The organism is Streptomyces flavovariabilis (assembly GCF_000725785.1).
Lineage (GTDB): Bacteria > Actinomycetota > Actinomycetes > Streptomycetales > Streptomycetaceae > Streptomyces > Streptomyces hawaiiensis.
The window spans coordinates 114403-171455 of the sequence record NZ_JNXD01000013.1; the positions used below are offsets into that span (position 1 = coordinate 114403).

Annotated in this window: 51 protein-coding genes and 1 tRNA gene (2 of these 52 only partly in view); 27 read left to right on the forward strand and 25 right to left on the reverse strand. The window is 71.1% G+C overall.

Annotated features, from left to right (window positions below; translation table 11 throughout):
• Positions 1 to 42, reverse strand: the 5' end (the start) of a protein-coding gene (locus IO24_RS0123760; protein ID WP_031138603.1) for an ABC transporter permease. The gene continues 2538 nt to the left of window position 1, outside the view; the window shows 42 of its 2580 coding nt (coding positions 1-42); it begins with the start codon at positions 40 to 42; the stop codon falls past the left edge of the window.
• Positions 39 to 827, reverse strand: a complete 789-nt coding sequence (locus tag IO24_RS0123765; RefSeq protein ID WP_031138604.1) for an ABC transporter ATP-binding protein — start codon at positions 825 to 827, stop codon at positions 39 to 41. Before IO24_RS0123765 ends, IO24_RS0123760 begins: the two co-directional genes overlap by 4 nt.
• Before the next feature lie 469 nt (positions 828 to 1296).
• Between IO24_RS0123765 and IO24_RS0123770 the strand changes: the two genes are divergently transcribed.
• The 6 genes from IO24_RS0123770 (at position 1297) to IO24_RS0123795 (ending at position 6633) form a co-directional block, all read left to right on the forward strand.
• Entirely contained in the window at positions 1297 to 2790 is a 1494-nt protein-coding gene (locus IO24_RS0123770) for an MFS transporter (protein WP_031138606.1), read from the forward strand.
• A gap of 20 nt (positions 2791 to 2810) precedes the next feature.
• Entirely contained in the window at positions 2811 to 3320 is a 510-nt protein-coding gene (locus IO24_RS0123775; protein WP_037668328.1) for a GNAT family N-acetyltransferase, read from the forward strand.
• Positions 3321 to 3401: 81 nt separating this feature from the next.
• Complete coding sequence (locus IO24_RS0123780; RefSeq protein ID WP_031138610.1) at positions 3402 to 4157, forward strand: hypothetical protein; 756 nt, start codon at positions 3402 to 3404, stop codon at positions 4155 to 4157.
• Between the two features lie 74 nt (positions 4158 to 4231).
• Positions 4232 to 4381 carry a hypothetical protein gene (locus IO24_RS0123785; RefSeq protein ID WP_157851288.1) on the forward strand — a complete coding sequence of 50 codons (150 nt, stop codon included), beginning with the start codon at positions 4232 to 4234 and terminating at the stop codon, positions 4379 to 4381.
• Positions 4382 to 4573: 192 nt separating this feature from the next.
• Positions 4574 to 5023, forward strand: coding sequence for a DUF485 domain-containing protein (locus tag IO24_RS0123790; protein ID WP_031138614.1), 450 nt, complete (start codon positions 4574 to 4576; stop codon positions 5021 to 5023).
• Positions 5020 to 6633 carry a sodium/solute symporter gene (locus tag IO24_RS0123795; RefSeq protein ID WP_031138616.1) on the forward strand — a complete coding sequence of 538 codons (1614 nt, stop codon included), beginning with the start codon at positions 5020 to 5022 and terminating at the stop codon, positions 6631 to 6633. Before IO24_RS0123790 ends, IO24_RS0123795 begins: the two co-directional genes overlap by 4 nt.
• Positions 6634 to 6928: 295 nt before the next feature.
• On the opposite strand, the gene IO24_RS0123800 is transcribed toward IO24_RS0123795, so the two are convergent.
• The 4 genes from IO24_RS0123800 to IO24_RS0123815 all read right to left on the reverse strand — a co-directional run bounded on the left by IO24_RS0123800 (position 6929) and on the right by IO24_RS0123815 (position 12607).
• Positions 6929 to 7816: a cellulose-binding protein gene (locus IO24_RS0123800; protein ID WP_031138618.1), complete on the reverse strand. Its 888-nt coding sequence runs from the start codon at positions 7814 to 7816 to the stop codon at positions 6929 to 6931.
• 141 nt (positions 7817 to 7957) lie between these two features.
• Positions 7958 to 8419 (reverse strand): carboxymuconolactone decarboxylase family protein, encoded by a 462-nt coding sequence (locus tag IO24_RS0123805; protein WP_031138620.1) that lies wholly within the window; start codon positions 8417 to 8419, stop codon positions 7958 to 7960.
• A 169-nt stretch (positions 8420 to 8588) separates the two neighbouring features.
• Positions 8589 to 11594, reverse strand: coding sequence for an SUKH-4 family immunity protein (locus IO24_RS43325; protein ID WP_078899321.1), 3006 nt, complete (start codon positions 11592 to 11594; stop codon positions 8589 to 8591).
• 8 nt (positions 11595 to 11602) lie between these two features.
• Positions 11603 to 12607, reverse strand: a complete 1005-nt coding sequence (locus IO24_RS0123815) for an SMI1/KNR4 family protein (RefSeq protein WP_031138624.1) — start codon at positions 12605 to 12607, stop codon at positions 11603 to 11605.
• A gap of 344 nt (positions 12608 to 12951) precedes the next feature.
• Here IO24_RS0123815 and IO24_RS0123820 point away from each other — a divergent pair, with 344 nt between their 5' ends.
• Both IO24_RS0123820 and IO24_RS0123825 read left to right on the forward strand, forming a co-directional pair.
• Complete coding sequence (locus tag IO24_RS0123820; RefSeq protein ID WP_031138626.1) at positions 12952 to 13554, forward strand: YwqJ-related putative deaminase; 603 nt, start codon at positions 12952 to 12954, stop codon at positions 13552 to 13554.
• 96 nt (positions 13555 to 13650) lie between these two features.
• A complete protein-coding gene (locus IO24_RS0123825) occupies positions 13651 to 14145 on the forward strand; it encodes an SUKH-3 domain-containing protein (protein WP_031138628.1) in 495 nt (164 codons plus the stop codon).
• A gap of 82 nt (positions 14146 to 14227) precedes the next feature.
• On the opposite strand, the gene IO24_RS0123830 is transcribed toward IO24_RS0123825, so the two are convergent.
• A complete protein-coding gene (locus tag IO24_RS0123830) occupies positions 14228 to 15526 on the reverse strand; it encodes a sensor histidine kinase (RefSeq protein WP_031138630.1) in 1299 nt (432 codons plus the stop codon).
• 168 nt (positions 15527 to 15694) lie between these two features.
• On the opposite strand from IO24_RS0123830, the gene IO24_RS0123835 reads away from it, so the two are divergent.
• The 8 genes from IO24_RS0123835 (at position 15695) to IO24_RS0123870 (ending at position 22147) form a co-directional block, all read left to right on the forward strand.
• Positions 15695 to 16567, forward strand: a complete 873-nt coding sequence (locus IO24_RS0123835; protein ID WP_031138632.1) for a hypothetical protein — start codon at positions 15695 to 15697, stop codon at positions 16565 to 16567.
• A 12-nt stretch (positions 16568 to 16579) separates the two neighbouring features.
• A tRNA-Gln gene (locus tag IO24_RS0123840) sits at positions 16580 to 16651 on the forward strand.
• A gap of 124 nt (positions 16652 to 16775) precedes the next feature.
• A complete protein-coding gene (gene glmU / locus IO24_RS0123845; protein ID WP_078899320.1) occupies positions 16776 to 18224 on the forward strand; it encodes a bifunctional UDP-N-acetylglucosamine diphosphorylase/glucosamine-1-phosphate N-acetyltransferase GlmU in 1449 nt (482 codons plus the stop codon).
• A 135-nt stretch (positions 18225 to 18359) separates the two neighbouring features.
• Positions 18360 to 19340, forward strand: coding sequence for a ribose-phosphate diphosphokinase (locus tag IO24_RS0123850; protein ID WP_031138636.1), 981 nt, complete (start codon positions 18360 to 18362; stop codon positions 19338 to 19340).
• A 165-nt stretch (positions 19341 to 19505) separates the two neighbouring features.
• Positions 19506 to 20102 carry a 50S ribosomal protein L25/general stress protein Ctc gene (locus tag IO24_RS0123855; RefSeq protein ID WP_031138638.1) on the forward strand — a complete coding sequence of 199 codons (597 nt, stop codon included), beginning with the start codon at positions 19506 to 19508 and terminating at the stop codon, positions 20100 to 20102.
• Between the two features lie 68 nt (positions 20103 to 20170).
• Entirely contained in the window at positions 20171 to 20770 is a 600-nt protein-coding gene (gene pth, locus IO24_RS0123860) for an aminoacyl-tRNA hydrolase (protein WP_031138640.1), read from the forward strand.
• A 54-nt stretch (positions 20771 to 20824) separates the two neighbouring features.
• The gene (locus IO24_RS0123865) at positions 20825 to 21316 is read left to right on the forward strand and encodes a hypothetical protein (protein WP_031138642.1); all 492 of its coding nucleotides are present in this window, start codon (positions 20825 to 20827) and stop codon (positions 21314 to 21316) included.
• 138 nt (positions 21317 to 21454) lie between these two features.
• Positions 21455 to 22147 carry an LPXTG cell wall anchor domain-containing protein gene (locus tag IO24_RS0123870; RefSeq protein WP_031138645.1) on the forward strand — a complete coding sequence of 231 codons (693 nt, stop codon included), beginning with the start codon at positions 21455 to 21457 and terminating at the stop codon, positions 22145 to 22147.
• A gap of 63 nt (positions 22148 to 22210) precedes the next feature.
• Here IO24_RS0123870 and ppc read toward each other — a convergent pair whose 3' ends face one another.
• Positions 22211 to 24943: a phosphoenolpyruvate carboxylase gene (gene ppc / locus IO24_RS0123875; protein WP_031138646.1), complete on the reverse strand. Its 2733-nt coding sequence runs from the start codon at positions 24941 to 24943 to the stop codon at positions 22211 to 22213.
• A 295-nt stretch (positions 24944 to 25238) separates the two neighbouring features.
• On the opposite strand from ppc, the gene IO24_RS0123880 reads away from it, so the two are divergent.
• Complete coding sequence (locus tag IO24_RS0123880; protein ID WP_031138648.1) at positions 25239 to 26252, forward strand: acyl-CoA desaturase; 1014 nt, start codon at positions 25239 to 25241, stop codon at positions 26250 to 26252.
• On the forward strand, positions 26249 to 26926 hold the full coding sequence (locus tag IO24_RS0123885; RefSeq protein WP_031138650.1) for a TetR/AcrR family transcriptional regulator: 678 nt from the start codon (positions 26249 to 26251) through the stop codon (positions 26924 to 26926). Before IO24_RS0123880 ends, IO24_RS0123885 begins: the two co-directional genes overlap by 4 nt.
• A gap of 33 nt (positions 26927 to 26959) precedes the next feature.
• On the opposite strand, the gene IO24_RS0123890 is transcribed toward IO24_RS0123885, so the two are convergent.
• Positions 26960 to 27778 (reverse strand): trans-aconitate 2-methyltransferase, encoded by an 819-nt coding sequence (locus tag IO24_RS0123890; protein ID WP_031138652.1) that lies wholly within the window; start codon positions 27776 to 27778, stop codon positions 26960 to 26962.
• A gap of 127 nt (positions 27779 to 27905) precedes the next feature.
• Between IO24_RS0123890 and tamR the strand changes: the two genes are divergently transcribed.
• Positions 27906 to 28403, forward strand: coding sequence for a MarR family transcriptional regulator TamR (tamR, locus tag IO24_RS0123895; protein ID WP_031138654.1), 498 nt, complete (start codon positions 27906 to 27908; stop codon positions 28401 to 28403).
• Here tamR and IO24_RS0123900 read toward each other — a convergent pair.
• Positions 28362 to 29129 (reverse strand): LuxR C-terminal-related transcriptional regulator, encoded by a 768-nt coding sequence (locus tag IO24_RS0123900; RefSeq protein ID WP_031117914.1) that lies wholly within the window; start codon positions 29127 to 29129, stop codon positions 28362 to 28364. The two genes, tamR and IO24_RS0123900, sit on opposite strands and share 42 nt — an antisense overlap.
• A gap of 266 nt (positions 29130 to 29395) precedes the next feature.
• Between IO24_RS0123900 and IO24_RS0123905 the strand changes: the two genes are divergently transcribed.
• The gene (locus IO24_RS0123905) at positions 29396 to 29899 is read left to right on the forward strand and encodes a GNAT family N-acetyltransferase (protein WP_199808845.1); all 504 of its coding nucleotides are present in this window, start codon (positions 29396 to 29398) and stop codon (positions 29897 to 29899) included.
• A 28-nt stretch (positions 29900 to 29927) separates the two neighbouring features.
• Here the strand turns inward: IO24_RS0123905 and galK are convergent, their stop codons facing one another.
• The 3 genes from galK to galT are packed head-to-tail and all read right to left on the reverse strand — an operon-like array spanning position 29928 to position 33108.
• The gene (gene galK / locus IO24_RS0123910; protein ID WP_031138660.1) at positions 29928 to 31082 is read right to left on the reverse strand and encodes a galactokinase; all 1155 of its coding nucleotides are present in this window, start codon (positions 31080 to 31082) and stop codon (positions 29928 to 29930) included.
• Positions 31082 to 32050, reverse strand: coding sequence for a UDP-glucose 4-epimerase GalE (gene galE / locus IO24_RS0123915; RefSeq protein WP_031138662.1), 969 nt, complete (start codon positions 32048 to 32050; stop codon positions 31082 to 31084). The genes galK and galE overlap by 1 nt, the downstream gene beginning before the upstream one ends.
• Entirely contained in the window at positions 32047 to 33108 is a 1062-nt protein-coding gene (galT, locus tag IO24_RS0123920; protein WP_031138664.1) for a galactose-1-phosphate uridylyltransferase, read from the reverse strand. The genes galE and galT overlap by 4 nt, the downstream gene beginning before the upstream one ends.
• A 164-nt stretch (positions 33109 to 33272) precedes the next feature.
• Here galT and IO24_RS0123925 point away from each other — a divergent pair, with 164 nt between their 5' ends.
• Positions 33273 to 34952 carry a sodium:solute symporter family protein gene (locus tag IO24_RS0123925; RefSeq protein ID WP_031138666.1) on the forward strand — a complete coding sequence of 560 codons (1680 nt, stop codon included), beginning with the start codon at positions 33273 to 33275 and terminating at the stop codon, positions 34950 to 34952.
• A 21-nt stretch (positions 34953 to 34973) separates the two neighbouring features.
• Positions 34974 to 35291, forward strand: a complete 318-nt coding sequence (locus IO24_RS0123930) for a hypothetical protein (protein ID WP_031138669.1) — start codon at positions 34974 to 34976, stop codon at positions 35289 to 35291.
• A gap of 385 nt (positions 35292 to 35676) precedes the next feature.
• On the opposite strand, the gene IO24_RS0123935 is transcribed toward IO24_RS0123930, so the two are convergent.
• The 11 genes from IO24_RS0123935 to rsmI all read right to left on the reverse strand — a co-directional run bounded on the left by IO24_RS0123935 (position 35677) and on the right by rsmI (position 49526).
• Positions 35677 to 36354, reverse strand: a complete 678-nt coding sequence (locus IO24_RS0123935) for a helix-turn-helix transcriptional regulator (protein ID WP_078899319.1) — start codon at positions 36352 to 36354, stop codon at positions 35677 to 35679.
• Positions 36355 to 36623: 269 nt separating this feature from the next.
• Positions 36624 to 38471 carry an outer membrane protein assembly factor BamB family protein gene (locus tag IO24_RS0123940; RefSeq protein WP_031138673.1) on the reverse strand — a complete coding sequence of 616 codons (1848 nt, stop codon included), beginning with the start codon at positions 38469 to 38471 and terminating at the stop codon, positions 36624 to 36626.
• A 58-nt stretch (positions 38472 to 38529) separates the two neighbouring features.
• Positions 38530 to 40302 carry an outer membrane protein assembly factor BamB family protein gene (locus tag IO24_RS0123945; RefSeq protein WP_031138675.1) on the reverse strand — a complete coding sequence of 591 codons (1773 nt, stop codon included), beginning with the start codon at positions 40300 to 40302 and terminating at the stop codon, positions 38530 to 38532.
• Positions 40303 to 40494: 192 nt separating this feature from the next.
• Positions 40495 to 42306: an ABC-F family ATP-binding cassette domain-containing protein gene (locus tag IO24_RS0123950; RefSeq protein WP_031138677.1), complete on the reverse strand. Its 1812-nt coding sequence runs from the start codon at positions 42304 to 42306 to the stop codon at positions 40495 to 40497.
• A 70-nt stretch (positions 42307 to 42376) separates the two neighbouring features.
• Complete coding sequence (locus IO24_RS0123955) at positions 42377 to 43618, reverse strand: HEAT repeat domain-containing protein (protein ID WP_031138679.1); 1242 nt, start codon at positions 43616 to 43618, stop codon at positions 42377 to 42379.
• A 65-nt stretch (positions 43619 to 43683) separates the two neighbouring features.
• Entirely contained in the window at positions 43684 to 44583 is a 900-nt protein-coding gene (locus IO24_RS0123960; RefSeq protein WP_031138681.1) for a 4-(cytidine 5'-diphospho)-2-C-methyl-D-erythritol kinase, read from the reverse strand.
• Positions 44580 to 45470, reverse strand: coding sequence for a 16S rRNA (adenine(1518)-N(6)/adenine(1519)-N(6))-dimethyltransferase RsmA (gene rsmA, locus IO24_RS0123965; protein ID WP_031138683.1), 891 nt, complete (start codon positions 45468 to 45470; stop codon positions 44580 to 44582). Before rsmA ends, IO24_RS0123960 begins: the two co-directional genes overlap by 4 nt.
• A gap of 30 nt (positions 45471 to 45500) precedes the next feature.
• Positions 45501 to 46940 carry a resuscitation-promoting factor gene (locus IO24_RS0123970; protein WP_031138685.1) on the reverse strand — a complete coding sequence of 480 codons (1440 nt, stop codon included), beginning with the start codon at positions 46938 to 46940 and terminating at the stop codon, positions 45501 to 45503.
• 131 nt (positions 46941 to 47071) lie between these two features.
• Positions 47072 to 47962: a TatD family hydrolase gene (locus IO24_RS0123975; protein ID WP_031138687.1), complete on the reverse strand. Its 891-nt coding sequence runs from the start codon at positions 47960 to 47962 to the stop codon at positions 47072 to 47074.
• A 79-nt stretch (positions 47963 to 48041) separates the two neighbouring features.
• Positions 48042 to 48470, reverse strand: coding sequence for a hypothetical protein (locus tag IO24_RS0123980; RefSeq protein ID WP_031138689.1), 429 nt, complete (start codon positions 48468 to 48470; stop codon positions 48042 to 48044).
• A 210-nt stretch (positions 48471 to 48680) separates the two neighbouring features.
• A complete protein-coding gene (gene rsmI / locus IO24_RS0123985) occupies positions 48681 to 49526 on the reverse strand; it encodes a 16S rRNA (cytidine(1402)-2'-O)-methyltransferase (RefSeq protein WP_031138691.1) in 846 nt (281 codons plus the stop codon).
• A gap of 111 nt (positions 49527 to 49637) precedes the next feature.
• On the opposite strand from rsmI, the gene IO24_RS0123990 reads away from it, so the two are divergent.
• From IO24_RS0123990 to IO24_RS0124000, 3 genes are all read left to right on the forward strand, one after another.
• The gene (locus tag IO24_RS0123990) at positions 49638 to 51386 is read left to right on the forward strand and encodes a dolichyl-phosphate-mannose--protein mannosyltransferase (RefSeq protein ID WP_031138693.1); all 1749 of its coding nucleotides are present in this window, start codon (positions 49638 to 49640) and stop codon (positions 51384 to 51386) included.
• A 128-nt stretch (positions 51387 to 51514) separates the two neighbouring features.
• A complete protein-coding gene (locus IO24_RS0123995) occupies positions 51515 to 53149 on the forward strand; it encodes a penicillin-binding transpeptidase domain-containing protein (RefSeq protein WP_031138695.1) in 1635 nt (544 codons plus the stop codon).
• A gap of 103 nt (positions 53150 to 53252) precedes the next feature.
• Positions 53253 to 54920 carry a penicillin-binding transpeptidase domain-containing protein gene (locus IO24_RS0124000; RefSeq protein ID WP_031138697.1) on the forward strand — a complete coding sequence of 556 codons (1668 nt, stop codon included), beginning with the start codon at positions 53253 to 53255 and terminating at the stop codon, positions 54918 to 54920.
• A gap of 7 nt (positions 54921 to 54927) precedes the next feature.
• On the opposite strand, the gene IO24_RS0124005 is transcribed toward IO24_RS0124000, so the two are convergent.
• On the reverse strand, positions 54928 to 55293 hold the full coding sequence (locus IO24_RS0124005; RefSeq protein ID WP_031138699.1) for an SsgA family sporulation/cell division regulator: 366 nt from the start codon (positions 55291 to 55293) through the stop codon (positions 54928 to 54930).
• A 167-nt stretch (positions 55294 to 55460) separates the two neighbouring features.
• Between IO24_RS0124005 and IO24_RS0124010 the strand changes: the two genes are divergently transcribed.
• Both IO24_RS0124010 and cbiQ read left to right on the forward strand, forming a co-directional pair.
• Positions 55461 to 56534: an energy-coupling factor ABC transporter permease gene (locus IO24_RS0124010; RefSeq protein ID WP_031138702.1), complete on the forward strand. Its 1074-nt coding sequence runs from the start codon at positions 55461 to 55463 to the stop codon at positions 56532 to 56534.
• Positions 56534 to 57053 carry the 5' portion of a cobalt ECF transporter T component CbiQ gene (gene cbiQ / locus IO24_RS0124015; protein WP_031138704.1) on the forward strand. The gene runs 242 nt beyond the window's last position, so only the first 520 of its 762 coding nucleotides appear in the window; it begins with the start codon at positions 56534 to 56536; its stop codon lies off the right edge, out of view. The genes IO24_RS0124010 and cbiQ overlap by 1 nt, the downstream gene beginning before the upstream one ends.

The window sequence follows — 57053 nt, forward strand, 5'->3', positions numbered from 1 at the left end:
GTGCGCGAAGAAGTTGCGCATCGAGGTCTTCATGACGGTCATGACGTGCGCCCCCGGGCGTCGAAGTCCTTCATACGGTCGAGGACGGCCTCGGCGGTCGGCTTGTACATCTCGTCGACGATGCGGCCGTCGGCGAGGTACAGCACGCGGTCCGCGTAGCTCGCGGCGACCGGGTCGTGGGTGACCATCACGATGGTCTGGCCCAGTTCGTCGACGGACCGGCGCAGGAAGCCGAGGACCTCGGCGCCGGCTCGGGAGTCGAGGTTTCCGGTCGGCTCGTCCCCGAAGATGATCTCGGGCCGGGCGGCGAGGGCCCGCGCCACGGCGACGCGCTGCTGCTGGCCGCCGGACAGCTGAGTGGGCCGGTGCTTGAGGCGGTCGGCGAGCCCGACGGTCTCCACGACCCGCGTCAGCCACTCCTTGTCCGGCTTGCGGCCCGCGATGTCCATGGGCAGGGTGATGTTCTCGATCGCGTTCAGTGTCGGCAGCAGGTTGAACGCCTGGAAGATGAACCCGATCCGGTCCCGGCGCAGCCGCGTGAGCTTCTTGTCCTTCAGACCGGTGATCTCGGTCTCGTCGAGGTAGATCTGGCCGCTCGTCACGGTGTCGAGCCCGGCCAGGCAGTGCATGAGCGTGGACTTGCCGGATCCCGAGGGACCCATGATCGCGGTGAACTGGCCGCGTGCGATGTCCACATCGACGTGGTCGAGGGCGACGACGCGGGTCTCACCGGATCCGTACGCCTTCACGACCTGCCGCGCCCGCGCGGCAACGGCCGTACGCCCTCCAGTGCCCCCGTGCCTGGGAATGGTTACAGCCGAAGTCACGGTATGTCTCCTATATCGGTCAGCAGATGGTGAAGGCGGTCGCCTGGTCGACAGCCGCTGTGCGTGGTGCCGGACCAGGAATCCGTCCGACGCGTTCAGTCTTGCGGCGGGGAGGGGTTCCGCGCCCTGGTGTTCAGCGCAGTCTTTTGCTGTGGAAAACCCCACCCCCGCCGGTGTGCAAAACCGCCCCCCGGCGGCGTAAAGCCAGGTTAAGGAAAGCCCCCGGCCCGTCTCGTCCTCCGTCGGTACGAACCCTCCCCAGGTCGTAGTACGGAGGTACCCCTAGGGGCAGTCCACCGAAGGGTGGAGACCGTCTCAGGGTTCGCTCCACCCGTCGGCCCACTCAGGCTCCACCCTCCCGCTGCGTCAGGGTCAAGTGGGAAGCTGTTGCGCGGCAGGTAGGTGCAAGGGGCAGGCAAGCGACGGGACCCGGGGCGAGGGTGTGGCCGGGGCGAGGGGGAGGACCGGAGTGGGCGGCACCAGTTCCGCGGCACGCGAGGCCGCACGTCCCGCCACGACCGGACGGCGCGGAGCCGTCGTCGCGGCGCTGATGCTCTCGATGGCGCTGGCCGCCCTCGACGCCACCATCGTCTCGACCGCCGTCCCGCAGATCGTCGGGGACCTCGGCGGTTTCTCCGTCTTCTCCTGGCTGTTCTCCGGCTACCTGCTGGCCGTGACCGTCACCCTGCCCCTGTACGGCAAGCTCTCCGACACCTTCGGCCGCAAACCGGTCCTCATAGCGGGGTCGGTCATCTTCCTCCTGGGGTCCCTGCTGTGCGCGCTGGCCTGGAACATGGGGGCGCTCATCGCCTTCCGTGTCGTGCAGGGCCTGGGCGGCGGCGCGCTCCAGGGCACGGTGCAGACGCTCGCCGCCGACCTGTACCCGCTGAAGGACCGCCCCAAGATCCAGTCGAAGCTGTCGACGGTGTGGGCGGTGTCCGCGGTCGCCGGCCCGGGGCTCGGCGGGGTGCTCGCCACCTACGCGGACTGGCGCTGGATCTTCCTGATCAACCTGCCGATCGGCGCGCTCGCGCTGTGGCTGATCGTCCGTCACCTCCACGAGCCGGAACGGCAGGCCCCCGCGCACGCGCGCGTGGACTGGGCGGGCGCGCTCGCGGTGTTCGCCTGCGGCGGCGTCCTGCTCACGGCCCTGGTGCAGGGCGGGGTGGCGTGGCCGTGGCTGTCGGTGCCCTCACTGGCCCTGTTCGGTGCGGGACTCGCCCTGGTCGCGGTCGTGGTGCTGGTGGAGCGCCGGGCGGCGGAGCCGATCATCCCCGGGTGGGTGTGGCGGCGCCGTACGATCGCCGCGGTCAATCTGGCCCTGGGCGCGCTGGGGCTGCTGATGGTCGCGCCGTCGGTCTTCCTGCCCACCTACGCCCAGTCGGTGCTGGGCCTCGCGCCCGTGGCCGCCGGATTCGTGCTGTCGGTGTGGACGTTGAGCTGGCCGGTGTCGGCGGCGCTGAGCCAGCACGTGTACCGCAGGATCGGCTTTCGCAACACGGCGATGCTGGGCATCGGCACGGCCGCGCTGATCCTGTTCGCGTTCCCCTTCCTGCCCTACCCCGGGCAGGCGTGGCAGCCGACGCTGCTGATGCTGCTGCTCGGTGCCGCGCTGGGCCTGTTCCAGCTGCCGCTCATCGTCGGTGTGCAGTCGACGGTGGAATGGGCGGAGCGCGGTACGGCGACCGCGTCGGTGCTGTTCTGCCGTCAGACCGGGCAGACGATCGGCGCGACGGTGTTCGGGGCGGTCGCCAACGGGGTGCTGGCCGCGCGGCTCGGCGGCGCGGGCGACCTCGACTCGGTGACGCGGGCGCTCGACTCGGGCAGCGCGCCGGAGGCGACCCGGCGGGCCATCGCCGAGGCGGTGCACGCGGTCTATCTGGGCGCGGCGTGCGCGGCGGCCCTGGCGTTCCTGGTGCTGCTGTTCCTGGCACCCCGGAAATTCCCGGTGCTGAACGACTGACCGTCCGTATGCTCCCGCTCATGGTGACCTTGGAGCCCCTCAGGGCGGATCACGCTGACGCGCTGCTGGCCTTCGAGCGGGAGAACCGGGCGTACTTCGCCCGCACGGTGCCGGACCGCGGGGACGCCTACTTCACACCCGAGGGTTTCACCGAACGCCACCGGGCGCTCCTCGACGAGCAGCACGCGCGCGTGTGCCGCTTCCATGTAGTCCTCGGGGAGGACGGCGAGCTGATCGGCCGGGTCAACCTGATGGACCTGGTGGACGGCAGCGCCGAACTCGGCTACCGCGTCGGCGAACAGGCCGCCGGCCGGGGCGTGGCGACGGCAGCCGTCGCGCAGGTGTGCAGGCTGGCCGCCGCCGACTACGGTCTGACGTCCCTCACCGCGGTCACGACCCTGGCCAACCCGGCTTCCATGAGGGTCCTGGCCCGTAACGGCTTCACGCGGGTGGAGAACACGACGGTGGGCGGACAGCCCGGGGTCCGCTACCAGCGCCGGCACCTCGGCGCCGCCCCCGGCAGTCCTTAGGGCACGACCCCGACCCGTTTCAGGGCCCGAACACTCTCGCGGGTGACGCGGAGTGACGGGCCGTGCATGTCTGCTGGTGGCATGGACCTCAACAGGCGCACGGCGATGGCGGCGGGCAGCGGCGGTACCGCCCGGGCGGCCGCGCATGCGACGGTGACCGTGCAGGGCGAGTCCGCGGTGCGGACGAACATCCCGGTGGTGAGGGACCGCCGGGCCGCCGGGGGGCGGTACCTGGGGTTACGGACGACCCGGAAACCCCCTGCGCGGACCGGCTGGTACGCGACGTACTCCGTGCGCGCCCGCCAGGCCGGGGTGCACGCGCTGACGGCTGTGGCGACGGCGCCGGTCGAGACGCCGCACACCGAGGCCGTCGCCTCCTACCTGCACCTGTCGGTGAACGACGGCCCTTTCGCCGAGATCGCACGCTCGCAACCGCACTGGTACGAATCGCGGCCCGCCTGGGGCGACCTGTCCGAACTGGACCTGGGCACGGTCGAACTGCGGGGCGGCACCAACACCTTCACCTTCCGCGTCACCGAACCGACCGTCGCCGACGCCGCGCCGGCGTACGTCCTGGCCCTGGACCACTTCACCCTGCGCCACCTGGACGGGCACCCGGGCTTGCGCGAACTGTCCGTCCCCCGGCACCACGAGGGCGCACCGGCCCGGCTGCGGCTGACCCTCGACGGGCACGCCACGCGCGCCCGCCGCGTGCGGTACGTGGTGAGCGACTACCACGGCCGGCGCGTGGCCGCCGGTGACGTCAGCGCCACGGTCACCCTGCCCGCCCTGCCCCCGGGGCACTACCGCGTGGAGGCGACACCGCCCACCGGGTGACCGTCTCGGCGCGTCCGGTGGGCGGCGGGTGGACCGTGCGGACGGATCAGGGACAGCCGGAGACCCGCATACACGTGCCGGCCGGAGGGAGGGCCGCCGTCAACTTCACGGTCCTCGCGGGGCGTTCGGTCGCGCGCCGTACCGACCGGCGACTCGCCTTCCGGGCGACGCTCGACGATCACGCCGAAGTGCCCGCGTCCGTGGCGCTGATCCACCTCAGGTGAGACACCGGGAACTGCGGAAAAGCCGAGTTGACGCGGGTGACGCCCGAGGTCGGAAAGGTAAGCGCATACCGACCGATCAGTTCGCAGAAACCCTCGCGCAAGTCCCCTGCTCCGAAGTAGCGTGCGTGGCTCCCACCCCCCACCTCCCTGCGGTCCGCCGCACCGGATCCAACCCTCGCAAGGAGTACCGGGATGTCCTACGACCCCTCCCCGTCCCACCCGTACCGACCACCCGGTCCGGCCCCGGCCCATGACCCGTACACGTACGACACCTACCCCTGGACGCCGCAGGAGGCGCCCGAACCGGCCGGCCGGCGTCCCCAGCGCCACGCCGCGCTCGGGCACCACAGCGACCTGCGGGTCCTGCGCAGCGCCTACCGCTGGCAGCGGCGCGTGGCCACCCTCACGGCGCTCGGCTACTTCGTCCTGTTCCTGATCCTGTCGGCGTTCGCACCGTCGTTCATGACGAGCACCGTCACCGACGGTCTGCCCACCGGCCTGCTGCTCGCCCTCGTCCAGGTCCCCGTGACCTGGCTGGCGATCGCCCTGTACGAGCAGACCGCCCGCCGTCGCGTCGACCCGATCGCGGACCGCATACGCAAGCAGGCCGAGCTGGACGCGAAGCGGGAGGGGGCACGGTGACCACCGAGTTCAGCGGCAACGCCCAGGCGATGTCCCTCGTCGGCTTCTCCTCCGTCGCCACGATCACGCTGCTGCTGTGCGTGATGACGGGCCCGGACCGGGACGACCTGGACGAGTTCTACACCGGCTACAGCTCCCTGTCCCCCATGCGCAACGGCCTGGCGATCGCCGGCGACTACATCTCCGCCGCGACCGTCCTCGGCACCGGCGGTGTCATCGCCCTGTTCGGCTACGACGGGATCGTGCTGGCACTGAGTACGGCCCTGTCGCTGATGCTGCTGATGTTCCTGCTGGCCGAACCGCTGCGCAACGCCGGCCGGTTCACCATGGGCGACGCGCTGACCCGCCGGATGCCGGGACGCGCCGTCCGCATCGCGGCCTGCGCGGTGACCCTGGCGGCACTGCTGCCGCTGATGCTGGTCCAGCTGGCGGGCACCGGGCAGCTGATGGCGTTCATCCTCGGCTTCTCCGGCGAGTCGCTGCAGACGGGCTGCATCATCGGCGTGGGCGCCTTGATGATCAGCTACGCGGCGATCGGCGGAATGAAGGGCACCGCCCTCATCCAGATCCTGAAGATCGTGATGCTGCTCGGCTCCGGCATGGTCGTCGCGGTACTGATCCTCCACCGGTTCGACTGGGACCCGGGAGCCCTCTTCACCGCGGCCGCCCAGAACAGCGGCGTGGGCTCGGCGTTCCTCTCCTCGGGCCTGCAGTTCGCGGGCGGAGCCAACCCCGACCTGGACATGATCACCGCGCAGCTGACGGTGGTCCTCGGCGGTGGCGTCCTGCCGCACGTCACCATGCGCATGTACACCGCGTCCAGCGCCCGGCAGGTGCGGCGTTCGATGTCCTGGGCGGTGTCGGGCGTGGCCCTGTTCGTGCTCGTCATCACCGTCGTCGGCTTCGGCGCGACCGCGCTGGTCGGGCGGGAGCTGATCGCACAGGTCGACCCGCAGGGCAACACGGCGTATCTGCTGGGATCACAGGCGGCGTTCGGCGCGGACGTGTCGGCGGCGGAGACGTTCCTGTTCACGACCGTCACGACGGCGGTCTTCCTCACGCTGCTCGCCTCCGTCGCCGGCATGATCCTGGCCTGCGCCAACTCCCTCGCGCACGACGTGTTCGCGGCCCGGGTGCAGGAGATGTCACCGCGGCGCGAGATGACCGTGGCGCGGCTGTCGGCCCTGGCCGTGGGCATCCCCGCGATCCTCCTGGCCACCCAGGTCCAGCACCGCAGCCTGCAACCGCTGGTGACGCTGTCCTTCTGCCTGGGCGCCTCGGCCATCGCGCCCGCGCTGGTCTACAGCCTCTTCTGGCGCCGCTACACGCGAACGGGCCTGCTCAGCACTCTCATCGGCGGCTCTCTGGCCGTCCTGCTGCTGATGCCGGGCACGAATCTGGTCTCCGGCTCACCGGTCTCGGCCTTCCCCGAAGCGGACTTCAACTGGTTCCCGTTCACCACCACGGGCCTGCTCTCCATCCCCCTGGGCTTCGCCTGCGGCTGGCTGGGCACGATGGCCTCCGGCCGCCGGAAGTCGGAGGAGCAGCGCCACCAGTACGAGGCGGTGGAGGCCTGGATCCTGGCGGGGGCGGTGCGCAGGGACGACTGACACGGAAACCGGACCGGGCCGGCCGACTGGCCGACTGGCCGACTGGCCGACTGGCCGACTGGCCGACTGGCCGACTGGCCGGCCGAACGCCGCAACGCATGGGCGCGTACGGCATCAGTGCGCGCCCTGCGGGGAATGAGGCAGCCGGTGGCAGTCCCCGTCGGCCTTGTGCTGCCGACGGCTGACAGCCGCCTGCTCGTACGAGCGAGGGTCCGCGGCACGTAAAGCGCCGGTCCGCGTCACACACAAGCGCCGGCCCGCGGTGCCGCCTCCCGTGTGCGCCCCGCTGGCGGCGTCACTCCGCCGCCACCCGCCCCGCCCAATCCGTCAGGCTGGTGTGGACACGGTCGATGTGGGCGCGGGCGTCGTCTCGTTGCTCGGCGTGCTCGCGCAGGAGCCGGTCCGTCTCCTCCGCCACGGCCTCCGCGTGCTCGCGGGCCTGGGCGACCAGCTCCGCCGCATGGGCGTGGGCCTCTTCCTCCAGGTCGCGGGCGGTTTCCTCGGCGTCGGCGAGGGTCTGCTCGGCCTCGGCCAGTGCTTCCTCGGCGCGCGTCGCCGTCTCCTCGTGGTGCGCGTCCAGGGCCGCCGCGCGGGCGGTCTCCTCCCGTTCCGCCTCCGCCCACCGGTCGGCGCGTTCCTTGTCCTGCTCGGCCAGCATCCCGGAGGTGCGCTCCCGCATCTCCCGAAGCGCGGCCAGTGCCTCGCCCCGCTGCTCCTGAGCCTCACACCGGGCCGCGACCCGGAGCTCGTCGGCCTCGGCCCGGGCGGCGAGCAGCCGCTGCCGGGCACGTTCATCGGCGTCGGCGCGTACGGCATCGGCGTGCGCCTGCGCGGACTCGCGCACGCCGGCCGCGGACGCCTGCGCCTCTTCGACGAGTTGCCGCGCCTCCCGCCGCGCCCCCTCCCGTACGGCCGCGGCCTCCTGCTCGCCGAGTTCGAAGAGCCGTCGCGCCCGTTCCCCGAGGGTGTCGTAGTGCTGCGGGGCCAGCCGGGCCACGGCTTCGCGCAGCCGCCCCAGTTCCTCGCCCATCTGCCGGGCCAGGACCGTCAGCCGGGCCGCCCTCTCCCAGGCCGCGTCCCGATCCGCGGAGAGGGCCTCGGCGTACTCGTCGACCTGCTCGGGACGGTAACCGCGCCCCCGCACGGCGCTGAAGCCGTGCGGTGACACCGTCGCGCTGCTCATCCGGACCCCTCTCCACCACACCAACGGGAAGTCGCGCTGAAATGGGACGATTTCGCGCACATCTTGGTGGATCAGACGGAAGTGTTCATAACGCGACACTCCGCACCGGGGTCAGGGGTCCACGGCGAGGCCGTACGGCGATCAGCCCCAAGTGGTGCCCGCGGGCTCCTGGATGGTCGTGTTGATGCGGTTGAACATGTTGGTGACCGAGACGGTGAGGATCAGCGCGGAGAGTTCCCTCTCGTCGAAGTGGTCGGCCACCTCGTCCCACAGCGCGTCCGGCACCGACTCCCCCGAGAGGTCGGAAAGCCGCGTCATCGCCTCCGTCAGCTTCAGCGCCGCACGCTCGGCGTCCGAGAAGAAGGGAGCGTGCCGCCAGGCGGCGACGGCCGAGATGCGCTCCTCGCCCACCCCGGCCTTGCGGAGGTTGGCCACGTGCCCGTGCACGCAGGCGCCGCAGCCGTTGATCTGGCTGGCGCGCAGCCCGACGATCTCCGCCACGTCCTGCGCCAGACCGCCCTCCCCGATCGCCTGGAAGAGGGTGCCGATGCCCTTCATCGCGCCGGAAAGGACATACGCCGGGTTCGTCATCCGTGCCTGCATGATCTCTGCCTCCTGTGTCGGCGGTGCATCGCTGTCACTGCACTGACGGAGCGGCGGAGGAAGGTGTGACAGCCCGGCGCGAAATTTTCTCGTCGCGGACAGGAAAGAGCCGGGCCCGGTCCCACGAGCGACCGAACCCGGCTCCTTTTGGCACGTCAGCGGCGACGCCTCACAGCAGCCCGTCCCACATCTGCTCCAGCAGCACCGACCACCAGCTCTCCGGCGAGCCCAGCGCCGCCGGGTCGAGCGCGGCCAGCTGCGCCTGGAAGTCGACGGTCCAGCGGCCCGCCTGCTCCTGGTTCAGCCCGAACCGGAGCCGCCACATCCGCCCGAGCAGCGCCAGGCAGCGCGCGAACTCCGGCAGCCCGGTGTTCACGAACTGCGGCGGCACCGGCGCCCCGCCCGGCCCGGCCTCCACCGGCACGGCGACGATGTTCGCCGTGCCGTACTGCACGCAGATCGCCTTGCCGAAGTCGCTGCCCATCACCAGATACGAACCCGCGTCCGAGGCCGGCTGCACACCGCGCTCGGCCGCCAGTTCCGCCAGCGTCGGAACGGGCCGCCCCGGCTGGGCCTGTGCCCAGAAGAACGGGCCCATGTCCGTCGGCAGTCCGGCCGCCACCAGCGTGTGCGCCACCACCGGCGGCACCCCCTGCCGCGACACGGCGGCCTGCTCGAACCGGAACACACCCGGCCCGAACGCGGCCCCCAGCTCCTGCCCGATGGCCTCCGGCGGGATCGGCGCCATTGCCTGCACCGGCGGCAACGGAGCGCGCACCGGAGCCGGACGCGCCGGGCCGTCCGCCACCTGGTGCAACTCACCCTGGTGGGCCAGCAACTGCTGCATGCCCTGCTGCCGGCTCGCGTGGTCCGTACCGTACGGCGCGATGCTCGTGATGCGCGCCTGCGGCCACTGCTCCCGGATCATCCGCGCGCAGTACGCACCCGGCAGCTCGCACGACTCCAGCTCGGTGTGCAGCTCCAGCACCTGGTCCGGGGGCACGTTCATGGCCCGCAGCTCGTGGAAGATCTGCCACTCCGGATGCGGCGTGCCCGGCGCCGAACGCCGGATCAGCTGCTGCTCGGAACCGTCCTGCGCGCGGTAGCGCAGCACGGCCTGGTAGCCGGGGCCCACGGTCGGCTGACCGGCGGGCTGCTGCGGATAGCCGTACGCCGGCGGCTGCCCGGGGCCGGGCCGGCCCGGCGGCGGCATCGCACCCGGGGGCATCGCGCCGGGCGGCATGCCAGGAGGCATCGCACCCGGCACCGCGCCGTGCGGCACGGGCCCCGGCCCACCGGGCCCGGGCACGCCGGGGGCACCCGGGGCGGCGGGTGGTGCGCCGGGGGCCTGCGGCGGCGGAGGCACACCGGGGCCACCCGGCGGAGGCGCGGCCAGCATGGTCTCCGCGTGATGCACGGGACCCGGGCCACCGGGAGCGCCAGGAGGACCGGGAGGCTGCGGCGCGCCGGGGGGACCAGGCGGATGCGGCGTACCGGGCGCTCCCGGAGGCCCCGGCGGCTGCGGAGGCTGGGGCGTGCCCGGGCCCATCCGGCCGGGGTCGGCCAGCATCGTGGCGGCATGGTGGACACCCCCCGGAGGCGTACCACCAGGGGCACCGGGCGCCTGCGGCGGACCAGGCGGCTGCGGCGCGCCAGGCGCATGCGGAGCACCCGGCGGTTGCTGCGGAGGCAGCGGCGCACCCGGACCCTGCGGAGACCCGGCACCGGCAGGACCCCCCGGGCCACCGGGCGCACCGGGACCCGCGGAACCGGGCCCTTGCGGGCCTCCCGGCCCGTCAGGACCGAGCGCCGACACAAGCTGTGTAGGCACATAGCCACCCGCCGGAGTCCCCGGAGCCCCGGGCCCGGACGGCGGGGGCGTACTGCCCGGCCGCGCACCCGGCGTACCCGGAGCGCCCGGTGGGGGCGGCGTGGTCGGGCCCGCGTTCCGCCCACGGCCCGGCGGCGGAGCCGCCTTGCTGGTCGCGGCGTCGGCGATGTCCCCGGCGTTGGGCGCGAGAGGCCGCTCCGGCGCCCCCGGCCCGGCCGGCGGCCTCGGCACCCCGCCGGGACCGGCAGGACCAGCGGAACCGGCGGAACCCGCGGCGTCACCGCCCGCCCCCTGCGGATACCCGTACGTCGCCCCGCCCGCCCCGGGCGGCGGCGTGCTCCCCGGCGGGACCTGCGGACTCTGCGCATTCTGCGGATACCCGTACGGCTGCCCGCCCGGCCCGGGCGGAGGCGTGCTGCCCTGCGGCACCCCACCGGGCGGCGTCCCCGGCACGCCTGGCGCGGTGACCGGCCCCGAGGGATAGCCGTATCCCTGGCCGCCCGCAGGGCCGGAGCCCGGGGCGTTCGGACCGTCCACCGCCGGCGTCACCGCCGTCGGAGGGAGCCGGCTGCCGCCCGACATCAGAGCCGTCTGGGCGTCAGGGGTCACCGAAGGCGGCGGCGTGACGCCGTCGGCCTCGCTCAGCGGCGGCGCGAAGACCGTCGCGGGCAGCGGTACGGAACGGTCGTCACCGGCATCGCCGTTGGTGTCCGTACCCGCCCAGGGCGTCGCCCCGGCAGGCACACCCGGCGCCACCGCGGCCCCGGAAGCACCCGCGTCAGCTTCGAAGTCACCGCCCCCGGCCGCAGGCCACGCCGCACCACTCCCCGGCGCGGCAGGCGCGCCCCGCTCGGGGGTGGCCGGGCCGCCGGCCGACGAAGCGGCAGCCGGATCACCGGCCGAACCCGGCTCACCGGCAGCAGCCGACGGAGCACCAGCCCCCGCACCCGCACCCCGCCGGTCCGGAATCCCCAGCTTGTCCGCCGCGTCCTGCAACCACTCCGGCGGAGTCAGCAGGAAAGACGTCTGATTCAGATCCACCCGCGCGGCGGGCGCCGCCGATGCCGGCTCGTCCACCGCGTCCGGACGGCCGTACTCCTCCTCGTACCGGCGGATCACCTCACCCACCGGCAGCCCCGGCCACAACGTCGCCTCGCCACTGTCCCGGGCGATCACCAGGCGCTGCGCACCGCCGTCGGAACGCGGCCCGTCCGCCCGGTCCTCGGCCCACACCACGAACCCGAGATCGAACTCCCGCACCCGCACCTCACGATGCTGGTACGACGGCAGATCCCCGTTGATCCACTCTTCCGCGCGCTCCTGCGCCTGCGCGTAGGTCACCATCGCTGACGTCACTCCCCCACGGCCGAGGACGACACCGCGCCCACCGGCACCACACGCGCGAACCCGCCGTCCACCATCAGATTCGCCACCGTCTCCAACTCCGGCGGATTGCCCGCCAGCCGCGACAGGAAGACATCGAAATCGTCCCCGCACGGCAGCAGCAGCCGCTCCACCCGCTCCGCCGGCGGCACCGAGGGATCCACGTCCCGCGCGTCGTCGTACGCGCAGAACCACACCGAACCGATCCGCTCGCCCTTCACCTTCACGGCGAGCAATCCGCCCTGCACGAAAGAAATCCCCAGATAGTCCTTGGTCAGATGGTCACGCAGACACTTGTTGACGTACACCAGGTCATTGACCGCGGCCTCGTCGCGCACCGTGAAGAACGGCTGGTCCACCAGCAGCCCGAGCTCCGCGTCCAGCACGGCGCCCACCGGCGCACAGCCACCCGCCGCCTTCAGGAACGACCGGTACGCGCCCGGCAGCCGGTAGCCGAGGTCCTCCTCGACGCCCTGCACCTGCGACTCGGTCACCGCGACACCCGACTTCGGCAGCCCGAAGTGCGCCGGACGCGTCTCCTGCAACGGCCGCGTGCCCCGCTTGGAGTGGTCGACACCCGACGTCGCCACACCCCCGTGATGCCTCAGCAGCGCCTTCACCTCGACCGGGACCAGCTCCAGCCGCCGCGTCCCCACCACGTGGTGCCACGTCCAGCCGTGCGGCGTCGCCACCGCCGGCACCGTGTCCCACAGCTCGTGCCCGGACGCCGACAACGCCGTGTTCGCCGACACATAGTCCGTCAGCCGCAACTCGTCGACGCCGAAGCCCTCCGGCGGCTCCGCGATCTCCGCGGCCGCACGCGCGTAAGCCGAGAAGTCGGGGTAACCATGCTCGTCGACCCGTACCCCTCTCGGGTGACGCGCAGCCCGGACCGGATCCGGGAAATGCACGACCTGCCCGGCGTAGGCCGCGTTCGGCGGCGCGGCTCGCTCCCCGAGCCGACCTGTCGTCATGGCGGTTGCCCCCTGCGGCACTCTGTACGACCCGTATTGACCACCCTTGGCGCACTACGACCCGTATCGACTGTCACTGCACGCCGACCCGCGGATCACCCTCCGGTTCACTGCATCGAGCCCCGAACGGATCACCGCATCGCCCGCGGTGCCGACAGCCTATGCGGTACGACGACACCGGTCACCGGCACCGGCCGACACCCCCTCCGCATCCGTGACCAGGCGTCACCCCACCGTGACGGCACGCCCCGCTCCGGGCGTGTCGCCGCGCCCCAGCTTCCGCAGCAGCCACGGCATTTGGCAGTCTGTGACCCCCGGGGGGCTGCACGGAGGGGAAGACGATCATGAACGCCACGCAGACGGGACCACACACCGGCAGGTCCGCCGACCCACGAAACGGCGATCCCAGAGGCGCCACCCGCGACACCGGCCCCCTGGCCGGCGACCCACGAACCGCCGACCCCCGAAGCGGCGACCCCCGCATCGGCTGGAGCGCCACCGAAGCCGCACACACCCCGGCCCTCCGGCACCGCCGCGACGGCATCCTCCCCACCGTCGCCGCCGCCCTCTCCGTCCGCGGCACCACCCTCACCGGCACCGCCGCCCGCGGCGACACACCCCCCGCCCTGCACCCCCTCGTCCAGGACTTCCTGGACACCCTCACCAGCACCCAACGCGACCGCTTCACCGGCCGCTGCGCCGAAACCATCCTCATCTCCCGCCACATCGCCGCAGCCGACACCGCCCGCAGCAAACGCGCCGCACGCAAACCCATGACCAACGGCGAAGCACGCAAAGCACTCAAACAGGCCAAACTCACCGCCCGACGCATCCGCGAGGACGGCGACCCCCTCCACGGCAGCTTCGCCACCCCCTGCCGCGCCTGCACCGCACTCAGCGCCCACTTCGGCGTCCGCATAGTCGACCCCGCGTCCCAAAACGGCTGACGCCCCCCACACCCCCACCCCCGCACGGGCCGGCCCCACGCCCCGGCACACGCACGCCCACGCGCCACACCAGGACCTCGACGAGACGAAGGGCAGATGCACACCGACCGCACCTCCACCACCCGCTTCGCCGTCCCCGTCGACGCCGCCCTGCGCGCCGCCGGCTGGCAACCCGGACGCTGGGACATCAAACAAGCCGAGATCTGGGCCGACGCCCTACGCGACCACGCCTCCCCCGCGGGCCACCGCCACACCGTCTTCCCCGCCGCCGTCGAGGCCTGGGCCGAATTCGGCGGACTCCACATCACCCCCACCGGCCCCGGCCGCCAGGTCGCCCCCGCCAACCTCCACCTCGACCCACTGCACGGCCTCCACATGGCCCGCACCCTCGCCGACCTCGGCCGCGCCCTCGACACCGACGTCTGCCCCCTCGGCACCGAAACCGACAGCCAGGCCCTCCTCGCCATCGACACCGACGGCCGCGTCTACACCCTCGACCACACCGGCGACTGGTACCTCGGCCACGACATCGACCAAGCCCTCGCCACCCTCATCGCCGGCACCGAACCCGTACGCCTCACCACGGCCTGACCACGGACCCCACCCCAGGCCCCAGGCCCCAGGCCCCAGGCCCCAGGCCCCAGGCCCCAGGCCCCAGGCCCCAGCAGACGGCCTACGACGCCGGAATCACCGCCGACACCCGGAAACCCCCCACATCCGTCGGCCCCGACACAAACACCCCACCCAGCGCCGAGACCCGCTCCTTCATCCCCACCAGCCCGTTCCCCCCGGACGGCAACCGCGCCGACGCCCCCGCCTCCTCAGGCGGCTCGTTCTCCACCTGCAGCGCGATCTCCGACACCCGATGCGCCAACCGCACATACGTCTTCGCCCCGGCCGCATGCTTATGGACGTTCGTCAACGCCTCCTGCACCACCCGAAACGCCGTCTGCTCCACCACGGGCGCATACGACCGGACATCCCCCTCCACCGACAACGCCACCACCATCCCCGCGGCAGCCGACTGCCCCAGCAGCTCCTCGATCTCCGCCAGACACGGCCCCTCGTCATCCGCCGCGCGCGAAGCCGCCGCAGCCGCGGCCACCCCCACCGCCGCCAACGGCACCGACGCCGCACGTTCACGCCGCACGTCACCACCGCTGCGCAGCACCCCGAGCATCTCCCGCAACTCCGTCAGCGCCTGCCGCCCCATGTCCCCCACCAGCGCGGCATTCCGGACCGCCTTCTCCGGATCCTTCCGGGCCACCGCCTGCAGAGCCGCGGCATGCACCACCATCAGACTCACCCGATGAGCGACCACATCGTGCATCTCCCGCGCGATCCGCGTCCGCTCCTCGTTCCGGGCCCACTCAGCCCGCTCCTCCGCCCGCTCCGCGAGCAACTGAAGCTCCCGCTCCAAACTGTCCGCCCGCTCCCGCAGACTCTCCATCAACCGCCGCCGCGCCCCCACATACAGACCCAGCAGCACCGGAGGCGCCGTGAAGCCCAGCGACATCGTGATCGCCGCGAAGGGCACGAACCAGTCCCCTATGTCCAAGTTCCCCCGCGACATGTCCTGCCGCGTCTTCACGAACGTCACGATCAGCGTCCCCACCAGCGACATCCCCGCCAGCGAGGCGACGATCCGCCGCGGCAGCTCCGCCGCGGCCAGCGTGTACAGGCCGACGACGCCCATCAGAAAGCCCATCTCGGCCGGCGTGATGGCGATCGACACCAGCACCACGGCGATCGGCCACCGCCGCCGCACCACCAGCACGGAACCGGCCAGCACCCCGAAGACGACCCCCACCGCCACCGGAACGCCGGCATCCCTGGCGAACGGAATGCCTTCCAGCCCGCACTCCAGCGCGGACACCACCGCCAGGCTCACATCGAACACGGCACTACGCCGCCTGGCCCACCACCACGGCCCTCCCCGGGCCGTCACATGCTCTTCCCCCGTCGCGGTCATGCTTCCCAGCCTACGGGCGGCCACCGCCGGTTTTCCGGTGCATTTCCCGGACTGGCCTACACCACACTCCGTGACCGTTCGGCTGCGATACCACCCGATATCCCTCGAACTGCTGAATCGCTCACCGTTCGACCCCGGAAGCCAGCATTCCGCCCGGACGGTATGCGTATGACACATGCACCTGGCAAGTACGCGGACTTCGAGGGACTGCGGGAACGGGCGGTGGCGCTGCGGCGCGCAGGCCTCAGCCGCCGGCAGATCCGCGACCGCCTCCACGTCGACAACAACGACATCCTCAACCGCCTGCTGGAGGGCGAACCGCCCCCGGACTGGACGAAGCGCCCGAACGCGAAGGACGACCTGAGGGAGAAGGCGAGGGAACTCCGACTCCAGGGCTGGACGTACGACCAGATCCAGGTGGAGCTCGGGTGCTCGAAGAGTTCGATCTCGCTGTGGGTGCGGGATCTTCCGAAGCCGGAGCGCAAGCGAACCTCCGAGGAGGCGTCAGCAATCGCGAGGCGGGGCTGGGAAGCCACCATGCGCCTGCGTGACGAGGAGCGGCGACGGACCAAGGATGCGGCCAAGCAGGCTGTCGGCGCACTGTCGCCGCGCGAGCTGCTTCTCTTGGGCGTCGGCCTGTACTGGGCGGAGGGCAGCAAGGACAAGCCCTACGACCGCCGCGAGAGCGTCTGCTTCGTCAACAGCGACCCCGGCATGATCCGGGTCTTCCTGGCCTGGCTCGATCTGCTGGGCGTGGAGCGAGAGAGCATCCGGTTCACGGTGATGATCCACGAGACCGCCGACATCCCGGGCGCCGAACAGTACTGGGCCGAGCTCGTCGGCGCCGATCGCTCCGCGTTCTACAAGACGACACTCAAGAGACACAACCCCAAGACGGTCCGCAAGAACACCGGCGACTCATATCGGGGATGCCTTGCGATCAAGGTCCGCAAGAGCGCCGACCTGTACCGTCGCATCGAAGGCTCTTGGTACGGCATAGTGTTGGGAGCCACCCAGCCAATCGGCGAGATGCCCGATTAGCCGGGTTCATGGTCCCCTGTGGTGTAATCGGCAACACGGGTCACTTTGGATGATTTGTTCCAGGTTCGAGTCCTGGCAGGGGAGCACACACTCGGTTCGGGTCCTGGCTGATGCCAATGCCGGTCAGGCCCCACACCCACACCCCCCACAAAACCCCCCGGTATCCTGCGGATGTCACCCCACCCCATCCACAGCCGAAGGGCATCCCGTGAGCGCCAACCGCCCGGCAGCCGTCGTCGTTCTCGCAGCGGGTGAGGGCACCCGTATGAAGTCGGCCACACCCAAGGTCCTGCATGAGCTCTGCGGCCGCAGTCTCGTCGGTCACGTGCTCGCGGCCGCGGGCGAGCTGCAGCCCGAGCATCTGGTCGTCGTGGTCGGCCACGCCCGTGAGAAGGTCACCGCCCATCTCGGCGACATCGCCCCCGAGGTCCGCACCGCCGTGCAGGCGGAGCAGAACGGTACGGGGCATGCCGTGCGGATGGGGCTGGAGGAGCTCGGCGGGTCCGTCGAGGGGACCGTCGTGGTCGTGTGCGGTGATACGCCCCTGCTGACGGGTGCGACCCTCCAGGCTCTGGCCGCCACGCACTCCGCGGACGGCAACGCGGTCACGGTGCTGACCGCCGAGGTGCCGGACGCGACGGGGTACGGGCGGATCGTCCGTGACGAAGCCTCCGGAGCCGTTACCGCGATCGTCGAGCACAAGGACGCCACCGACGCCCAGCGGTCGATCCGTGAGATCAATTCGGGTGTGTTCGCGTTCGACGGGCAGTTGCTGTCGGACGCGTTGAAGAAGGTGCGGACGGACAACAGTCAGGGCGAGGAGTACCTGACCGATGTGCTCGGGATTCTGCGCGAGGCGGGGCATCGGGTGGGGGCGTCGGTGGCCAGTGATCACCGTGAGATCGCCGGGATCAACAACCGTGTGCAGCTGTCGGAGGCCCGCCGGATCCTGAACGACCGGTTGCTGACCGAGGCGATGCTCGGCGGTGTGACCGTCATCGACCCGGCCACCACCTGGGTCGATGTGACGGTCACGTTCGAGCAGGACGCCGTCGTGCACCCGGGCACGCAGTTGCAGGGCGCGACGCATCTGGCGGCGGGTGCCGAGGTCGGGCCGAACTGCCGGCTGACCGACACCCGGGTGGGTGCGGGTGCGCGGGTCGACAACACCGTGGCCGCGGGCGCCGAGGTCGGGCCGGACGCGACGGTGGGGCCGTACGCGTATCTGCGTCCGGGGACGCGGCTCGGTGCGAAGGGCAAGATCGGTACGTACGTGGAGACGAAGAACGCGTCGATCGGGGATGGGACGAAGGTGCCTCACCTGTCCTATGTGGGTGACGCGACGATCGGGGAGCAGACCAATATCGGTGCTGCGAGCGTGTTCGTGAACTACGACGGGCAGGAGAAGCACCACACGACGATCGGTTCGCACTGTCGGACGGGCTCGGACAACATGTTTGTGGCGCCTGTCACGGTGGGGGACGGTGCGTACACCGCTGCCGGGTCGGTGATCACGAAGGATGTGCCGCCCGGTTCGCTGGCCGTGGCCCGTGGTCAGCAGCGGAATATCGAGGGTTGGGTGGCTCGGAAGCGTCCGGGGAGCGCGGCCGCGAAGGCGGCGGAGGCGGCGTCCCGGGAGTCGGCCGGTGAGGGCTGACCGGAAACCGATGCCTGGAACACGGCGTACGGTGATAAGTGCACACCCGCACCCCCACCAGCTGAGACGGCCTCCGGCAAGCCGGCTGCGAGGTCTCTCGACACCCAGCTGCGACACCTCTGAGGAGACAGTGCTGTGACCGGGATCAAGACGACCGGCGAGAAGAAGTTGATGTTCTTCTCCGGCCGCGCCCACCCCGAGCTTGCGGAGGAGGTCGCCCAGCAGTTGGGTGTCGGGGTTGTCCCGACGAAGGCCTTCGACTTCGCGAACGGTGAGATCTATGTGCGTTATCAGGAGTCGGCGCGTGGTGCCGACTGTTTCCTGATCCAGAGCCACACGGCTCCGATCAACAAGTGGATCATGGAGCAGTTGATCATGATCGACGCGCTGAAGCGTGCGTCGGCCCGCTCCATCACGGTCATCGTGCCGTTCTACGGTTACGCGCGGCAGGACAAGAAGCACCGGGGACGTGAACCGATTTCGGCGCGTCTGATCGCGGACATGATGAAGACCGCGGGTGCGGACCGGCTTCTGACCGTGGATCTGCACACGGACCAGATCCAGGGCTTCTTCGACGGTCCGGTGGACCACCTGTTCGCGTTGCCGCTGCTGGCGGACTACGTGGGCCGGAAGGTGGAGCGGGAGAAGCTGACGGTCGTGTCTCCGGATGCGGGCCGGGTGCGGGTCGCGGACCGCTGGTGTGACCGGCTGGGCGCGCCGCTGGCGATCGTGCACAAGCGGCGTGACAAGGATGTGGCGAACCAGGTCACCGTCCACGAGGTCGTGGGTGAGGTGAAGGGTCGCGTGTGTGTCCTGGTGGACGACATGATCGACACGGGTGGGACGATCTGTGCCGCGGCGGACGCGTTGTTCGCGCACGGTGCGGAGGACGTGATCGTGACGGCGACGCACGGTGTGCTGTCGGGCCCGGCGAGCGACCGGCTGAAGAACTCGCGGGTGAGTGAGTTCGTGTTCACGAACACGTTGCCGACGCCGGGTGAGCTGAGCGGGGACCTGGACAAGATTTCGGTGCTGTCGATCGCGCCGACGATCGCGAATGCGGTGCGTGAGGTGTTCGAGGACGGTTCGGTGACGAGCCTGTTCGACGACCAGTAGAGATCGTTTTGGGCGTGGCCTCCTGGGCCGAGTAGACTGCTGCAGTTGCTCGGCGAGGGAGGCCGTTCCCGTTTCGGGATGCGGCTGTCCGTTATCGACGCGCTCTTCGTAGCAGGCCGTTCGTGGCCGGGTGACCACGTCCGTTTCTGACTTCGAGGAGTGATTATGTCCGAGGTGAAGATCTCCGCCGCGACGCGCACCGAGTTCGGCAAGGGTGCCGCGCGCCGTATCCGTCGTGAAGACAAGGTTCCGGGTGTCCTGTACGGGCACGGTTCGGACCCGGTGCACCTGACCCTGCCGGGTCACGACCTGCTGATGGCGCTGCGTACGCCGAACGTGCTGATCGCGCTGGACATCGACGGCAAGACGAACGAGCTGGCGATTCCGAAGTCCGTGCAGCGTGACCCGCTGAAGGGCTTCCTGGAGCACGTGGACCTGCAGCTGGTGAAGCGTGGCGAGCAGGTCAACGTCGAGATCTACGTGCACACCGAGGGTGAGCTGGCCCCGGGCGGCAACCTGCTGGAGCACGTGCTGAACGCGCTTCCGGTGGTGGCCGAGGCGACGCACATCCCGGAGTCGGTGACCGTCTCCGTCGAGGGTCTGACGGCCGGTGACTCCATCCTCGCCAAGGACATCCCGCTGCCGAAGGGCACGACGCTGGACGTCGAGGAGGACACCGTCGTCCTTCAGGTCCTGGCCGCGCAGGCCGAGGAGGCCGCTGAGGGTGAAGAGGCCGGGGGCGAAGAGGCCGCTGAGGCCTGATCCTCCTCGTCGTCGTTTCGTCGGCCGCTGTTCCCGTGCGGGGCAGCGGCCGTCGCGTATGAAGGGACATGGACGTGACGACCGATGCCGCTCCCTGGTTGATCGTGGGGCTGGGCAATCCGGGGCCGGAGTACGCGGGGAACCGGCACAACGTGGGTTTCATGGTGGCCGATCTGCTGGCGGACCGGGTCGGGGGGAGGTTCAAGCGGGCCGGGCGGGCGCAGGCGCAGGTCGTGGAGGGCCGGATCGGGCCGCCGGGGCCGTCGAACCGGCGGGTGGTTCTGGCGAAGCCGATGTCGTTCATGAATCTGTCGGGTGGGCCGGTGAATGCGCTGCGGGATTTCTACAAGGTGCCGGTGGACCATGTGGTGGCGATTCATGACGAGTTGGACATCGATTATGGGGCGTTGCGGCTGAAGCTGGGCGGCGGGGACAACGGGCACAACGGGTTGAAGTCGATGACGAAGGCGTTCGGTGCGGAGTACCACCGGGTGCGGTTCGGGATCGGGCGGCCGCCGGGGCGGATGCCGGTGGCGGATTTCGTGCTGAAGGATTTCGCGTCGGTGGAGCGCAAGGAGCTGGACTACTTCGTGGACCGGGCGGCGGACGCGGTGGAGTGTCTGGTGATCGATGGTCTGGAGCGGGCGCAAAGCACGTACAACTCCTGACTTGTCCCCCGCCGAAGTTGACGGGCCGTTCAGGCATGGCCAATGATCCCGGCCATGCCTGCCACTGCCGCCTCCTCTCGTCAGGCCTCGGCCGCCATGTTGCGGTTCGGGCGGTTCGCGGCGATGGGGACGGTGGTGGTGCTGATCCTGATCGCGGGTGTGTGGGCGTCGTGGGGTACGGCGCAGCACGTGATGCTGACGAAGGGCCGGGAGCGGGGCACGGTCGATGTGACGCGGTGCGGCCCGGAGGCGTGCTGGGGCCGGTACACGCCGTTGTCGGAGGGTTCGCAGCCGCGGGCGCGGGTGGTGCTGGAGAAGTCGGTCGCGGTGGAGAGGGGCCGGACCTACACGGTGGTCCTGAAGCCCGGTAGTGATGACGCGGTGCGTTCGGGTCCGGCGGGTGTGCTGTACGCGTGGATTCCGCTGGGTGGTGCGTTGTTGCTGGCGTCGGTCGTGGTGGCGGGTGGTCTGCTGCGGACGCGGGCGGCGTGGGTGATGGCGTTGTCGGGTGTGGCGTTGCTGACGGCGGCATTCGTGACCGTCTGAGGGTTTGGGGCGTTCTCTCCTTCGGTGGATGGGGCGAGCGTTGTGTGTTCGTGATTGACGTGCCGACGGGCGAGGCTGGAAGCTGAGCCGCCCCCTCCACATCTTCCCGGTCACCTCTCGAAGATGGACTACCTGCCCATGCGAACCCTCTCTCGTTTCGGCGCTGTCTGCGCCGCCGCTTCCGCGGTCCTTCTGCTCGCTCCTGCCGCCCACGCCACGCCTCCCGGTGACAACGGCACGGTGAAGATCCATGACGCCTCGACGGGTGAGGAGCTGCGCCGCAACGAGCCGCATGTGTGCACGTTCTACCTGGATGCCTTCGGTTTCGACGGTGGTCAGCAGGTCGACTGGCACATCGACGCGATCCCCCCGAGTGAGAACAAGGGGGAGACGGTGGAGTCCGGTGCGCTGACGCTGGACGCCCAGGGTCACGGCCGCAGCGAGGACCTGTCGCTGCCCGACGGGCACTACAAGCTGTTCTGGAACTTCGAGGGCGAGAAGGGCTCAGCCAAGCACAAGGTGTTCTGGACGGACTGCGAGGACGAGCAGGAGCCGGGTGGTGCGACGCCGTCCGGGTCGGCTTCGCCGTCGTCCTCGTCGGGGGCGTCCGAGGCGCCGTCGGGTGAGCCGGGTGCGTCGGCGTCCCCGAGTTCGTCGGTGGGCGGGGGTGTGCCGGCGTCCTCGTCGCCGTCCCCGCAGGGCGGTACGGACGGTGACCTCGCCGAGACGGGCAACGGGGCCCCGGTGGGTGTGCTGTCGGGTGTCGCGGCTGCGCTGGTGGCGGCGGGCGGTTTCCTGGTGCTCCGGCGCCGGCGGGCCGGCCGCGGCTGACGTACGAACGACCGTGCCCCCGAGCCTGTACGGGCTCGGGGGCACGGTCGTGTCCGGGGTGGTTCAGCCGGTGTTGCGCAGGCCGGCTGCCACGCCGTTGACGGTGAGGAGGAGGGCGCGGGCGAGGAGCGGGTCGGCCTGTTCGGCGGCGGCGGCCGCATCGCGCTGGCGCTTGAGCAGGGCGACCTGGAGGTAGGAGATGGGGTCGAGGTAGGCGTCGCGGATGGCGAAGGTCTGCTTCAGGACGGGTTCGCCGCCGAGGAGTTCGTCTTCGCCGGTGACGCGCAGGACTTCGCGGACGGTGAGTTCGTGTTCGGCCTTGATGGTGTCGAAGACGTGCTTGAGTTCGTCGGGGACGAGGGTGTCGACGTAGTGCTGGGCGATCCGCAGGTCGGTCTTGGCGAGGGTCATCTCTACGTTGGAGATGAAGTTGCGGAAGAAGTGCCACTGCTGGTGCATCTCGTCGAGGACGGTGTCGAGGCCGGCTTCGCGCAGGGCCTTGAGGCCGGAGCCGACGCCGAACCAGCCGGGGACGATCTGGCGGGACTGGGTCCAGCCGAACACCCAGGGGATGGCGCGCAGGCCGTCGAGGGAGACGCCGGAGCCGGGGCGGCGGGAGGGCCGGGAGCCCAGGTGCAGGTCGGCGAGCTGGTCCACCGGCGTCGACGCGAGGAAGTACGTCGGCAGGTCGGGGTCCTCGACGAGGCGGCGGTAGGCGGCGTGGGCGGCGTCGGAGACGACGTCCATGGCGGCGTCCCAGCGGGCGAGGGCCTCGTCGGACTGGCGGGGTGCGGTGTGCAGGGCGGAGGCCTGGAGGGTGGCGGCGACGGTGAGTTCGAGGTTCTCCCGGGCCAGGGACGGGATGAGGTACTTGTCGGAGATGACCTCGCCCTGTTCGGTGACCTTGATCTCGCCTTCGAGGGTGCCCCAGGGCTGGGCGAGGATGGCGTCGTGGGTGGGGCCGCCGCCGCGGCCGACGGTGCCGCCGCGGCCGTGGAAGAGGCGCAGGCGTACGCCGTAGCGGTGGGCGACGTCGCGCAGGCGGCGCTGGGCGCGGTGGATCTCCCACTGGCTGGTGGTGATGCCGCCGAACTTGGAGGAGTCGGAGTAGCCGAGCATGACCTCCTGGACGTCGCCGCGCAGGGCGACGAGGCGTCGGTAGGAGGGGTCGGAGAGCATGTCCTCGAGGATGGTGTCGGCGGCCTTGAGCTCGTCGGTGGTTTCGAGCAGCGGCACGATGCCGATCTTGGCCCAGCCGGCGTGCAGGTCGACGAGGCCGGCTTCGCGGGCGAGGACGGCGGCGGCGAAGACGTCGTCGGCGCCCCGGCACATGGAGATGATGTAGGACTCGATGACCTCGGGTCCGAAGACCTCCAGGGCGCGCTTGACGGTGCCGAAGACGCCGAAGGTCTTCTCGCCGGGGGCGTCGACGGGTGCCGGGGTGGGGGCGAGGGGCCTTCGGGACCTGAGTTCCTTGGCGAGGAGCTTGGCGCGGTAGTCGCGGGGCATGTCGGCGTAGCGCCAGGATTCCTCGCCGAGCCGGTCGAAGAGCTGGCCGAGGGCGTGGTGGTGGGCGTCGGCGTGTTCGCGGACGTCCATGGTGGCGAGCTGGAGGCCGAAGGCGGCGAGGGTGCGGATGGTGCGGGCGAGGCGGCCGTCGGCGAAGAGGCCGCCGCGGTGCTCGCGCAGGGAGGCCTGGATGATCCGCAGGTCGGCGAGGAGCTCGCCGGTGCCGAGGTAGTCGCGGCCCGTCACGCGCGGGGTGCCCTCGGCGAGGCGCTTCTTGGTGTTCTCCAGCTTCTGCCGGATGCAGGTGGCCTTGAGCCGGTAGGGCTCTTCCGCGTTGAGGCGCTTGTAGCGGGGGCTGATCTCGGGAAGGTTTTCCAGGTCGGCCTGGAGGGAGGTCAGCAGTTCCTCGGTGGCGCCGGCGTAGCGGATGGAGTTGGACAGGAAGCCGCGGAGTTCGTCGATCGTCTCCAGGGCGTCGTTGATGCCGTGCTCGTGCTGGAGGATGAGGACGTCCCAGGTCACCTGGGGGGTGACGTTGGGGTTGCCGTCGCGGTCGCCGCCGATCCAGGTGCCGAAGGTGAGGGGGCGGGTGTCGTCGGGGAGCTTGACCCCGGCCCGTTCCAGTTCGGCGGTCAGGTCCTCCAGGACGTCGCCGACGGCGCCTGCGTGGAGTTCGTCGAGGTAGTAGATGGCGTTGCGGGCCTCGTCGGCGGGTTCGGGGCGGACGACGCGCAGTTCGTCGGTCTGCCAGACGAGGTCGATGTTCTCGGCGAGGCGGATGTCGAGGCGGCGCCGGTCGGAGTCGATGACCGGGGTTTCCAGGAGCGCGGCGATGCGCCGGAGCTTGTTCAGGACGGACCGGCGTGCGGCTTCGGTGGGGTGGGCCGTGAAGACGGGGCGCACGTTGAGGTTGCGGACCGTTTCGCGCAGGTGCTCGGGGTCGGCGTCCTTGAGCCGGTCGGCCGTACGGGCGAGGAGTCCGCCTTCGGCGGCGCGGCGGGCGCGCAGCTCGCGGCCGCGGTGGACCTGCTCGGTGACGTTGGCCAGGTGGAAGTAGGTGGAGAAGGCGCGGACCAGCTTGGCCGCGGTGTCGAGTTCGGTGCCGCGCAGCAGTTCGGCGGCGGCCTCGCCGTCCTCACGGGTGAGGCGGCGGACCTTCTCGACGAGTTCCAGCAGCTCGGGGCCCTCTTGGCGGACGAGGGTCTCGCCGAGGAGGTCGCCCAGGCGGCGGATGTCGGCGCGCAGCTCGCTGCTCGTCGTGGTGGTCTGGTCGTCGGCACTGCTCACAGGTGCGGCTCCTTGCAGTGTTGAAGCTCGTCTGGGAGGGGAACCCGGACGGCGTCTCGCGGCGGCCGGGGGCCGCAAACGGATCGGACATCCGGGAGGAAATCAGAGCGGACCGCGCTGTCCGACCGACTCCAGGATAGGTGTCGGCCGGGACGCGCAGGCTCGCGGGCTCTTGCCGCCGGGCGACGCACTGACATACTTACGATGCCGTAGGTTACGGTCCCGTAGGAAGCAGGTCACGGTTGCCGTGCCCCGGCCGATCCTTCTCCATCCACATACCCCCCAGGGGACGCGTATGACCAGTAGTTCCGACGTGATCGAGGACGCACCGAAGGCGCCCGGTCAGGCCACCGATGCCGCACCCGCCACGCTGGGCGGCGAGAAGAAGCGGTCCATCGAGCAGATCGCCCTCCTGCTTTTCATCACCGTTCCGTTCGTCGCGCTGCTGGCGGCCGTGCCGCTGGCGTGGGGCTGGGGGGTGAGCTGGCTGGACCTCGGTCTGCTGGTCTTCTTCTACTACCTGGGGTGCCACGGCATCACGATCGGTTTCCACCGTCACTTCACGCACGGTTCCTTCAAGGCCAAGCGGCCGCTGAAGATCGCGCTGGCGATCGCGGGCTCGATGGCGGTGGAGGGTCCGCTGGTGCGCTGGGTGGCCGATCACCGCAAGCACCACAAGTTCTCCGACGCGGAGGGTGATCCGCATTCGCCGTGGCGGTTCGGTGAGACCCTTCCGGCCCTGATGAAGGGCCTGTGGTGGGCGCACATCGGATGGATGTTCGATGAGGAGCAGACGTCGCAGGAGAAGTACGCCCCGGATCTGATCAAGGACAAGACGCTCCGCAGCATCTCCCGCCAGTTCGTCCTGTGGACGGTGCTGTCGCTGGCCCTGCCGCCGCTGATCGGCGGTCTGGTCACGATGTCCTGGTGGGGCGCGTTCACCGCGTTCTTCTGGGGTTCGCTCGTGCGGGTGGCCCTGCTGCACCACGTGACCTGGTCGATCAACTCGATCTGCCACGCGGTCGGCAAGCGCCCCTTCAAGTCGCGTGACCGCTCGGGCAACGTGTGGTGGCTGGCGGTCCTGTCCTGCGGTGAGTCCTGGCACAACCTGCACCACGCCGACCCGACCTCGGCGCGGCACGGGGTGATGCGCGGCCAGCTGGATTCGTCCGCCCGGCTGATCCGCTGGTTCGAGATGGCGGGCTGGGCGTACGACGTGCGCTGGCCGTCACGCTCCCGTATCGATTCGCGCCGTGACACCGGGGAAGGCGGCTCCCCGCGCGGGAAGGAGTCCGTCGAGGCGGCATGATGGTCGCTGTGGCGACCGATTCGAGCAGCAACCCCAGCAATGACAAGCCGCGGCGAGCGCGTCGCACCCGGATGACCGGTGCCGAGCGCCGTCAGCAGCTGCTGGAGATCGGTCGCACGCTCTTCGCGGCGAAGGGTTTCGAGGGCACGTCGGTGGAGGAGATCGCGGCGAAGGCCGGGGTCTCCAAGCCGGTGGTGTACGAGCACTTCGGCGGCAAGGAAGGGCTGTACGCGGTCGTGGTGGACCGTGAGATGCGGCGCCTGCTGGACATGGTGACCAGCTCGCTCACGGCCGGTCACCCCCGCGAACTGTGCGAACAGGCGGCGTTCGCCCTGCTGGACTACATCGAGGAGTACACGGACGGGTTCCGCATCCTGGTCCGTGACTCCCCCATCCCCCAGTCGACGGGTACCTTCGCCTCGCTGATCTCGGACATCGCCACCCAGGTGGAGGACATCCTGGGCCGCGAGTTCAAGAGCCGCGGCTTCGACCCGAAGCTGGCGCCGCTGTACGCCCAGGCCCTGGTCGGCATGGTCGCCCTGACCGGCCAGTGGTGGCTGGACGTCCGCAGGCCGAAGAAGGCCGAGGTGGCCGCGCACCTGGTGAACCTGGCGTGGCACGGCCTGGACGGGATAGAGGCCAAGCCGCACCTGATAGGGCGCCGCAAGGCGTAGAGGGGTGCGAGCCGGGCCCGGCCGAGTGCGTGATCATCCGCTCTGCTTCCGGGCCACGGCGAACAGCCGGCGGAACGGGAAGGGCGTGCCGTGCGGGCCGGCCGGACAGGCCTCGCGCAGGGCCGCCCGGTACTCGGCGACGCAGGCCTGCCGCGCCTCGGGCTCGTCGGCGAGCGCGGTCAGCACGGGCCGCAGGCCGGTCCCCTTCACCCAGTCGAGCACCGGGTCCTCACCCTGGAGCAGGTGGATGTACGTCGTCTCCCACACGTCGGCCGCGCAGCCGAGGGACGTCAGCCGCTCGAGGTAGGCCTGGGGTCCGAGGACGGCGTCGGCGTGGCGCAGGGTGCCGGCGAGCCGGCCGCGCCAGCGCGGTGCACCGGCGAGTTCGCGCATGAGCCGGTGGCTGGGGGCGTCGAAGTTGCCCGGTACCTGGAAGGCGAGGGTGCCGCCGGGTTTCAGCCCGGCCACCCAGTCGGCGAACCGCTCCACGTGTCCGGGTACCCACTGCAGCGTGGCGTTGCTGACGATCAGGTCGTACGGCTCGTCCGGCGTCCACGTCCGCACGTCGGCGTGGGCGAAGTCCAGGCGCCCGCCCCCCGCGGTCGGCCCCTCGTGATCGACGTGTGCCTTGTCGAGCATCTCGGGCGAGTTGTCGTAGCCGGTGATCCGGGCGGTGGGCCAGCGGGCGGCGAGCAGCGTGGTGACGTTGCCGGGGCCGCAGCCGAGGTCGGCGATGCGGGGCGGCCCGGTGGGCGGGTCGGGGACGCGGGCGAGGAGGTCGGTGAAGGGCCGGGCACGGTGATCGGCGTGACGGAGGTACTGGGCGGGGTCCCAGGTGGGGGCGGCGGGCATGGGTCCTCCTGGTGTCCTGGTGATGTCCGTACGGGGCGCACACCCAGCGTGATCCCCGCAGTATCTCGATGTCAAGAAACTGGACGTCAAGAGACTCTACGTCGACACAACCACTACACTGATCGTCATGGAGGACGAGGTCGATCGGCTGGTCGCAGCATGGCGCCGGGAGCGCCCGGACCTCGACGTGGAACCGCTCGAGGTGCTCAGCCGTGTGAGCAGACTGGCCCGGCATCTGGACCGGGCCCGGCGGCTGGCGTTCTCGGAGCACCACCTGGAGCCGTGGGAGTTCGACGTCCTGACGGCCCTGCGCCGCGCGGGCACGCCGTACCAGCTCTCGCCGGGACAACTCCTCACCCAGACCCTGGTCACCTCGGGCACGATGACGAACCGCATCGACCGCCTGGCGAAGAAGGGCCTGGTGGAACGGCTCCCCGACCCCAGTGACCGCCGAGGCGTCCTGGTCCGGCTGACGGACGAGGGCCGGGACCGCGCCGACCAGGCCCTGGCGGGTCTGCTGGACCAGGAGCGCGCGATCCTCGCGGAGCTCTCCCGGGCCCAGCGCGGCGATCTGGCGGCGCTGCTACGCCAGCTGACCGCCCCGTTCGACAACATCCCCGGCTAGGTCCACGGGCCCGACCCCGGCCCGCCGCGCCAGGGCGACGGCGGCGAGGGTGGAATGCACCCCGAGCTTGCCGAGAACGTTCTGCATATGGGTCCGCACGGTGTGCGGCGACAGATACAGGCGCTCGGCGACGGCCTTGCGCCCCAGTCCCGCCACCATGCACCGCAGCACTTCCCGCTCACGCGGAGTGAGGGACTCCACCAGCCGCTCGCTTTCGGTGCGGTGCTTGCGGGCGGCGGTGAGCTCCCGCAGCACACCCGTCAGCAGGGCGGGCGGCAGATGCGTCTCGTCCCGCAGCACGCCCCGGATGACCGTGAGGAGCCGCGACAGCGAGCAGTCCTTCGCCACCCAGCCGGAGGCCCCGGCCTGCAGGGCGAGCGCCGCCCGCCGCGGATCATCCTTCTCGGCGAGCACGACGATCCGTACGTTCGGCTGCGCCGAGCGCACCCCCGTGACGAGGGAGATCCCGTCGACGAGCCCGTCCTCGTTGCCCTCCTGCACGGGTACGGCCGGGCGGGCGCCCGGCACCTTGCCGCCCAGGTCGGCGTCCACGAGCAGCACGTCGAACCGCCGCCCCTCGGCGACCGCCCGCTCCAGGCTGCGCAGCGCGGCCGGACCGCTGCCGGCCGCCGAGACGTCGACATCGGGCTCGGCGGCCAGGGCCGCCGCGAGTGACTCGGCGAAGATGCGATGGTCGTCGACGACCAGGACTCGGATGCGAACCACGAAACCCCCTTCCCCGAGCTCCCGAAGAGCAGGGGATACCCATCCTCGGAGGATGACACCGCGCGGGTACGACGCCGGAGTGGTCCGGATCCGCTGCGTCCGACCGCACGGCCGCCGCCGTGCAGTAACCGCTACCCCCACCCCGGGCGTCGTACCCGGATGTCCGCCCCCTGATCGGCACCGGCCCCCACCGGTGCTGTTCATCAGGGTACGGACGGGGGCCCGGAGCGGAAGGTTATTTGCAGAACTGACTGTCCGGCGCGTTTATGGTGTGCCGCATGTTCCGTCTTGAGACAGAAGTCGACAAGGCCCGACGTGATCTGCTCCGCGCACGCCTGCGGGACGCGAACAGGGCCGCCTCTCCCGTCCTGCGCGCCCTGCGCGGAACCCCGGACGAAAGGGACGTCCCCTTGCATGTGTGGGCTGTGAACGACAGGGACGACGACCTCGCCGGCGGCCTGGTCGGGCACACCTGGGCGACCTGGCTCCACGTGACCTACCTCTGGGTCGACGAACGCCACCGCGGCAGGGGCCTGGGCGCACGGCTGCTCGCGCAGGCGGAACACCTCGCGACAACGTCCCGCGGATGCCGCTCGGCCCGCCTGGAGACCTGGGACTTCCAGGCGCCGAGGTTCTACGAGAAGCAGGGCTACGAGGTGGTGTGCGTGGTGCCGGACTATCCGCCGGGGATCACGGAGTACACGCTGACGAAGAGGCTCGGCCCAGACGGCCGTCGGCTGCTCGCAGGTCGCCGGCGCCCTCGCCGGTGAGGGGGAGGGCGCCGTTCGTCCGGGCGGGTCAGCTCACCCGGAGCGCACCCGCCGACGGGACCGCTTCGAAGACGCGGGGCGCTGTGAAGCCCTCCGTGGCGAAGGCCTCTGTCACCGCCTTGGTGATGGCGTCCACGTCCGGCTCCTCCGCGAGGACGATCGCCGAGCCGCCGAAGCCGCCGCCCGTCATGCGGGCGCCCAGGGCGCCGGAGGCCAGGGCCGTGTCGACGACCAGGTCCAGCTCGGGACAGGAGATGCGGAAGTCGTCGCGGAGCGAGGCGTGGCCCTCGACGAGGACCGGGCCGATCGCGCGGGTCTCGCCCGACTCCAGGAGGGAGACGACCCGTTCGACGCGCTCGTTCTCCGTGACGATGTGGCGGACCAGGCGGCGGACCTCCTCCTCGTCGCCCAGGCGGGCCAGGGCCGCGTCCAGGCCGGCGTAGGGGACGTCCCGGAGCGCGTCGACGCCCAGCAGGGCCGCGCCCTTCTCGCAGCCGGCGCGGCGCTTGCCGTACTCGCCCTCGCTGTGGGAGTGCTTGACCTGCGTGTCGACGACCAGGAGGCGCATGCCCTCGGCCGCCAGGTCGAAGGGGATCTGACGCTGGGACAGGTCGCGCGTGTCGAGGAACAGGGCGTGGCCGGCCTCGCAGCAGGCCGACGCCGTCTGGTCCATGATGCCGACCGGGGCGCCGACGTAGACGTTCTCCGCGCGCTGGCACAGGCGGGCCAGTTGCCAGCGCTTCAGGCCCAGTTCGTACAGGTCGTCGAGGGCCAGCGCGACCACGATCTCCAGCGCCGCCGACGACGACAGGCCCGCGCCGGAGGGGACCGTCGAGGCGAGGTGGATGTCCGCGCCGGTGACCGGGTGACCGGCCTCGCGCAGCGCCCACAGGACACCCGACGGGTACGCCGTCCAGTTCCGGTCCGTTTCCGGCGCCAGCTCGTCGACGCGCAGCTCGACGACCCCGCCCTCGACGTCCGCCGAGTGCAGGCGCAGCACGCCGTCCGCGCGCCGGGAGACGGCCGCCACGGCGGTGTGCGGCAGCGCGAAGGGCATCACGAAGCCGTCGTTGTAGTCGGTGTGCTCACCGATGAGGTTGACGCGGCCCGGGGCCGCCCAGACACCCTCGGGGGCGGCTCCGTACAGCTCTTCGAAACCGTCCCGCACCTGCTGTGCGCCCACTACTGCTCCCTTGCGATGTTCTGTGCGAAGTCCCACGCGTCCGCGACGATCCCCGCGAGGTCCGCTCGGGACGGGTTCCAGCCCAGCTTCTCGCGGGCCGTGGCGGCCGACGCCACCAGGACCGCCGGGTCGCCGCCCCGGCGGGGGGCGACCACTTCCGGGATCGGGTGGCCGGTCACCTTGCGGACCGTTTCGATGACCTCGCGGACCGAGAAACCGTTGCCGTTGCCGAGGTTGCAGATCAGGTGCTCGCCGGGGGCGGCGGCCGTCAGGGCCAGCAGATGGGCCTTGGCCAGGTCCGCGACGTGGATGTAGTCGCGCACGCAGGTGCCGTCCGGCGTCGGGTAGTCGTCGCCGAAGACCGAGATCGCCTCGCGCCTGCCCTGCGCGACCTGGAGGACCAGCGGGATCAGGTGGGACTCGGGGTCGTGGCGCTCGCCGTACTCGCCGTACGCGCCCGCGACGTTGAAGTAGCGCAGCGAGACCGCGCCCAGGCCGTGCGCCGCGGCCTCGCCCGTGATCATGTGGTCGACCGCGAGCTTCGAGGCGCCGTAGGGGTTGGTCGGGGACGTGGGCGCCGACTCGACGATCGGGACCTGCTCCGGTTCGCCGTACGTGGCCGCCGTGGAGGAGAAGACGAGCTTGCGGACGCCCGCCTCACGCATCGCGGCCAGCAGCGCCATGGTGCCGGCGACGTTGTTGTCCCAGTACTTCTCCGGCTTCACGACCGACTCGCCGACCTGCGAGAACGCGGCGAAGTGCAGCACGCCGTCGAAGGAGGAGTCCAGCCACTTGGCGGCGTCGCGGATGTCCCCCTCGACGAACGACGCGCCCGCCGGGACGCCCTCGCGAAAGCCCGTGGAGAGGTTGTCGAGGACGACGACCTCGTGACCGGCCTCCAGCAGGTGCTGCGCGACCACGCTGCCGACGTATCCCGCGCCGCCCGTCACCAGGTACTTCCCGCTCATGAACTCGCTACCTCTCGCAGTCGCTCGGCCGCGCGCTCCGGCGGCACGTCGTTGATGAACACGTTCATGCCGGACTCGGAACCCGCGAGAAACTTCAGTTTGCCGGAAGTGCGGCGGATGGTGAAAAGCTCGAGGTGGAGCGCGAAGTCCTCGCGCACGACACCGTCGAACTCCTCCAGCGCGCCGAACGGGGCTTGGTGCCAGGCCGCAATGTACGGCGTCGGAGACTCACTTTCCCTGAAGATCCGGTCGAATCGCCTCAAGAGTTCCAGATAGACCTGGGGGAACTCTGTGCGAGCGCCCTCGTCCAGCCCGAGAAGATCGGGCACGCGGCGCTTGGGATACAGGTGGACCTCGTACGGCCAGTGCGCCGCGTACGGCACGAAGGCCACCCAGTGTTCACCCTCCAGGACGACCCGCTCACCGGCGAGTTCACGCTCCAGGACGGCGTCGAAGAGGTTCTCCCCGCCGGTCATCTCCTTGTGGGCCGCGACCGAGCGGAGCATCAGGGCGGTGCGGGGCGTGGTGAAGGGGTAGGCGTAGATCTGCCCGTGCGGATGACCGAGGGTCACGCCGATCTCGGCGCCCCGGTTCTCGAAGCAGAACACCTGCTCGACGGAGGGGAGATGGGACAGCTCCGACGTGCGGTCCGTCCACGCCTCCAGCACCAGGCCCGCCTGCTCCTCGGTGAGCTCACCGAAGGACGCGTTGTGGTCGGAGGTGAAGCAGACGACCTCGCAGCGGCCCGAGTCGCCGGCGAGCGAGGGGAACCGGTTCTCGAAGACGACGACGTCGTACGACGAGTCCGGGATCTCGCTCAGGCGATCGCCCGCCGACGGGCACAGCGGGCACTCGTCGGCCGGCGGGTGGTAGGTGCGGCCCTGGCGGTGCGAGGCGATGGCGACGGAGTCGCCGAGCAGGGGGTCGCGGCGGACCTCGGACGTGGTGACGGTGCGGTCCAGCGGGCGGCGGTCGGCCGCGTCCCGCACGGTGTCGTCACGCAGGTCGTAGTAGATGAGCTCGCGGCCGTCGGCCAGCCGGGTCGAGGTCTTCTTCACGCCGGACTCCTCATCCATCAAACATAACTCAACATATAAAAACACAACTCACCACACCCGTCAACATCACAATCAAACAAAGAGCACCAGCCGACGTGTTCAATTACCGAACGCGGAGGAGTGGATTCCGCGAGGTGTCGGTTCGCGCAACAAAGCGAGGGCTCATGCAAACCCCCACACATCTGGCAGCCGAGCTGCGACTCCCCACGAACTGGCTCGACTACACGATCCTCGGCATCTACTTCGTCGTCGTCCTCGGCATCGGCTTCGCCGCCCGCCGCTCGGTGAAGACCAGTCTCGACTTCTTCCTCTCCGGCCGTTCCCTGCCCGCCTGGGTCACCGGTCTCGCGTTCATCGCGGCCAACCTGGGCGCCACCGAGATCCTGGGCATGGCCGCCAACAGCGCCCAGTACGGCGTCTACACCACGCACTGGTACTGGATCGGCGCCATCCCGGCCATGGTCTTCCTCGGCCTGGTGATGATGCCCTTCTACTACGGCTCCAAGGTGCGCTCGGTCCCCGAGTTCCTGCTGCTGCGCTTCGACAGGGCGGCGCACCTGCTCAGTTCGATCCTCTTCGCCTTCGCCGCGATCCTCATCGCCGGCGTCAACCTCTACGCCCTGGCCATCGTCGTGGAGGCGCTGCTGGGCTGGCCGGAGTGGGTGGCGATCGTGGTCGCCGGCTTCTTCGTCCTGGCGTACATCACCCTCGGCGGCCTGTCCTCGGCGATCTACAACGAGGTCCTGCAGTTCTTCGTCATCCTCGCCGCGCTCATCCCGATCACCGTGCTCGGCCTGAAGAAGGCCGGCGGCTGGGACGGCCTGTCCGACTCCCTGACCCAGAGCCACGGCTCGGACTTCATGACGTCCTGGGGCGGCACGGGCATCGGCAGCGACAACCCGCTCGGCGCGAACTGGCTGACGATCGTCCTGGGCCTCGGCTTCGTCCTCTCCTTCGGCTACTGGACGACGAACTTCGCCGAGGTGCAGCGCGCCCTGTCCGCGAAAAACCTCTCGGCGGCGCAGCGCACCCCGCTGATCGCCGCGTTCCCGAAGATCTTCATCGTGTTCCTGGTGATGATCCCGGGCCTGGTCGCCGCGGTCCTGGTCCCGAAGATCGGCACCGCCGACTCCGACCTCCAGTACAACGACGCCATCCCGTACCTGATGGAGCAGCTGCTGCCCAACGGTGTGCTGGGCATCGCCGTCACCGGCCTGCTCGCGGCGTTCATGGCGGGCATGGCGGCGAACGTGTCGTCCTTCAACACCGTGTTCACGACGGACATCTGGGCGAAGTACGTCGTCAAGGGCCGCGAGGACGGGTACTACGTGCGCTTCGGCCGGCTCATCACCGCCGTCGGTGTCCTCGCCTCCATCGGCACGGCGTTCCTCGCCCGGTCCTTCTCGAACATCATGGCCTACCTCCAGACGCTGTTCTCCTTCTTCAACGTGCCGATGTTCGTCGTCTTCATCATCGGCATGTTCTGGAAGCGGGCGTCCATGAAGTCCGGCTTCTGGGGACTGTTCGCGGGCACCACCGCCGCGATGGTCAACTACTTCGTCCTCTACAAGCAGGACATCGTCGACATCCCCTCAGACCAGGGCGCCAACTTCGTCTCGGCCATCGCGGGCTTCGTCGCGGGCGCGGTCGTCATGGTGGCGGTGTCGCTCTTCACCGCGCCGAAGCCCGCCGGGGAACTCCAGGGACTGGTCTACGGCACGACCTCACCCGGCATGACCGAGCCGCCGGCACCCGGGGACGAGGCCTGGTACCGCAAGCCGGCACTGCTGGGCTGGGGCGCGATCGTCCTGGCCGCGGCCTGCTACATCCCGTTCTCGTTCTGACCGACGGAGGATTGATCGAGCATGTCCGAGTCCCACTCCGAGAAGGACCTGCAGCGGGAAATCACCGAGCTGCAGGGCAAGTCGGCGACCGCCGCGCGGTTGTTCGACATCCGGCGGATCATCGGCGGCCTGTTCGTGGTCTACGGCGTCATCGTCACGATCGCGGGGTTCACGGCGTCCGACGCGGACATCGACAAGGCGGAGGGGGTGAACATCAACCTGTGGACCGGGTTGGGCATGCTGGCCCTCGGCCTGTTCTTCCTGGTGTGGCTGAAGCTGAGGCCGGTGGCACCGGTGCCTCCGGGGGTTGAGCCAGAGGACGACGAGCGGGTGGAGTAGCCCGGGGTTATCCGGTGCACGGCGTTGATGCCGAGGCCGGGTGGGTGCGCAACTCGGCGGCGCGAGGTGCCGCTGCGCCCACCCGTGCCGCCCTAGGCGGCACGCATGCCCGCAGCTAGGGCGGCACGCATGCCCGCAGCTAGGGCGGCACGCATGCCCGCAGCTAGGGCGGCACGCATGCCCGCAGCTAGGGCGGCACGCATGCCCGCAGCTGGGGCGGGACGCGCCCGCAGCCGCCGTACGCACGCAAGGGGACGTGTCGGGGGGTGTCCGCCCGCAGCTGGTTGGCGCGTCAACGGACGGTTGGTCGGTTCGCAAGCCCATCGCGCCGTTCCGAGGACGGACACCCCCCGGCGCGGCCCCGACCCACCACGGCGATGGAGTGCTACTCCCGCTGCACCGGCCCCGCCCGGTCCAGCAACCCCGTCCGCGCCGCCAACGCCGCCGCCTCCAGACGCGATCCCACACCCAGCTTCATCAGGACCCGCTGGACGTGCGTGCGCGCCGTCGACGGTGCGATGCCCATGCCCGCCGCGATCATGCGGGTGTCCTCGCCGTCGGCGACACGTACCAGGACCTCCACCTCGCGCGGCGTGAGCATCTGGAGCAGCCGCTGGCCCTCGTCGTCCGGCTGGGCCGCCGGGTTGAGCAACTCGCTGAACGCTCCCTGCAGCAGCTGCGGCGCCACCGCCGCCTCCCCCGCCCGCGCCTTCATGATCGCCCGCTCGACACCCTCTATGCGCTCATCGTGCCGGACATACCCGGAGGCTCCCGCCGCGAACGCCGCCGCGATGCCCCGTGGGCTCGTCACCGGCCCCAGCACCAGCACCGCGACCTGCGGCCGCTCCCGCTTGATCCTCACCACCGGGTCGAAGATCCCCGGCTCCGCCGGCGTCGCCGTCCCCAGCAGGCACACCTCCGGCGCCCGCGTGATCACCAGCTCCGCCGCCCCCGCGGCCGGTGCCGCCGCGGCCAGCACCCGGTGCCCCCGCAGCTTCAACGCCGAAGCCAGCGCCTCGGCCAGCAATCGGTGGTCGTCGACCACCATGAGCCGCACTCCCATCGAGCAACCCCCCAGTCACCCCAGCCCCCCATGGAAGCCCCCCGGCTCCCCCGCCTTCATGCCCCCGGAAGCTACACGCTTGTTCGACGTTGCGCTCCCCCTACCCGCGAGAATCGCCCCGGATCGCCGAAATCCCTCTCACCTCAGGTTGACGGCGCCACACACGAACGGCCCCGCCCCTGAACAGGGACGGGGCCGCATCGGCCACCAGTGATCAAGAACCGGTCAGCACCCGGTCAGCACCGGGTCAGAGCCCGATCAGCACCCGGTCAGCTCGTACCGAAGCCGACCGCCAGGTACTCCTTCTCCCTCACCGTCGACCGCTTGCTCGCGTACACCTTGGACATGTACAGGTGCCCCTCGGCGTACAGGAACTCGGAGTACTCCGGCGACATGCTGGTCTCCACGTCGCGGACCGAGTCCGTCGAGGGGTTCTCCAGCAGCGTCGTCTCCTTGAAGCTGCCCCCGGCGATGCTCACGACCCGTCCGCCCTTGTCGTACGGGGGGCGCTTGTACGCGATCAGGTTGCCGCCGTCCATACGCAGTGGCGAGATCGTGTAGCCGTCGCCCGCGTCGGCCCGCTGCCCGGTCTGCTTGCCGGTGGCGAGGTCGAAGGCGACGATCTCGTTGGTCTGGCTGTACTTGCCGGTGCCGTCGTGCTCCTCGGTCGGCAGGTACAGCCGGTCGTTGCCGACGGCCAGCAGGTTGCAGGCCTCCACGCGGGTGATGCCCTCGCAGCGGGCCGCGAACTGCTCGCCCGGCGCGGAGATGCGCGTACGCAGCTTGCCGGTCTTGCCGTCGATGGAGAAGAAGTCGGAGATGCCGCTGCCGTCGCCCGCGGAGTCGCCGACGTCGGCGGCCACGACCAGCGGGTTGGTCGACACGATGCTCGCGTACTCGATGCCCTCGGTCATCTTGTACTCCGAGATCACCTTCCCGGACTTCGGGTCGATGGTCTGGATGTGCAGCTGCCGCTGGTCGTAGGAGCCGCACTTGCGGACCGCGACCAGCTTCTCGCCGCCGCCGTACCCGGCGTCGTAGCAGGAGTCGGTCGGCTTCGGGCTCCACAGGAGCTTGCCGGAGACGTCGAAGGCGGCGCCGCCGCTGGTGCTGCCGACGGCGACGGTCTTCCCGCTGAGGGTGACGTTGTCGAAGGTGATCAGCTGGTCACCGGTCTTGACGGTCTTGGTCCACAGCCTCTTGCCGGCATCCAGGTCGATCAGCGCGATCTCACTGCACCCGTGCGACGGGTCGGCCTTGGTGGGCATCGCCGGCTGGTACAGGATCGCCGTCAGGTTGTCGTCGGTGACGTGACGGGCGGCCTGGCAGACCGGGCCGTCCAGCGGGATCTTCCACAGCTCGCCGCCCTTGTCGCGGTCGTAGCCGACGATCTGGGCGATGCCGCTCTTGACGTACGCCTTGTCGGTGAGCCACGAGCCGGAGACGACGACCGTGCTGTCGTTCTTCACCTCGGGCGCCGGGACCTGGAAGAGGACCTTGGCGCTGGGGTCGGACGGTGCCTTCTCCTTGCCGGAGGTGGTGCCGCCGTTGTCGTCGTCCGTGCCGCCGGTGCCGCCGCCGGAGGAGGCGGTGTCGTCCTTCTTGCCGTCGTCCTTGCCGGACGAGGCGTACCAGACACCACCGCCGACGATCAGGGCGATCGCCACCACCGCGGCGACGATGATCGCCAGCTGCGCGTTGAACTTCCCGCCGCCGCCCGGCTGTCCGGGCTGCGGCTGGTGCGGCGTCTGCTGCGGATAGCCGTAACCGGGCTGCTGCCCGTACCCCGGCTGCCCGTAGCCCGGCTGCCCGTAGGGCGCCTGCTGCGGCTGCCCGTACGCCCCCGGCTGCTGGCCGGGGTAACCGTAGCCGGGCGGCGCCTGCGGAGGCTGGGGCGCCGGAGCACCCTGCGGATACCCGTAACCCTGCGGAGGCTGGGGCGGGGACTGCGGGGCGGCCGGTGGAGGCGTCTGCGGGTAGCCGTACCCCGGCTCCGGGGCCTTACCGAGGTTCGGCCCGGCCGCGGGCGGCGGGGTCTGCGGCGGCTGGTCCTGGGGCGGCCCGAAGCCGCCCCCCTGCGGGGGCTGCTGGGGCGGCGGGGGCGGCGGCTGGGTCATGGCGTGGGTACCTCGGGGAAGGGGACGGACGACGGAGGAAACGCGGAAGGAGGAAGAGTCACTTGCCGTAGGCGAGCATCAACTTCTCCTTCGTGTCGTCGTTCCCGCTCAGCCGTGTCGTCGAGATGTAGAAGCGCCCGTCGACCCAGTCGGTGTCCTTGGAGAAGAAGCTGTCCTCGATGTCCGCGGCAGCCTGCGGGTTCTGCAGCAGCTTGGCCGGCTTGTGGCTGCTGCCGCCGGTCGGGATGGACACGATCTGCCCGCCCGCGTCGTACGACGGCTGCACATAGGCGATGAGCTTGCCGCCCTCGGTCTTCACCGGCATCATCGACTCGTCGGAGGGGGACTTCACGCGCCACTTCTCCTTGCCGTTCGCCAGGTTGACCGCGACGATCTCGTTGGCGCCGGACGTGGCCTTGGTCGGCAGGTACAGCGTGGAGTCGTCGACGGCGACGCCCTGGCAGCCCGTGAGGTCGCGTTCGAGGATCGCCCAGCCGCACTCGGGGGCGAAGTCCTCGTCGAAGCCGACCTGCGAGCGGAACTTGCCGCCGGAGGTGAAGGTGGAGATGTTCCAGGCCTTCTTGTCCTCGTTGGTGCTGTAGACGACCAGCGGGCTGACCGAGTAGGTGCGCGCGACCCGCCAGCCCTTGTCGAACGGCTGGGTCCACCTGGCCTTGCCGGTCTTCGGGTCGAGCTCCTGGACCTCGTCGTGCTCCTTGTCGGTGCCGGCGCCGCAGGAGGAGACGGCGATCAGCTTCTCGCCGCCGGCGAACGCGGCGGGGAAGCAGGCGTTGCCGTAGCGCTTCTTGTCGAAGAGCTTGTCGCCGTTGGTGACGTCGTAGGCCGTGCCGGACTGGGAGCGGCCCACCATCAGCGTCTTGCCGGTGATGGACAGTTCGACGGAGAGCGTGGAGTCGAACAGGGCGCCGTCGGCGACCTCTTCCTTCCAGCCCTTCTCGCCGGTGCCGAGGTCGATCTCCTGCAGCTGGTTGCACTTGGCGCGGTCGCTGCTGCCGCTCATGTACGCGACGACGATCTTGTCGTCGGACGTCTTCTGCGGAGTCGTCGCGCAGATCTTCTGCGGGAAGGTGATCGCGTCCCAGGCGGGTTTGCCGTCACCGACGTTGTAGGCGAAGAGCTGCTTGTAGGCGGCCTTCACCGCGGTCTTGCCGGTGATCCACATGCCGTCGGCGTCGGCGCCGGAGCCGGGGGCGTCGGGCGCCTCCTTGTACCAGAGGACCTTGGCCTCGCCGGCCTGGCGGCCCTCGTTGAGGTTCTCCGGGTCCTCGCCGCCGTCGCCGCTGCCGTCACCGGGGTTGACCGGGGCGGAGGAGCCGGGCTTGGCGTCGTCGGTCTGCTGGGCGACGGGCTTCTTCTTGCCCTTGCCGTCGTCGCCGGTGACGGCCCACACGGTCCCGCCGACGACCAGCAGCGCGGCGACCGCGGCGCCGATGATCAGGGCGGGCTTGCCCTTGAAGGGACTGTTCGAGCCGCCCCCGGGCGGGGTGCCGGGCGCACCGGGGTACTGCGGCTGCTGCGGATAGCCGTAGCCGGGCTGGCCGTAGGGGCCCGGCTGCTGCGGCTGGCCGTAGGGGCCGGGGTTGTACGGCCCCGGCTGTCCCGGCTGCCCGTACGGGCCGGGCTGCTGGGCAGGCTGCTGCTGCGGGTAGCCGTACCCGGGCTGCGGCGGGCCCTGCGGGGGCGGCGGCGTCAGGGGCGGGCCCTGAGGCGGTGGCGGGGTCTGCGGTGCCCCGTGACCACCGCCCTGCGGCGGCTGGTTCTGCGGTGGTCCGAAGCCACCGTGCGGTGGCTGACTGGGCGGCTGAGTCATCAGCGGCTCCCCCGTTCGATCACTGATTTTTAGCCACGCCCTGAGATGCTCAATGGGCTCAGAGTCGCTTCATAAAGTTCTAAGACGGCTCTTTCTATCACCCCGTTCCGTCAACGGGCCGGGCCGTATCACCCGCTGTTCCCAAGGGAGGACCGGCCCGTGATGCCGTCGTTACGCGTCTTCACGCACCCTTCACGCATCCTCGGCGAGTTCCAGCCAGCGCATCTCCAGCTCCTCGCGCTGACCTGCCAACTCACGCAGCTCGGTGTCCAGTTCGGCAACCTTCGCGAAGTCCGTGGCGTTTTCGGCGATCCGGGCGTGGAGCTTGGTCTCCTTCTCGGAGACCTTGTCGAGCTGCCGCTCGATCTTCTGGAGCTCCTTCTTGGCGGCGCGCTGGTCGGCCGCGCTCTTCTCCGGGGCTGCGGACTGCTGCTGCGCGGCCGCGGGGGCCGAGGCGGCCGCGGCCTCCTCCATGCGCCGGCGCCGCTCCAGGTACTCGTCGATCCCGCGCGGCAGCATCCGCAGAGCACCGTCGCCGAGCAGGGCGAACACCCGGTCGGTGGTGCGCTCGATGAAGAACCGGTCGTGGGAGATGACGATCATCGAGCCGGGCCAGCCGTCGAGCACGTCCTCCAGCTGGTTCAGCGTCTCGATGTCGAGGTCGTTGGTGGGCTCGTCGAGGAAGAGGACGTTGGGCTCGTCCATGAGCAGGCGCAGCAGCTGGAGCCTGCGGCGCTCACCACCGGACAGGTCGCCGACGGGCGTCCACTGCTTCTCCTTGGTGAAGCCGAACGTCTCGCACAGCTGCCCCGCGGTCATCTCGCGGCCCTTGCCGAGGTCGACGCGCTCGCGCACCTGCTGCACGGCCTCCAGCACCCGCGTGGCCGGGTCGAGTTCGGCGACCTCCTGGGAGAGGTAGGCCAGCTTCACCGTCTTGCCGACGCGGACGCGCCCGCCCACGGGCTGGGTCTCGCCGTCGGACGTGGCGGCCTCGGCCATGGCCCGCAGCAGGGACGTCTTCCCGGCGCCGTTGACACCGACCAGGCCGATCCGGTCGCCGGGCCCGAGCTGCCAGGTGACGTGTTTGAGGAGGACCTTGGGGCCCGCCTGGACGGTGATGTCCTCCAGGTCGAACACGGTCTTGCCCAGCCGGGTGGAGGCGAACTTCATCAGCTCGCTGCTGTCCCGGGGCGGCGGCACGTCCGCGATGAGTTCGTTGGCGGCCTCGACGCGGAAGCGCGGCTTGGACGTACGGGCGGGCGCGCCGCGGCGCAGCCAGGCCAGCTCCTTGCGGACCAGGTTCTGCCGCTTGACCTCCTCGGTGGCGGCGATGCGCTCGCGCTCGGCACGGGCGAAGACGTAGTCGGAGTAGCCGCCCTCGTACTCGTAGACCGCGCCGCGCTGGACGTCCCACATGCGGGTGCACACCTGGTCGAGGAACCACCGGTCGTGGGTGACGCACACCAGTGCCGACCTGCGGTTCTGCAGATGCCGGGCGAGCCAGGCGATGCCCTCGACGTCGAGGTGGTTGGTGGGCTCGTCCAGGACGAGCAGGTCCTGCTCCTCGATGAGCAGCTTGGCCAGCGCGATCCGGCGCCGCTCACCGCCGGAGAGCGGGCCGATGACGGTGTCCAGGCCCTTGGGGAACCCCGGCAGGTCGAGCCCGCCGAACAGGCCGGTCAGCACGTCCCTGACCTTGGCTTCGCCCGCCCACTCGTGGTCGGCCATGTCGCCGATGACCTCGTGGCGGACGGTGGCCTCGGGGTCGAGGGAGTCGTGCTGGGTGAGCACGCCGAGGCGGAGCCCGCCGGAGTGCGTGACCCGCCCGGTGTCGGCGCTCTCCTGCCTGGCGAGCATGCGGATGAGCGTGGTCTTGCCGTCGCCGTTGCGGCCCACGACACCGACGCGGTCCCCTTCGGAGACGCCGAGGGAGACGCCGTCGAGCAGGGCACGGGTGCCGTACACCTTGCTGACGTTCTCGACATTGACCAGGTTGACGGCCATTACTCTCCTGACAGGGGGGACGATCGACCCTCCAGGGTAGTCGCGCGGCGGGGTGCTCCGGCCGGGGCGTTCAGCCGCAGTCCGCGGCTTCCCGGCGGCGCTGGTAGCGCAACACGTCCATCAGCCGCTCGTCGAACGGCAGCTCCGGGTCGAGGGGGCCGATGCGGTGCTCGGCCTCCACGCAGCGCGGATCGTCTCGGTAGGCCAGGCCGGACACGGCGCAGATGCGCACCGGCTGCCGCTCGTCATGGGTGAGCGCGACCAGCGCGTCCCCCACTTCCGGCTCGCGCCCCCGGTAGTGGCCCAGCCAGCGGCACGCCGCCTCGCGTACGCCGGGGTCCTCGTCGCGGGCCAGGGTGAGCACGGCCGTGAGGCTCTCGGAACTGACCTGGGGGCGGCCGTCCTCGGCCCACTGCACGGTCTCCGGCAGCAGGGCACGGACCCTGGGGTCCGGGTGGGTGAGGTACGACAGTCCGACGGCCTCGATCTCCGGGGCACTGTCGTGGGTCATGCCGTGCAGGAGAACCGCCAGCACCTCCGGGTCCTCCTCCTGCTCCGCCCAGGGCACGAGCTCCCGGCCCCTCTCCCAGAACGGGTCGTGGCCCTTGACGACGTCCCCGAGGATCAGGCCCAGCAGGAGGTCGGCGGCGAGCAGGCGGTGCAGCCGGTCGGGGTGGTTGAGCAGATCCCGGCTCCACTGCCAGGTCTCCTCGTCGAGCCGCCGGCCGAGCGTGAACACGACGTCGCACCACACGACGTGGTCCCGGTCGGGGTGGGCGAGGGCGCGCGCGACCAGTTCGTCGAAGGGGGTGCGGATGCCGTAGCGGGCCTCCGTGGAGGTGAGGACCGCCCGGTGCTCGTCGCGCACGGTCACCGGGCCGAGCGTGAGCTGCTCGCACCACCAGCCGACCTCGTCGTCCTCGACCCGGACCCGCGTCACCGGCCCGGTCAGGCCGGTGCGGCGGCGCAGCCCGGCCTCGGCACCCTCCTCCGTCCAGTGCCGGGCACGGGCCAGCAACTCGGCACGCTCCGGCGCCGGGAGCGGCACCCGGTGCGAGGTGAGCGCGCAGGTCAGCACGTGGGATCCGCCGTCCACCGCCCGCAGCAGGGGGGTGCTCCCGTCGGGCAGCCGGCGCAGCGGGTCGGCACCGGCCCGGAGCAGCGCCTCGGCGACGGGTTCGTCGTAGGCGGCCACGGCCAGGCAGAGGACCGGGAGGCCGTCCTGGAGGGTGTCGGGGTCGGCCCCGGACTCCAGCAGCGCCGTGACCTCGTCCACGTCTCCGCGCCGTACCGCCGCGACCAGTTCCCGCACGCCTGTGCCCCCCTCGTGAAACAACTGGGGGAGCCTAGGCGCCCGGCAGTGGCGGCGGCATCCGATTAACGCCCGGCGACCGTCGCCCCGGGCGCCGGGCCCGACGCCGTACGCACCGTCCGGCACGTCCCGGACGCCAGGAGGGCCTGCGCCACCGCGGCGGCCGACTCCGGGTCGCGGACCAGGAACGCCGTGGTCGGGCCGGAGCCCGAGACGAGCGCGGTGAGGGCGCCGGCGGCCCGGCCCGCGGCCAGGGTGGCGGCGAGTTCCGGGAAGAGGGAGAGGGCCGCGGGCTGGAGGTCGTTGGAGACGGCGGCGGCGAGCGCGTCCGGGTCGCCCTTGGCGAGGGCGGCGAGGAGTTCCCCGGAGGCGACGGGCTCGGGGATGTCCGTGCCCTCGCCGAGCCGGTCGAACTCGCGGAAGACCGCCGGGGTGGAAAGGCCCCGGCGGGCCATGGCGAACACCCAGTGGAAGGTGCCGCCGACCTCCAGGGGCGTCAGTTGCTCGCCCCGCCCGATGCCGAGGGCCGCCCCGCCGACCAGGCTGAACGGCACGTCGCTGCCCAGCTCGGCGCAGATCTCGAGGAGTTCGTCACGGGGCGCGCCGGTCTGCCACAGCGCGTCGCAGGCCACCAGGGCGCCGGCGCCGTCCGCGCTGCCGCCCGCCATGCCGCCGGCGACCGGGATGTCCTTGGCGATGTGGAGGTGGACGTCGGGGCTGCGGCCGTACCGCTCGGCGAGCGCTTGGGCCGCCCGCGCCGCCAGGTTCGTACCGTCCAGGGGGACCTGGTCGGCGTCCGGGCCGTCGCAGGTGACGCGGAGCTCGTCGGCCGGGGTGACGGTGATCTCGTCGTAGAGGCCGACCGCGAGGAAGACGTTGGCCAGGGGGTGGAAGCCGTCGGGGCGGGCGGCACCGACCGCCAGCTGGACGTTGACCTTGGCCGGGACGCGGACCGTGACGCTCACGCGGACTCCTTCTCCTGGTGCTGGGTCGTCTTGTGCTCGGCGATACGCGCGAACTCTTCCACGGTCAGCGACTCGCCCCGGGCCTGCGGCGAGACTCCGGCGGCGACCAGGGCTTCCTCGGCGGCGGCGGCGGATCCGGCCCAGCCGGCGAGCGCGGCACGCAGCGTCTTGCGGCGCTGGGCGAACGCCGCGTCGACGACGGCGAACACCTCGCGCTTCGAGGCCGTCGTCTTCAGCGGCTCGCTCCGGCGGACCAGGGACACCAGGCCGCTGTCGACGTTGGGCGCCGGCCAGAACACGTTCCGCCCGATGGCACCGGCGCGCTTGACCTCGGCGTACCAGTTGGCCTTGACCGAGGGGACACCGTAGACCTTCGAGCCGGGCGGGGCGGCGAGCCGGTCGGCGACCTCCGCCTGGACCATGACGAGGGTGCGTTCGATGGCCGGGAAGGTGTCGAGCATGTGCAGCAGGACCGGGACGGCAACGTTGTAGGGGAGGTTGGCGACCAGGGCGGTCGGGGCGGGACCCGGTAGCTCGGTGACGTGCATGGCGTCCGAGTGGACCAGGGCGAACCGGTCGGCGCGCCCGGGCATGCGGGCCGTGATGGTCGCGGGCAGCGCGCCGGCGAGCACGTCGTCGATCTCCACCGCCGTGACCCGGTCGGCGACCTCCAGCAGCGCGAGGGTGAGCGACCCGAGCCCCGGGCCGACCTCGACGACCACGTCGTCGGGGCGGACCTGTGCGGTGCGGACGATACGGCGGACGGTGTTCGCGTCGATCACGAAGTTCTGTCCGCGTTGCTTGGTCGGGCGTACGCCGAGGGCTGCCGCGAGCTCGCGGATGTCGGCGGGGCCCAGGAGGGCGTCGGGGGTGGGGCTGCTGGTCACGGGACAAGGGTACGGGGGTTCGGTCGCCCCCTATCCGCGCAGCCGTGCACCGCAGTGCGGCCATGGGCTGGCCCCCCGCCGTACATACAGCTTCTTCGCCCGGTACGTCTGCTCCGCTGCCGGGGCGTCCTGGGGGCGGCCGCTGCCGCCGAGGGCCTGCCAGGTCTGGGTGTCGAACTGGTAGAGGCCGCCGTAGGTGCCCGAGGCGTCGACCGCGTCGGGCCGGCCGCCGGACTCGCAGGCCGCGAGGCCCTGCCAGTCGAGGTGGTCGGCGCCCTGCACGGACGCCGGGCGCTGCTGGGTGCCGACCTTGACGACCTGCGGGCGCGGCTCGCGCACCACCTCGGATCCGATCCGGCGCGGCTTCTGCCGGACGCCGTTGACCGTGCGCAGGGAGAAGGTGACCCGGCGCAGGCCGGGCTCGCCCGCCTGCTCCACGACCTCCGTGCCGCGGAACAGGGCCGGATCGTCCGTCCGCCGCACCTGGAACGGGATGGGCTCCTCGCGGACCTCCTTGCCGCCGGTGATCCGCAGCACCGTCACGGTCTGCCCGTCGCGCGGGAAGCTGCCCTGCGGGACCGACGTGGTGTCCTGGCCGCGCAGGGTGATCCCGGCCTCCTCGACGGCCTCCCGTACGGTCGCCGCGTTGGTGCGTACCGTGCGGGCGCGGCCGTCCGCCATGATCGTGACCGTGCGCTCGGTCCGCACATCCAGTGCGAGCCCCTCGCGGCCGATGCTCCGGGAGCGCGAGGTGGACACGTAGGCGCCCTCCTGCCGCACGCCGAGCTGGCGCAGCGCCCCCTCCACCGTGTGGGCGGTCGTCCACACCTGACGCCGGTGTCCGTCGAGGGTGAGCCGCACGGGGCGGGCGAAGTGCACGGCGACCTCGTCGCCGCTGCTGATCTGTGTGCCGGGCCCGGGCGCGATCACGTCGTGGGCGCCGACCTCGACGCCCTCATCCGCCAGCAGCTCGGTGACGTCGTCGGCGAAGGTGTGCAGCGTGCGCGCCTTGCCGTCGACGTTCAGCTCGATCGCCTTGTCCTTGGCGACGAACGCCGTGGTGCCGCCCGCCAGGAAGGCGACGACCAGGGCCTGCGGGAGCAGCCGCCGCATGGGGCTGTCCGGGCGCTCGGCGTAGCGCGTCTTGCGGCGGCGTGCGGCTCTGCGGTGCGAGCCGGTGCGCGCCGCGGCACGCGATCCGGCGCGGGCGCCCATGCCCGGGTCGGGGTACCCGGCGGGCCCGGGCGCGGGCCCGTCGTCCGGAGCGCCCTGCCGGGGCAGCCCGGGCCGGGTCGGCGTCTCGTAGGCGGGCCGGTAGGTGTCCTCGTGGGCACCGGTTCCCCCGGGCGTGCCGTAACCGAGCGTCTCGGCGCTGTGCAGGCCGGCCGGCGCCGCGTCGAAGCCGCCGTACACCGGGTCGGTGCAGGCCGGGCCATACGTCTCGTACGTCTCGTACCGCGAGTTGCTCACGCCGACGCGCTCCAGGGGCCGGAGGGGGTCCAGAGGGGTCCGGATCGGGCCCCCAGAACCTAGCGGAGCGTTCGTCACTCTCCAAAGCGACGCGACTACGCACAGTCGTGCGGTGAGGACGGCGGGCGGGGTCAGTAACCGAACGCGCGTGCCGTGTTCGCGCCGAGCGCCGTGGCCAGCGTGTCCTCGTCGGTGCCGCGCACCTCGGCCATGGCCCGCACCGTGACCGGCACCAGGTAGGGGGCGTTGGGCCGCCCGCGGTAGGGCGCCGGGGTGAGGAAGGGCGCGTCCGTCTCCACGAGGAGCAGCTCCAGCGGGGCCACCGCCACCGCGTCCCGCAGGTTCTGGGCGTTCTTGAAGGTGACGTTGCCGGCGAAGGACATGAAGTAGCCGGCGCTCGCGCAGATCTGCGCCATCTCGGCGTCGCCGGAGTAGCAGTGGAAGACGGTGCGCTCGGGGGCGCCCTCCTCCTTCAGCACGCGCAGGACGTCGGCGTGGGCCTCGCGGTCGTGGATGACCAGGGCCTTGCCGTGCCGCTTGGCGATCTCGATGTGGGCGCGGAAGGACCGCTCCTGCGCGTCCTTGCCCTCGGGTCCGGTGCGGAAGTAGTCGAGGCCCGTCTCACCGACGCCCTTGACCTGGGCCAGTCCGGCCAGCCGGTCGATCTCGGCGAGCGCGTCGTCCAGGGCCGTCTGGCCGCCCGGTTCGCGGGCGCCCTGCCGCGACCAGCCGTCGGGGTCGCCGTGCACGATCCGGGGTGCCTCGTTCGGGTGCAGGGCGACCGTCGCGTGGACGGCGTCGTGGGCCGCCGCCGTCTCGGCCGCCCACCGGGAGCCCTTGAGGTCGCAGCCGACCTGCACGACCGTCGTCACTCCCACCGACGCCGCCTTCGCCAGCGCCTCCTCGACCGTGCCGGACTGCATGTCCAGGTGGGTGTGGGAGTCGGCGACCGGCACCCGGAGGGGTTCCGGGAGCGGCGGGGCCGCGTTCTTGTCCTGGCGGCCGGAGTCGTTCGAAGGCATGCCCCGATCCTACGAAAGGGGTACGCCCTCCCCGATGGGGGAGGACCGGGGAGGGCGTCGACAAGGGAAGCCGGACGGGTCAGCTCGCCTTGCGCTGGAAGGGGTGCAGCAGGTCGGACAGGTGCCAGTGGTGGTGCTCGCGCTGCTCCTGGCCGTCCGTCGCCCCGGCCCCGGCGTCCGCGGTGGGTGCCTGAACGGGCCCGGCGGGTGGCGGCACGCGGGAGGGCCGGTGCGCCGCGTCGCGCGCCGACGCGACCCGTCCGGGCCGCATGATCCGCACGACGTGACTGTCGCAGTTCTGGCATTCGGGCTTGCTCAGCGGTGAGGGCACCACCTTGCCGTCCGCCACATAGAGGACGAACTCGTGGCCCGCCGCGTCCGTGTGGTGCTCTATCTCGTACGACTGCTCCCAGCCGTTCCCGCACCGCATGCAGGCGAAGGAGTAGGACTCGTTGACGACTGCGGTCGCACCGGCGCGGAGCCCGGTCTGCCCTGCGATCTCACTCATGCCAGCTCCTGTTCCGCTGTGGCGTGAGGACGAATCCGTCCCCGCGACCCAGTGGACTCCTCAGCCGGACCGATGGCAGCAGACCTGTCGACTGTTGGCCCCGATTTGGGGCTCCCTTGCCCGAGCCCCCCGGCGCCTTTACCCACGCATGGGGCGCACGAACTCGCCCTCAGGGGCGCGGGGAACTGCGCGACAAGCCCCGCACAACCGTCACCCGGAACGCTTCGCAGCAACCACCGCATCGAAGACGACCCGCTTCGGCACCCCGGCCTCCACCGCCACCGCGGCAATGGCCTCCTTGCGCCGCTCCCCCGCTTCCTCCCGCACCCGGACCCGCCGCACCAGCTCCTCGGGCCCGACATCCTCGGGCCCCTTCTCCGGCGCCCCCTCCACCACGACGGTGATCTCGCCGCGCACTCCCTCCGCGGCCCACGCGGCCAGCTCCCCGAGCCCGCCCCGCCGTACCTCCTCGTACGTCTTGGTCAGCTCCCGGCACACCGCGCCCCGCCGCTCGGCCCCGAACACCTCGGCCATGGCCGACAGCGTGTCGTCGAGCCGATGAGGAGCCTCGAAGTAGACGAGTGTGCGCCGCTCGCCGGCGACCTCCCGCAGCCTCCCCAGCCGCTCCCCCGCCTTGCGCGGCAGGAACCCCTCGAAGCAGAACCGGTCGACGGGCAGTCCGGACAGCGCGAGCGCGGTGAGCACCGCGGACGGCCCGGGCACGGCGGTGACCCGCACGTCCCGCTCCACAGCGGCCGCGACGAGCCGGTACCCCGGGTCGGACACGGACGGCATCCCCGCGTCCGTGACGAGCAGCACCCGCGCCCCGCCGACCAGCTCCTCGACCAGTTCCGGCGTCCGGGCGGACTCGTTGCCCTCGAAGTACGACACCACCCGCCCCTTGGGCGTGACGCCGAGCGCCTGGGTCAGCCGGCGCAGCCGCCGCGTGTCCTCGGCGGCGATCACATCGGCTCCGGCCAGTTCCTCGGCGAGCCGGGGCGGGGCGTCCGCGATGTCGCCGATGGGGGTGCCTGCGAGTACGAGGGTTCCGATCACGCCCCCATCCTCCCAGGGGCGGCCGGTGCGGACTCCTCCCAGGGGCGGAGGATGCGGACGCATACCGGCCATGCACGGGACTCACACAGAACGGTTCCCTACGATGGCGCGGTGACCAGTACCGCGTCCTCCACGGACACCCGGCAGGGCCAGGCGCCGCTCGACCAGCGGCCGTCCTGGCAGCAGCGGCTGCGCCGCTTCGGCTACCAGGGGCAGCCCAGAAGCGACGCCCGCGACGTCCGTGACCGCCTGGTGCCGCCGTACACCGAGCCCGGCCCGCGCCTGTGGGCGGCGCTGAGCATCCCGCACCCGCTCGCGGGGCGGCTGGTGCGCTGGTCGGGCTGGATCGGCCCGCTGCTCGTCACACTGCTGGCGGGTGTGCTGCGGTTCTGGAACCTGGGCAGCCCCAAGGCGGTGATATTCGACGAGACGTACTACGCCAAGGACGCGTGGGGTCTCGTCCACCGCGGCTTCGAGGTCAACTGGGCCAAGAACGCCAACGACCTGGTGCTGTCGTCGGGCGGGAACGTGAAGCTCCCGACCGACGCGGCGTACGTCGTGCACCCGCCGGTCGGCAAGTACGTCATCGGCCTCGGCGAGCTGCTGTTCGGGTTCGACCCGTTCGGCTGGCGGTTCATGACGGCCCTGCTCGGTACGCTGTCGGTGCTGCTGCTGTGCCGGATCGGCCGCCGCCTGTTCCGCTCCACCTTCCTGGGGTGTCTCGCGGGCGCGCTGATGGCGGTGGACGGCCTGCACTTCGTGATGAGCCGCACGGCGCTGCTCGACGGCGTGCTGATGTTCTTCGTGCTGGCCGCGTTCGGCTGTCTGCTCGTCGACCGGGACAGAGCCCGCGAGAAACTCGCCGCCGCGCTGCCGCTGGACGGCGACGGCCGGGCCCGGCCCGACCGGCACACGGCCGAGACCACGCGCCTGGGCCTGCGCCCCTGGCGCTGGGCGGCCGGCCTGATGCTGGGCCTGGCCATCGGCACGAAGTGGAACGGCCTCTACATCCTGGCCGCGTTCTGCCTGATGGCGGTGTTGTGGGACGTCGGCTCGCGCCGGGTCGCCGGCGCCCGGCACCCGTACACGGCGGTCCTCAAGCGCGACACGGGCCTGGCGTTCCTCGCCACGGTCCCGGTCGCCCTGGTCACCTACGTCCTGTCCTGGGCCGGCTGGATCCTCTCCGCCACGGACGGCTCCGGCGGCTACTACCGCAACTGGGCCGCGACCAGCGGCAAGGGCGGCAGCTGGGCGTTCCTGCCCGACTGGCTGCGCAGCCTGTGGCACTACGAGCACCAGGTGTACGAGTTCCACGTCGGCCTGTCCTCGCCGCACACGTACCAGTCCAACCCGTGGAGCTGGCTCGTCCTCGGCCGCCCGGTGTCGTACTTCTACGAGTCCCCCGCGCCCGGCAAGGACGGCTGCCCCGCCGACGCCGGCGAGAAGTGCGCCCGCGAGGTCCTCGCCCTCGGCACACCGCTGCTGTGGTGGGTCGCCTGCTTCGCGGTCCTCTACGTCCTGTGGCGCTGGTTCTTCCGCCGCGACTGGCGCGCGGGCGCCATCGCCTGCGGCATCGCGGCCGGCTACCTGCCCTGGTTCATGTACCAGGAGCGCACGATCTTCTTCTTCTACGCCGTCGTCTTCCTGCCGTTCCTGTGCCTGGCGGTGGCGATGCTCCTCGGCGCGATCATCGGCCCGCCGCGCTCCACCGACACCCGCCGCGTCGCGGGCGCCACAGCCGCGGGCGTCCTGGTCCTCCTGATCGCCTGGAACTTCATCTACTTCTGGCCGCTCTACACGGGCACCGCCATCCCGATCGACGACTGGCGGGCGCGGATGTGGCTGGACACCTGGGTCTGATCGATGTTCGGTAAAGAATCGAAACAGCCGTCCCCGCAGTAACCGCTTACGCATAGAGTGCTCCCCGGGATCGAGCTTTCTGAACGCGTTCAAAGGAGCGCGTGAGGCTCAACGGGGAGGGGCGCCCTATGGGCAAGGGGGTCAAAGCCGCCGTCATAGGCGGGGTGTTCGCGGTGATGGTGGGTGGGGCCGGGTACGGCACCTACAACATCGTGAGCGCGCTGAACGGTGGCGGGGGCGGCACGGGCGGGGTGGCCGTGGAGAAGAAGACGGGGCCGCCCGGCAAGGACGAGGTCGAGGAGACCTCGTCCAAGTTCTTCGCGGCCTGGGAGAAGGGCGCCACCGCCTCGGCGGCCTCGTACACGAACAACGACGGCGCCGCCGAGCAGCTGCTCACCGCCTTCGGCGACGACGCGCACATCACCGGCGTGAAGATCACGCCGGGTGCGGCCCGGGGCACCACCGTGCCGTACACGGTGAAGGCGAAGGTGGCCTACGGCGGGAAGTCCAAGCCGCTGAGCTACAAGAGCGAGCTGAAGGTCGTGCGCGGGCTGACCACCGGGCGGGCGCTGGTGGACTGGCAGCCGTCCGTCGTGCACCCCGAGCTGAAGAAGGAGGACACCCTCGTCACCGAGCAGTCGGCCACGCCGCCCATCGAGGCCGTGGGCCGCGACGGCTCCCAGCTGACGAAGGAGAAGTACCCCTCCCTCGGACCGATCCTGGACGCCCTGCGCGACAAGTACGGCGAGAAGGCCGGCGGCACCCCCGGCGTCGAGCTGGTCATCCGGCACACCGGCAACGGTGCTCCCGACACTCCGCTGCTCACCCTCGCCAAGGGCAAGCCGGGCAAGCTCACCACCACGATCAGCCCGGGCGCGCAGGCGGCGGCCGAGAAGGCGGTCAAGCGGTTCGCCCAGTCGTCGGTGGTGGCCGTCAAGCCCAGCACCGGCGAGGTGCTGGCCGTGGCCAACAACCGCACGGACGGCTACAACGCCGCTTTCCAGGGCGAGGCGGCACCCGGCTCCACCATGAAGATCATCACCGCCGCGATGCTCATCGACAACGGCGTGACCTCGATGAACGGCCCGGCACCCTGCCCCGACACCGCCGTGTGGCAGAGCCAGACGTTCAAGAACCTCACGAACATGAAGGCCAACGAGAACGCCACGCTGGCGAACAGCTTCATGCGGTCCTGCAACACCGCCTTCATCAAGCTCATCGACGAGAAGCCGCTCACGGACGCCTCGCTGACCCAGGAGGCCGAGGAACGCTTCGGGCTGGGGCAGGACAACTGGAAGACCGGCATCGCCTCCTTCGACGGCAGCGTCCCCGCCGTCGAAGGGCCGGACCGGGCGGCGGGCGCCATCGGGCAGGGCCAGGTGCAGATGAGCCCGCTGAACATGGCCTCGGTGACCGCGACCGCCATCACCGGCGCCTTCCGCCAGCCCTACCTGGTCTCGCCGGAGCTGGACGGCCGGGAGCTGGCCCGGGCCCGGGGCCTGCGGGCGAGCACCGCTGCCCAGCTCAAGCAGATGATGCGGCTCACGGCCACGCAGGGCACGGCCGCGCAGGCCATGGCCGGGCTGGGCGGCGACATCGGCGCCAAGACCGGTTCCGCCGAGGTCGACGGCAACGCCAAGTCCAACAGCTGGTTCACCGGATTCCGGAACGACATCGCGGCGGCGGCCATGACCGAGGAGGGCGGCCACGGCGGCGACGCGGCCGGGCCGATTGTCGCAGCCGTGCTACGAACAGGTGGCTGATCTCACCTCCGCGGCACGGGACTCTAAGGTGGTGGCCGTCGTTGGGACATGGGACGGCTGAGGGCGACGGGGACCCTGGGGAATCTCGGAGGAACGGACAGCAGTGGGCAACAGAAGGCGCGTCGACGAGCGACGGAAGACCAGACCCGCCGTGATCGGCGGGATGATCGCCGTGGTCGTGGTGGGTGCCGGGGCCGGTGCCTACGCGCTGTACGGCGGTGGCGCCGCAGCCGACGACGGGACACGGGCCTCGGACCAGAAGGCCAAGGTGAAGACGGGCCCGCTGTCCCCGGCCGAAGTCACCACCACCGCCCGCGCCTTCCTCACCGCCTGGCAGTCCCAGAAGGTCGACCGGGCCGCCGCGGCCACCGACGACACCTCCGCGGCCCGGTCGCTGCTCACCGGCTACACCAAGGACGCCCACATCAAGGACGTCACCCTCACCCCGGGCAAGCCGACCGGTGACAAGGTGCCGTTCTCCGTCAAGGGCACGGTCTCCTACAAGGGGACCGACAAGCCGCTGGCGTACGACAGCTCCCTGACCGTCGTGCGCCGCGCCGCCGACGGGAAGCCGCTGGTGGACTGGCACGCGGCGGTCGTCCACCCCGACCTGAGGGACGGCGACACGCTGGTCACCGGCGCGGCGGGCACGCCCCCGGTCAAGGCCCTCGACCGGGACGGCGGCGAACTGACCACGAAGAAGTACGCCTCGGTCGGCCCGATCCTGGACGGCCTGCGCGAGAAGTACGGCAAGAAGGCCGGCGGCAAGGCCGGCATCGAGCTCCGGGTCGTGCGCGGGAAGGCCGCCGAGGCGAAGGACCTGTCCGACAAGACGCTGCTGGAGCTGAGCAAGGGCACGCCCGGCACGGTGGAGACCACGCTGGACCCGGCGCTGCAGGCGGCGGCCGAGCAGCAGGTCGCGAAGAAGGCCAGGTCGTCGGTGGCTGTGGTGCGGGTGTCGACCGGCGAGATCCTGGCCGCGGCCAACGCCTCCCCCGGCTTCAACACCGCCTTCCAGGGTTCTCTGGCCCCCGGTTCCACGATGAAGGTCATCACCGCGTCGCTGCTGATCGAGAAGGGCCTGGCCTCGGCGGACAAGAAGCACCCGTGCCCGAAGTACTTCACGTACGGCCACTGGAAGTTCCAGAACGACGACAAGTTCGAGATCAAGAACGGCACCTTCAAGGCGAGCTTCGCCCGCTCCTGCAACACGGCCTTCATCAGCCAGGCCCCGAAGCTGAAGGACGACGACCTGACCAAGGAGGCCCAGCAGGTCTTCGGCCTGGGGCTGAACAACTGGGCGATCGGCGTGCCGTCCTTCGACGGCGCGGTGCCGGTGCAGTCGGCGGCCCAGATGGGCGCCTCGCTGATCGGGCAGGGCGGGGTCCGCATGAACCCGCTGAACATGGCGTCGGTGTCGGCGACGGTCAAGGCCGGCACCTTCCGCCAGCCGTACCTGGTCTCCCCGGACGTGGACGGGCGCGAGCTGGCGAAGGCCTCGCGCACGATGCCGGCGAGCACCCTGTCCCAGTTGCGCGAGCTGATGTCGTACACGGCCGCGTACGGCACGGCCGCGGAGGCGATGGCCGGGGTCGGCGGTGATGCCGGTGCGAAGACCGGCTCCGCGGAGGTCGACGGGCAGAAGAAGCCGAACGGCTGGTTCACGGCCTACCGGGGCGACCTGGCCGCCGCGGGCGTGGTCCAGCAGGGCGGGCACGGCGGTTCGACGGCCGGCCCGATCGTGGCGGCACTGCTCAAGGCGGGTGGCTGAGCCGGGTTCAGTGCGTGACGGGTTCCGCGGCGGCCATGTACGTCCGCCGCAGGAACCGCAGCAGCGCCTGCCGCTCGAACTGCACCACGGACACCCCCTGCGGGGAGTGGAACTCCACCACGACCTGCACCCGGCCGCACGGCCACACCCGCACCTCGCCGCCCCCGGCGGGGGCCCGCAGCCCCTCCTCCAGCAGCTCGCGGCTGAAAACCCACTCCCGTCCGCCGGCTCCCGGCAGCCCCATGCGCACCACCCGGGGGTCGCGGTCGGGGTCGTACCGGAGGGTGACCGGTACCGCCTCCAGCTCGTCGACGAGCGGCACGGCCGCGTCCGAGACGATGTGGGCTCGCGCGTACTGCTCGACTACGGACATCGGACGGCTCCTTCACCGTGCGTGCTCCGAGTGGAAACCTGCGTCCACTCCTTCTCCAATGTCGCATATTTTCCTATTTGCGCCCCTGGGGTCGGATATATCACGGGTGAGATAAAACGATCCTCACGCTCTTGCAAAGCGTTCGCATCAAGCCACATCATCGAACCGTGCATGTACCTGACGGATTCATCAACGCGCCCACCTCCGCCGCCACCGGCGTGATCGCCGCGGGCGCCGTCGCCGTGAGCCTGCGCGGCGCCCGCCGTGAGCTCGACGAGCGCACGGCGCCGCTGGCCGGGCTCGTCGCGGCGTTCATCTTCGCGGTGCAGATGCTGAACTTCCCCGTCGCGGCGGGGACCAGCGGCCACCTGCTCGGCGGTGCGCTGGCGGCGATACTCGTCGGCCCCTACACGGGGGTCCTGTGTGTCTCCGTCGTCCTGCTGATGCAGGGCATCCTCTTCGCGGACGGCGGTCTGACCGCGCTCGGCGTCAACATCACCAACATGGCGATCGTCACGACAGTCGTCGCCTACGCCCTCTTCCGCGGCCTGGTGAAGGTACTGCCCCGCACCCGCCGTTCGGTCACCGTGGCCTCCTTCACGGCCGCCCTGGTCTCCGTCCCGGCCGCCGCGCTGGCCTTCACGCTGATGTACGCCGCCGGCGGCACCACCGACGTGTCGATCGGCAAGGTCGCCACCGCCATGATCGGCGTGCACGTCCTGATCGGCATCGGCGAGGCCGTGATCACCGCACTGACCGTCGGCGCGGTCATCGCCGTACGCCCGGACCTGGTGTACGGGGCGCGGGGTCTCACCCAGAAGCTCAAGCTGCGGGTGAACGGCGAACTGGTCGACGCGCCCGACGCCGAGCCGGCGCCCGTACCCGCCGCCGCGCGGACCTCGCACCGCAAGGTGTGGGCGGCCGGCCTGGTCGCCTCCCTCGTGCTGGCCGGGTTCGTCAGCTTCTACGCCTCGGCGAACCCCGACGGCCTGGAGAAGGTCGCCGCCGACCACGGCATCGACGAGAAGGCCGAGGAACACGCGGTGTCCGACTCGCCGCTCGCCGACTACGGCGTCAAGGACGTCGACGACGCCCGTCTGTCCGGGGGGCTGGCGGGCGTCATCGGCGTGGGGGTCACGGTCGTCGCGGGCACCGGCGTGTTCTGGGCCGTGCGCCGCCGCCGTACGGACGACGCCTCGCCGTCGGACACGACGAGCACGACGAGCACGACGAGCGTCTGATGGGAGCGGGGCACGCGCACAAGCTGTACCGGCACGGGCACTCTCCCGTGCACGGCCTGCCGCCGCACACCAAGCTCGCCGCGGTGTTCGCCTTCGTGGTGGTCGTGGTGTCGACGCCACGCGAGGCGATGTGGGCGTTCGGGCTGTACGCGGTGCTGCTCGGGGCCGTCGCGTGCGTCGCGCACGTGCCCGCCGCCTTCCTGTTCCGGCGGCTGCTGATCGAGGTGCCGTTCGTCGCGTTCGCGGTGCTCATGCCGTTCGTGGCGGAGGGCGAGCGGGTCGACGTCCTCGGCCTGTCCCTCAGCGTGAACGGCCTGTGGGGCGCCTGGAACGTGCTCGCCAAGGGCACCCTCGGCGTCGCGGCCTCGGTGCTGCTGGCTGCTACGACCGAGCTCCGCGAACTGCTCCTCGGCCTGGAGCGCCTCAAGCTCCCGCCCCTCCTCGTGCAGATCGCGTCCTTCATGATCCGCTACGGCGACGTCATCACCGACGAGATGCGGCGCATGCGGATCGCCCGGG

Excerpts from the sequence above, each read along its gene's own strand:
- IO24_RS0123870 (WP_031138645.1), top strand. The coding sequence starts at position 21,455 with ATGCGAACCCTCTCTCGTTTCGGCGCTGTCTGCGCCGCCGCTTCCGCG.
- IO24_RS0123930 (WP_031138669.1), top strand. The coding sequence starts at position 34,974 with ATGTCCGAGTCCCACTCCGAGAAGGACCTGCAGCGGGAAATCACCGAG.
- tamR (WP_031138654.1), top strand. The coding sequence starts at position 27,906 with ATGGAGGACGAGGTCGATCGGCTGGTCGCAGCATGGCGCCGGGAGCGC.
- IO24_RS0123830 (WP_031138630.1), bottom strand. The coding sequence starts at position 15,526 with ATGACCGCGACGGGGGAAGAGCATGTGACGGCCCGGGGAGGGCCGTGG.
- IO24_RS0123890 (WP_031138652.1), bottom strand. The coding sequence starts at position 27,778 with ATGCCCGCCGCCCCCACCTGGGACCCCGCCCAGTACCTCCGTCACGCC.
- IO24_RS0123835 (WP_031138632.1), top strand. The coding sequence starts at position 15,695 with ATGACACATGCACCTGGCAAGTACGCGGACTTCGAGGGACTGCGGGAA.
- IO24_RS0123940 (WP_031138673.1), bottom strand. The coding sequence starts at position 38,471 with ATGACCCAGCCGCCGCCCCCGCCGCCCCAGCAGCCCCCGCAGGGGGGC.
- IO24_RS0123825 (WP_031138628.1), top strand. The coding sequence starts at position 13,651 with ATGCACACCGACCGCACCTCCACCACCCGCTTCGCCGTCCCCGTCGAC.
- IO24_RS0123865 (WP_031138642.1), top strand. The coding sequence starts at position 20,825 with ATGCCTGCCACTGCCGCCTCCTCTCGTCAGGCCTCGGCCGCCATGTTG.
- IO24_RS0123975 (WP_031138687.1), bottom strand. The coding sequence starts at position 47,962 with ATGCCTTCGAACGACTCCGGCCGCCAGGACAAGAACGCGGCCCCGCCG.
- IO24_RS0123925 (WP_031138666.1), top strand. The coding sequence starts at position 33,273 with ATGCAAACCCCCACACATCTGGCAGCCGAGCTGCGACTCCCCACGAAC.
- pth (WP_031138640.1), top strand. The coding sequence starts at position 20,171 with ATGGACGTGACGACCGATGCCGCTCCCTGGTTGATCGTGGGGCTGGGC.
- IO24_RS0123905 (WP_199808845.1), top strand. The coding sequence starts at position 29,396 with ATGGTGTGCCGCATGTTCCGTCTTGAGACAGAAGTCGACAAGGCCCGA.
- galE (WP_031138662.1), bottom strand. The coding sequence starts at position 32,050 with ATGAGCGGGAAGTACCTGGTGACGGGCGGCGCGGGATACGTCGGCAGC.
- IO24_RS0123820 (WP_031138626.1), top strand. The coding sequence starts at position 12,952 with ATGAACGCCACGCAGACGGGACCACACACCGGCAGGTCCGCCGACCCA.
- IO24_RS0123945 (WP_031138675.1), bottom strand. The coding sequence starts at position 40,302 with ATGACTCAGCCGCCCAGTCAGCCACCGCACGGTGGCTTCGGACCACCG.
- IO24_RS0123950 (WP_031138677.1), bottom strand. The coding sequence starts at position 42,306 with ATGGCCGTCAACCTGGTCAATGTCGAGAACGTCAGCAAGGTGTACGGC.
- IO24_RS0123995 (WP_031138695.1), top strand. The coding sequence starts at position 51,515 with ATGGGCAAGGGGGTCAAAGCCGCCGTCATAGGCGGGGTGTTCGCGGTG.
- IO24_RS0123790 (WP_031138614.1), top strand. The coding sequence starts at position 4,574 with ATGTCCTACGACCCCTCCCCGTCCCACCCGTACCGACCACCCGGTCCG.
- IO24_RS0123800 (WP_031138618.1), bottom strand. The coding sequence starts at position 7,816 with ATGAGCAGCGCGACGGTGTCACCGCACGGCTTCAGCGCCGTGCGGGGG.
- IO24_RS0123880 (WP_031138648.1), top strand. The coding sequence starts at position 25,239 with ATGACCAGTAGTTCCGACGTGATCGAGGACGCACCGAAGGCGCCCGGT.
- IO24_RS0123780 (WP_031138610.1), top strand. The coding sequence starts at position 3,402 with ATGGACCTCAACAGGCGCACGGCGATGGCGGCGGGCAGCGGCGGTACC.
- IO24_RS43325 (WP_078899321.1), bottom strand. The coding sequence starts at position 11,594 with ATGGTGACCTACGCGCAGGCGCAGGAGCGCGCGGAAGAGTGGATCAAC.
- IO24_RS0123805 (WP_031138620.1), bottom strand. The coding sequence starts at position 8,419 with ATGCAGGCACGGATGACGAACCCGGCGTATGTCCTTTCCGGCGCGATG.
- IO24_RS0124005 (WP_031138699.1), bottom strand. The coding sequence starts at position 55,293 with ATGTCCGTAGTCGAGCAGTACGCGCGAGCCCACATCGTCTCGGACGCG.
- IO24_RS0123980 (WP_031138689.1), bottom strand. The coding sequence starts at position 48,470 with ATGAGTGAGATCGCAGGGCAGACCGGGCTCCGCGCCGGTGCGACCGCA.
- IO24_RS0123885 (WP_031138650.1), top strand. The coding sequence starts at position 26,249 with ATGATGGTCGCTGTGGCGACCGATTCGAGCAGCAACCCCAGCAATGAC.
- IO24_RS0123815 (WP_031138624.1), bottom strand. The coding sequence starts at position 12,607 with ATGACGACAGGTCGGCTCGGGGAGCGAGCCGCGCCGCCGAACGCGGCC.
- IO24_RS0123775 (WP_037668328.1), top strand. The coding sequence starts at position 2,811 with ATGGTGACCTTGGAGCCCCTCAGGGCGGATCACGCTGACGCGCTGCTG.
- IO24_RS0123855 (WP_031138638.1), top strand. The coding sequence starts at position 19,506 with ATGTCCGAGGTGAAGATCTCCGCCGCGACGCGCACCGAGTTCGGCAAG.
- IO24_RS0123935 (WP_078899319.1), bottom strand. The coding sequence starts at position 36,354 with ATGGGAGTGCGGCTCATGGTGGTCGACGACCACCGATTGCTGGCCGAG.